This window comes from Companilactobacillus halodurans (genome assembly GCF_009600985.1).
Taxonomy (GTDB): Bacteria; Bacillota; Bacilli; order Lactobacillales; family Lactobacillaceae; genus Companilactobacillus; species Companilactobacillus halodurans.
The window spans coordinates 1-43,702 of the sequence record NZ_VDFP01000023.1 but is presented as its reverse complement, the minus strand read 5'-3'; the positions used below and the strand labels follow the sequence as shown (position 1 = coordinate 43,702).

Below are 43,702 nucleotides of genomic sequence, written 5' to 3'. Positions count from 1 at the left end.
ATTAAGCGTATCAATCTTCAAATTTTTTGGCTCCGAGCAAGCTCGTCAGCCAAATAAAAAACAGCTAGACCAATTATGATCTAACTGCTTATGTAAACTGCCATCAACTTAATTTGACGAACAGCCAAAAGATTTAGATAGTACCTTTCTTAACAGCTGTCTTGATACCAGCAATTTCCATAATTCCACGATCAGCTGACAAGTGCTTGAGTAGTGAAGCAAATGGACCTTTGAATTTAAGGCTCTTATCAGTGATTTCAGCGATACCGTGATTTTGACCTAATGAGGCAACGGTACCCATTGAGTGGTAAGTATATGGTTTCAAATCTTGGCCATTTAAGGCAGCAGCGATATTAAAGGCTGCACCAGCACCTTCAGAAGTTGCTAGTTGACCAGTTGTTGGATATGGACGTTCTTCACCCTTAGGGATGATAGCTGAGTCATCACCAATGAAGTAAGCTTCAGGGTGATCTTCGAGGTTAAGGAACTCAGTTGTCATAACTCTATTTCTCTTAGCGTCCATGCCAGAATCTTTGATAACATCAGAGCCACTGACACCAACAGTCCAGATAATAGTACTTCCGGCAACGCTCTTTTGAGTGTCTCCATCCATATAAATGACAGCTTGTTTTTCAATCTTTGTAATCTTCGCACCTGTAATCAATTTAATGCCATTTCTATCTAAGTAGTCAACGGCATAAGTTGCCAAGTTTTCATCAAACATTGGTAGAATTCTAGTTGCCATTTCAAGGCAAGTAACTTTAATTTCGGGAACTTCATATTTTGCTTTAAGAATCTTAACGGTATCGACTAATTCACCTAAAACTTCAACGCCAGTAAAGCCTGCACCACAAACGATGATGTTCAAGTCTGCTGGGTCTTGTGATTTCTTGTAATTAGCAATATTCTCGTTTATCTTTTTATAAATATTTTGGGCTGTTTCAAGGTCTTGGAGGATCAAAGCATTCTCACTAGCGCCCTCAAGTCCAAAGTCTTCAGAACGGAAGCCCAAAGCGACAACGATATAATCATAAATGATTGAATCGTGATCAGAAAATTCCACAGTCTTATTATCTAAATCAAGTTTAGAAACAGTTGCCTTGATGAAATTAACATTTGAAGGTAGAACTGAACGAACGTCGAAACTTACTGCATCAGCACGATTTGTTCCCGCAGCAATCGTGTGTAGGGCTGTCTTTTCGACATGTTTTTCGTTTTTATCAACTAAATCAATTTGTGTTCCCGCTGGGGTACTCTTAGCTAAATCACGTGCAGCTCTAAGACCACCATAGCCAGCGCCTAGTATTAAAATATGTGCCATAATCAACCTTCTCCTTTTTGCTTCGAAATTAGATGTTTACGCTAACATTATATATCGTAAAAAGGTTTAGTGGAAACTATTAGCTATAAAGGATTCTTACTAATTGAATGTTTGAGGAAGAATGGGGCAATAATCGTGATTAAAATGATACTGATAATAACTGTTGAATAGTATTCATCTGAAAGTAAATGAGCACCATAACCAACTTGGGCCACGATCAAGGCCATTTCACCACGAGAAATCATCCCTGAACCGATGACGTAAGAATCTTTGATACCAAATCCAGATATTCGAGCTCCGAATCCAGCACCAATCAATTTACCAATTACACCTGTAACGGTGAAGAGCACGATTAACCAGAAATCACGAATGAAAGTATCGAATTCAAGGTTTAAACCAATACTGATAAAGAAGATGGGAATAAAGATTGCGTACCCGATAGTTTCGATATTTTGGTTGATACGCGGATTATAATCTTTAGCGTTAGAAACGGCAATACCTGCCACAAAAGCTCCTAAAACGGAATCTAATTGGACTGCATCGGCAATGTAAGCCATGATAAAACAAATTACTAGGGCAAAAATCGTTTGCGCATGAGTTGCTTGAATATATTCGGATAATTTCATTAATTGAGGGATGACCCATTTGAAGAAGACCACAACTAAGATAACGAAGAAAATCCACATTGCTACTAAAACAAGGATTTTCTTAATGGAAAAGTTTCCTGTCAAAGTTCCTGACATAATACTCAAAATAGAAATAGCTAAAATATCGTCAGCAACAGCTGCCCCTAAAATGACGGTCCCGGAAGTACTTGAGAGGTAATTGAGACTCTTCAAGACTTCAACTGAAATTGAAACTGATGTTGCCGCAAAGACAACGGACATAAAAATGCTTTCTTTTAAATTGATTCCAAAAATCAAAGCTGTCCCTAAGGTTAGGGCAACTGGTAAGATAACGCCAAAGATAGCGACATTAATACTTGGTAGTAGGTGAGTTCTCAGCAATTTTAAGTCGCTTTCAAGCCCAGCTAAAAACATCAACAAAATAACCCCAATGTCAGCGAATAATTGGACTTCGTGTGATGGATTGACAATGTGTAACACGCCCTTACCCAAAACGACCCCGAGTAAAAGTTGTCCTACAACAGCAGGGACTTTCAGTCGATTAAAAATGTGGCTGACAAATAGCGTTAAGAAAAGCATTAATGCCAGAAGCGTTATGAAATTCATATAATTCTCCTATTCTTTTTCAACGCCATTGATGAAAATATTGATAACTGTTTTGAGGTTAGCAATATTGCGCTTCCTTTTGGCATCGTTATATTCAATGTAAGGGAGTAACATTGTTAAAAAAGTTCCGACTTGCACCGGTATGGCCAAGTCTGATCTTAATTCGCTTTTATGGGATTGGAAGATATTGAACAGGACCTTGTAACATCCTCCATCCCAATTCTTGCTGATATCTTTTTTCTCATCATCAGTAAAGAAATTCTCAATATCGTTTCTCATAATTAAATAATTGATTTTGAAATTACCAATCATATATTGCGATATCACTAATAATAGTTCTTCAAAGGGCAGGTTTTTATTTTGCTCATACTCATTCAACAAGTTTTTGCTAAAACCGCTGACAGCGTACTCGATAGCCTTAATATAAAGAACTTTCTTATTCTTGTAATAATGGTACATGTTAGGCTGCGTAATGTTTAATTCTTGAGCAATTTTTCTTGTGGAAGTAGCTTGGTAGCCTTGTGAAAGAAACATTTGAGCTGCAACTTTAAGAATTGCGTTCTTTGTATTTTCAGCTTGTTGATCACGTACGTTCATTGTTTAATCCATCCCTTGGTCTATTCGTATACATTATATCTTAATGCAAATCGCTTATCATGTGATAATGCTCATCTAAAAATCAATTAAAAATAAAAAAAACAGAGTTTATTCGCAATTTCAGTTAGAAAGATATCTAATCAATAAGTTGCGATGAACTCTGTTGTTATTTTTTATCTTTAACGATATAAATAGGGCGCTTTTTAACTTCTAGGAAAATTTTTCCAATGTATTCACCTAAAATACCAATACTCAATAGTTGAATCCCACCAATCAAAAGGATGATTGAAACGATAGAAGCCCAACCGTTGACGCTGCTCAATGGATTGATTATTTTTCTAATAATGATACCAATGATAGCGATAATTGAAGTAATCGAGAAGAAAGTTCCCATCCAAGTAGCAAACATCAATGGACCCTCAGAAAAATCAACGATACCAGTAATAGCATATTTGAATAATTTCCAAAAGTTCCATGAAGTCGTACCAGCAGAACGTTCACGGTTCTTATAAGGCAAGTACTTAGTTTTAAAGCCGACCCAACTGAAAATCCCCTTTGAGAAACGATTGTATTCAGTCATTGACTTGATAGCCTCGACCATTTGACGAGTCATCAGGCGATAGTCTCTAGCACCAGGAATAATTTTTGTCTGCGACATTTTATTGATTAATTTGTAAAACCCTTCTGAGAAGAAGGAAATGATTTTGTTTTCACCTTCACGATCCATTCGAGCAGTTCCAACACAGTCATATTCCCCATCTTCAAGGATATCAAACATTTGTGGAAGCATTTCTGGTGGATCTTGGAGGTCAACATCCATAACGGCGGTATAGTCGCCAGTTACTTCGTTTAAACCAGCGTATAAAGCTGATTCTTTACCGAAATTACGTGAGAACGAAATGAAGTGCACTTCATCACTGTGTTCTTTTTGTAACTCCTTTAAGATGGAATAAGTTTTATCCTTTGATCCATCATCAACGAACCAATATTCGAACTTGAATTTGTTGGTTTTCTCTTTGAGTTTAGTCATAGCGTCATAATAAATATTAATAGTTTCTTCTTCGTTGAAACAGGGAACGATAATAGATATAGTCTTCATAGTTTTCTTCACTTTCGTAAACTTTCACAGTAGTCAGAAAAAAACACTCGAGCGAGTGTCCAAAATTAGTTTAAATTTTTAATGATTCTGGAAGAGATAACATTCCATTGCTGGATGTATTAATTACACTAACACTGATATCACGGTTTGTCTTGTTCTCAATGGCGTGCAAATCATCGTCAGTTTGAACGAAGATATCTTTAATATCGTCCTTTTTATCAAGCAGTGCAATAACATTATCGATGTTTTTAACGACATCTTGCAAAAGACGAATAGTATTGTCAGTCGAAATACTATTCACGCTTAAGATTAACTGGAATAGTAAGTCGGAGTTATTGCCAACAAAGACTGAATTTTCGGTATTTGGTGAAATGCTCTTTAACCACCAAGTTATAAGTTCAGATTTCTCATTGAAGTCGTGCTCCAAAAGTCCATTCTTGTCGAACAATTGATAACTAACAGCCTTGTTCTTTTCAAAAATAACCGTCAAGACAATGGAACTGTCAGTTCTATAAAAGTTTTGTTCAGAAAGTTCTTTCTTCTTGTTGAAGTTTTGAGTTGATGACAATTGACCTTCTGAATTGTAAATATTAGTTTTGACGATTTGGTCGTTCTTGTAATAGTTGATACGATCGATTTTTTTGTCGAAATATTCGACTGTCATCAAAAGCGTTTGTTTTTGATCGTAAATGAAAGTATCTTGTGATTCGACGTCAGTTCTTGTGACCCAGCCAGGATTTTCTGGAATGGCAACTTTTTTGTCAGTTGGATTGGAGCTTGCTTGAAGTTGGTCGAACAAGTTGATGACATTAGGAATTGGCAATTGGGATGCTTTAGTTTTTTCATCAATGATTTCATGAACGTGATTGCTATAAAAAGTCGAGACAACGGTTACAGGCTTTTGCAATTTTGTTTCTAAGTAATTGATTATGCCGAACATATCGTTTTTAGCGGTATCGGAATCAAACTCATCAGTCGTTACGTAATATTCTTTGTCCTTATCGAGATAGACATCGCGAACTAAGTATGCAGAATGGAAGACTTCTTTGATGTAGTTGGTGATGTAGTCGATATTGTCGTTGACTTCTTTTAATTCGCCATCGATTTTAGAATGTTCTTCGCCGAGACTCTTGATGTGTCTCTCTAAACCAGCAATTGCCTCAATGCGGTAATTGTGGTCGCTCTTCATTTTGTCGTCGATTTCTTTAGCTTTTTGTTTAAAATTATTAATTTGTTTATTTACGTCACTAATATTAGTATTAAGTTCGTCAGCGTTTCCATTTAACTTAGTAATTTCTTCTTGGATGTCGTTGATTTGGCTCTTGAGGTTCTTTCTTTGATCATAAAGAGTATTGATGGAATTCTTTTGTTCTTCCATTAGAGCAAGCATCTTTTGAAGATCCTTTTCTTCCTTGATGGAAGTGGACATGTCAGTTTCTGATTTTTCATTCTTGGCAAGGTCGTTTTGAAGAGATTCTAACTTAGATCTCTTATCGTCAATCTGTGAAGTTAATTCATCTAAATCAGTTTGTAAATCATGGAGCTTATCTTCTTGTTCTTTACGGTCGGCATTAACGCTTGCTAAGTGTTCTTTAGCGGCATCGTCGTTTTGAGCTTTAGTGTCGGCTAGTTTTTCATTAGATTCTTTTTCATCGCGCTTGAGAGTTTTAAGGTAATTATCGAGAGTTTCTTTTTTAGATTCGAATTCATCTTTTTCAGTGAAAAGATTAGTTTTTAAGTCATTTCTAAGTTGTGCGTATTGGTGCGATAAGTCATTCATCTGTCCTTCAATGTTTAAACGTTTGTCATGAACGGACATTGGTAGATTTTCCTTTTTATCAGCATCTGAAGTAGCAACTTCAGTGTCATTTTCGGGCGCTTTGTTATCGTTTTGCTTAGGATTTTCATCCTCTTTAGGAGACTCTTGAGCGGGTGTTGATGAATGCTCAGGTTTCTCATCAATTTTGCGTAACATATCTAAAAATTTCACGAATGAATTCCCCCATAAAAAGACTTATAATAGTTACTAAAGAGTAGCATTTTTTCAAACCAGTGTAAAGTTGGTATGAAGCTATTTGAAGAGAATACCTAGACCAAAAAAGGAGAGTTTTTGTATGAAGATTATGGCTATAAATGCAGGTAGTTCAACCTTAAAGTGGAAACTTTTTGAAATGCCTGAAAAAACAACAATTGCTTCTGGAATGATCGATCGATTGGGTAGTCCTAAAGCAGTCTTTAAGTTGAAGTATAATGGCAAGAAGATTGAAGAGGAAAAAGCTGTCGAATCAAATGAGATCGCCGTTTTGTCAATTTTGGATGCCTTAAAAGACATGAATATCATCCAGAGGTTCGAAGATATTGTGGCATTCGGTCATCGTGTCGTTGCCGGTGGCGAAGAGTTCAAAAAATCTGAAATCGTGACAGAAGAAAACTTGAAAAAAATTGAAGCGCTGTCAGAATATGCACCACTGCACAACAAGGTCCAAGCATATTACATCAACGTCTTCAGAAAATTGGTACCTAGGGCTATTCAAGTGGCGGTTTTTGACACATCGTTTTTTGTCAATATGCCAAAAGTAAATTATTTATACAGCGTTGACTTGGAAGACTACAAGAAGTATCACGTTCGCCGTTATGGCGCTCATGGAACCAGTCACCGTTACATCGCCCAACGTCTAGACAGCATTATCGATGGCGGCATCAAAGATAAAAATGTGATTGTTTTGCACTTAGGTAGTGGAGCTTCAATCAGCGCCATCAAAAATGGTAAAGCATATGATATTTCAATGGGATTCACGCCTTTAGCAGGAATTATGATGAGTTCAAGAAGTGGTGACATCGACTTCTCGATTTTGCCATATCTGATGAAGAAATTGGGAATTACAGATATCAATGAAATGATCGATATCTTGAATCATAAATCAGGTTTGTTAGGAATATCTGGAATCTCGCCAGATATGCGTGACATCGAAGCTAACGAGGATACTAATCAACGCGCTAAGTTAGCTTTAGAGATGTATCGTAACCGCATCATTAAATTCGTTGGTTCTTATATCGCTGAAATGGGTGGCGTCGATGCCATTGCCTTTACAGCTGGTGTTGGCGAAAACTCTGCCGAAGTCAGAGAAGATGTTTTAAGCGGCTTTGAATTCATGGGACTAAAAATAGACCATGAAAAGAACAAGCTTCATGGCCAAGAAACAAAAATTACGACTGATGATTCAACGATTGCTGCTTATACGATTCCAACTAATGAAGAATTAATGATTGCTCAAGATACGTATGGATTTGCTAAATTCCTCGATCTTGATGAAGTTAAAAATTAAATATAACGCCTAAGAAAAAGGTCAATGTTTGTGTCAAAGTAATCAGTAAAAGATTTTTGATAATCAAAGGGAAAGTTTTCTTTTTGATAGGATTCTTACTGAAAGCTTTGGCATTTTTGTAAACTATCGGCGTAATCAAAATAGTCAATAACATTAGTTTTGGCAATAATCCTAAGATTACTGAGCAAATTAAAGCCAAGTATCCTAGAGCATACAATGATTTCAAAATAAAAATACAATTAGCTTTGCCTAAGTAATAAACTAGAGTCTTTCTTCCCAAATTGAGATCTTCTTCTTGGTCAGCAATATTGTTGGCTAACAAAAGATTAGAGATTGAAAAGACGGTCAAAAGCGATGACAACAAAGCATCGCCATAGAACTTAGCATTCAAAACGACTACCGGATTATTGACGACATTGATATAAATTGCGATTAAATAAATTACGTAACCCATAGTAAAACCAGAGAAGAATTCACCAAAAGGTCCACGATTGATGGGCCAAGGTCCACCAGCATAACAAAAACCAACGAGAAATGAGAACAATCCTAAGCCTAATAAAACTAAACCAGTCCTCGAGACGATCCAAAGACCGATGACAGCCGCTATCACGCTAAAAGATAAGTCTAAGAATCCAATCAAATGAATATTTAAATGATTGACGCCGATGACATTAGTTTTTCGTCTGAAGCTGTCATTTCCGGTGGCGTTTTTATAGTCCCAGTAGTTGTCGTTAATATCGACAGCCATGTTGAATAAGAACATGGCAACAAAGAAGAGGGTCAAATCAAGAGCGTTAATGGAGTGCCAGTGATAATATGAGTACAACGTTCCCATCAAAAAAGGGAAGACACTGGCAGTTTTTGCCTTGATTTCAACGAGCTCAAAAAAAACAGAAGGTTTCACAAAAATCAGTCCTTTGGATTTGATAGGTTATATTATAGAATTAATTTGCACGACAACAAAGTGATACAGGGGTAAGAAATATTTTATGGTGAACTCAATTTGGAAAAGTTATCCTCAACTTGAGGAGAGATTGAATCAAACGACCGATTATATTCATAAAATGGTCAAAATCAACAATCTCGATATTAGTTCAATGATTATAGATTTAACTTCAGGTGGGAAGATGTTGCGCCCAGCATTCTTTCTATTGTTCAGCGATTTTGGCAAAGAAAAGCGCTCAAATGAAGATTTGATACCATTAGCAGCTTCTTTAGAAATCCTACACGTGGCAACTTTGATCCACGATGATGTGATTGATGATTCACCAATGCGTAGGTCGCATCCAACGATTCATACGAAATATGGACGTAGAAATGCAATCTACGCGGGCGATTATTTATTTACGTTGTATTTTGAATTGATTTCCAAACACTTAAAAAAGAATACCGATATTTTGGAAAATGCTTTGAGCATGAAAAAAATCTTATTAGGTGAATTGGATCAAATGTTGATTAACTACAACGTTAAATCGACCACAGCAATGTATTTAAAAGAAATTTCGGGGAAGACGGCTGAATTATTTGGCCTTAGTGCTGCCATGGGGGCAGTAGTCAGTGAAGGCGATGAGCAACTAGTTCAGCGTTGTAAAAATATCGGTCACAATATCGGTATGGCCTTTCAAATAATCGATGATATTCTTGATTTTGGCAACTCGAATCAGACCGGCAAACCAGTTCACGAAGATTTAAAAAACGGCGTTTATTCATTGCCATATATTTTAGGCCTTGAAGCTGGCGATAAAGAATTGATCAACTTGCTTTCAAAGGTCGATTTAACAGTTGAAGATGGCAATCGCGCCATGAAAATCGTAGTTGACAATGGTTATTTGGAACAAGCAAAGCAGGTCGCTCAAAAATACAGTCAAGAAGCAATTGATGAAATTAATAAATTGCCCGTATGTAAAAGCCAAAAAGCTTTAAAAAATGTCGTTAAAAGATTATTGAATCGAATCAAATAAAAAAAGAGTGGATCGTAACGCGGTCAGCTTTTGAACGTTAATTAAAATAGCTCCTGGTAATTGTACTCTGACTACCAGGGGCTATTTGTTTTAAGCATGAAAAGTTATGTTATGTTCCAAACTCTTTTTTTGTATGTTCTCATATAACGTTATAACGCCTATAAGCCTTGATCCATTTTGTAAAGCTCTTTGAAGTGAGCGTTAGTTTGATAGAGTTCTTTAGGATTGCCTTGCATTTCAATTTGGTCGCTATTCATAAAGATAATGTGGTCGACATGATTGACGCCTTGTAAATGGTGAGTAATCCAGATGATAGTTTTGTCTTGTAAAACATCAAAAATCGTTGCTAATAGATTATTTTCCGTGATTGGATCTAAGCCAACTGTAGGTTCATCTAACAAAACGACTGGTGCATCTTGCAACAGGATTCTTGCTAGGGCAATTCTTTCTTGTTCGCCACCAGAAAATCTTGAGCCGTTTTCGCCGACGATGGTGTTGTATTTATCGGGCAGCGATTCAATCAAATCTTTTAAACCAACACGTTCAATCGCTTTTTTAACTTCTGAATCAGTTCTCTTCTCATTTCCTAAACGAACGTTATTCAATAAAGTCGTATTGAATAAGAATGGTTGTTGATTCAATACTGAGAAGATTTTTTCACGATTGTCTTGAATCTGAGCAACGTCTAGATCATTGACCTTAACTTGTCCTTTTTGTGGTGAAAGGTCGCCTAGAATCAATTGTAAGATGGTCGTTTTACCGATACCGCTTGGCCCTAGTAAAGCTAATTTTTCACCTTTAGTAACTTTTTGAGAGAAGTCTTTGATTAAAACTGGCGAATCGACATCGTATTCAAAACTAACGTGCTTCAATTCGAGACTCTCAAAATCGTCTGGCTTTAAATCGACTTGAGTTGGCAAGTTGCTTTTAACTGGTTTAAGCGTATTTAAACGGATGATAGAGTCCTTATAAAGTGGCCACTCCTCGAATCCTTGACTGACAGGGATAATTGTATCGGATAGTGGGAAAATCGCTAAGACGACCGCTGAGACGAAATTAGCTTGTTCCTGATTATTGGTCATCGTAAAGTTAGTAAAAATCAAAAAGCAAACGACGATAGCTACAAAGACTAGTTGCAGACCAAAGTCACGATTGCGACGAAAAGCCTTCGATTTTGCTTTAGATTGATCAAGGTTCTTAACATTTTGTGTAGTTAAGTTTTGGAAATCAGTTTTACGTCCGGAAACAATCCAGTCGTCAACGCCTAAAATATTGTCAGTCAATTGAACATAGAGGTCGCTTTTGACTTCTTTTTGATAAGCACGACGGGCACTTTCAATTGAGACTGAAACTAGTGGCACGATAAAGACTTCGATAAATAGCAGTAAAAAGACGAAAAAGCCAAACGATGGATTAAAAGTACCTAGGGCGATTGCAGCAATGATACTCAATAAGTATGAGATAACGCTTGGAAAAATCGTCCGTAAATAAAGATTTTGCAAGTGGCTGATATCTTCTGAAAGCAATCCCATGATATCGCCAGTTTTGTGATGTTCATTAAAAAATGAAGCGTCGCTTTCGAGCGTTTTGTAAAGTCTGGTTCTCAAATCTGAAGTAACGCGCAAAACCCAATTGTGGCTTTTAAGACGTTCGATATATTTGAAAACTGGACGTCCAATACCAAAAGCTCTGGTTAAAAGGATTGGCACGTAAATCAATAAAATATTGACCGGATGAGTGGCCGCTTTATCAATTGTGTAGCCAGAAGTAAACATTAAAGCAGCGGCACAAAATGATGTCATTAATCCTAAAAATAGGGCGGTGAGCAAGAGTCCCTTGTATCGTTTGATATAAGGCTTGACCCAAGTGTCATGCTTGAAAGTCTTGAAGAAATTCATAGTCTGTCACCTCGCATATTCTTGATTAATTTAGTAAAGGCACCGTTATGTTTGCTTAAATCGCTTGGCGTACCTTGTTCAACGATTTGACCATTGTCCATGACGACAACGTAATCCATTTCCTTGATCCAGTGCAGTCGATGCGTCGCAAAAATAACTAAATGATTTTTAAAGAGTTTTTTCATTGGTTTCTTTAAAGCGTATTCGGTTTCGATGTCCAAGTGAGCGGTAGGTTCATCAAAAATCAAAACGTGACGGTCGTCAGCCAAAAAAGCACGAGCTAACATGATTCTTTGTTGCTGACCACCAGAAATGCCACGTCCGCCTTCACCGATAAGAGTTTGATATCCGTTAGCCAAAGTGTCGATAAAAGCTGTTAAGCCAGCTTCATTGGCTGCTTTCTTGATTTCGTCAAGACTGGCTTTAGGACGATAAAAAGCGATATTGTCAGCCAGTGTGCCTGAGAATAAATAAGGCGATTGTGGCAAGAAGGTCAATTTCTTTTGCCAGTTAGCTTGTTTGAAATTGTCGAGTTCTTGATTATTCAAATTGATTTTAGCTTTATCAGGAACGATGAAACCACCGATAGTTCTGATCAAAGTTGTTTTTCCGGAACCTGATTTACCGATAACACCGATTCTTTGATAGCCGGAAAGGTTTAATTGGTCGATGTCTAAGCTGACTTCACTATCGCCAACGCCTGTGTAAGAGAATTTCAAATCCTTAATGTCGATTTGCGAATTCTCATCCCAGGTAAAATCAGATAATTGCTCCGTTTTAGATTTACTAGGACGTTCTAATATTTCAAAAATAGCGTTTAAAGCATTTTTACCATTCAAAGTGGCGTGATAATCACTTGAAAAATCTCGTAATGGCAAGAAATATTCAGGAGCCAATATCAAAGTAACTAGTGCTGGGAAAAGTGGGAAGCTATTGTTGATTAGTCCTAAGCCCAAGAATACGGCTAGAATGGCAATTCCTAAGGTTGTCAGCCAATCTAGAGCAAAGGTCGATAGAATAGCTATCCGCAACGTATTCATCGTTCTACGGCGATATTCGTCGCTGACGGTGTAAATATTTTTAGCATAGCGCTTACTTAGACCCAACATTTTTAACGTGGGCAGACCTCTTAAAGCATCTAAGAAGTGGTTGGATAAAATCGTATATTGTTTGTACTGGGCGTCCGCTTTTGCTTGTGCAGCGAGACCCAAAATTATCATGAAGAGAATTACTAAAGGAACAATAATGGTCAAGGTTATTCCTGAAGCAATATTTTGCGTATAAATATAAATCAATAGAACTGGTGGGATAATCGACATATTCATCAATTTGGTAAAAATCAGTTTGAAGTAGTTTTCGACTAAGTCGATTCCATCAAGAGAAGAGGTCACCAAATTACCAGTTCCTTCATCGGAAATCATTTCAGGACCAACTTGATAGACTTTGTCTAGAAGTTTTGATCTGATGTCCTCAGCGGTTTTACTAGCAAATTTTTCAACAATTTTAGTATTAATCAAATTGAAAAGGTGCCTCAAAATAAAGGCCAATGCAAACAAAGTCATCGGATAGATGATTGTTTGAAAAGCCTTTTGTTCCCACGAATTTACGAGTGCTTCTGCTAAATACTTACCTTGGAATAAAACAACAAATGCTTGCAGAAGGGTTAATCCTGCAAGCATTAATAGAAGTTTCTTTGTTCCTGGTAAGCGAAATAAACGCTTATCAATCATTAATATTTCACCGTATTTTCCCTTGGATTTATTCTCTTTGTAAATAGGGAGTAGGACCAGATGAAGTATATAGCAACAATTGGAACTAAGATACATGCCACGATGGTCATAATGACTAAGGTGTAATGTGAATTAGCAGCATTGCTAATCAATATACTGTGTGCTGGATTTGTCGCAATCATAACACGTGGGAATAGTCCGTTGAATAGTAGAACAATGACCATACTCAGTGATAATCCACTACCAGCAAAGCTCCAGCCTTCTCTATTCTTTAGGACTCCATAATAACCTAGAAGTGAGAACAAAACAATTAGGGCTGTGATAATTAGTGATGATGCAAATCTCTTGGTAAAGAAGTCAGTTTGCAAGAATACCAAGACCGCAAAGACTACTTCACCTAAGAAAAGAATCGGATATAAAATTTTATTTAATTTACGAGCGCGGTCACGCAATGGGCCTTCAACTCTTAATCTGATGAAGTTAAGGCCATGAACTAGTGACAACAAGACTCCGGCTACACCACCGACAATCGATAATAAGTTAACGACATCGAAGAATGCAGGGAAAGCATTGCCATTAGCGTCCATTGGGATGCCTTGAACCATGCTCAAAAGAATCATACAGAGGAAAAATGGTGGGATGAGACTGCCAAAGAAGAAAGTCCACATCCAAAGATTTTTACCAGTTTTTGTTTCGGCGTGCTTGTGGAATTCAAAGGAAACTCCACGAAGAATCAAGCCAACTAAAACAAGTAAGAAGAGGATGTAATATCCTGAAAATAGTGATGCGTACCACATTGGCAATGAAGCAAACATTGCACCACCGGCAGTTACCAACCAAGTTTCGTTACCGTCCCAGTGAGGGCCGATAGTGGACATGATTGCACTTCTTTCCATTTCGTCGTGAGCTAAGAACCTTGTTGCCATTCCGACACCAAAGTCAAACCCTTCGAGAAACAAGAAGATTGCAAAGAGCAGTCCAATTAAGATAAACCACAATGTACTTAGTGTCATCTTCCAAACGCCTCCTTAGCAAATGGATCGACGTTTTGTTTGTCATCTTCGCCCTCAAAGTAAGGACCATGATGAAGTGTTTGTCTGCAGTACCAAATCATAACGCCGCCTAAGAGTGTGAAGAGCAAGAAGTAAACAATATTACTGAATAATAGACTTGCCACAGTTGAAGTTGGTGAAACGGCTTGAGCAATTGTGAAGAGTCCATAAACGATCCATGGGTAACGACCGAATTCAGTGATGAACCAACCGGCTGAATTACCGATGAATGGAACCCAAAGACAAATTCCCAAGACCACTAGCATCCACTTGTGGCTTTCGATTGTGTCCTTTTTCTTTCTGGAGAAAATCAGACCAACGAATGATACCAACATAATCAAAGCGTCAATACCAGTCATGACTCTGAAACTCCAGAAGAGTGTTTTAGCTGGAACATAGTAGTTCATATCCTTGCCAAATTGCTTGTCGTATTTAGCATGCAATTCTTTATTGAGAGTATTCATACCTTTAACTGAGCCGCTGAGCTTGTGATAAGTAAGAAGACTCAAAACGCCAGGGATATCAACTTTATTCGTTGCTTTATGATCCTTGGCATCGATCAATTCGACGACCGTCCAAGGAGCAGGATCTTTAGTATCTTTATAGATACCTTCAGTTGCAGCAAATTTCATAGGTTGATCTTTGATCATTTGTTGTGTCTGGAAATCTCCGGCACCGGCTGAACAAATGGCAAAAATCAAACTTGCCCAGAGACCAAAGCGCAATGAAGTCTTGAAAAAGTGGTTCTCATCTTTCTTCTTGCGCAACAACCCCCAAGCACTCATACCGGCAATAACAACGGCTGCTGTCATGAAGGCAGCTAAGATAACGTGTGGGAAGACTCTCCATAGTTGTGGATTAGCTACCACGGCACCGAAATCAGTCAATTGAATCCGGCCAGTAGTGTTGTTAATCTTGAATCCGGTAGGGTGTTGCATGAAACTGTTAGCAGCCAAAATCCAAATGGCTGAAAGCATAGTACCAATTGAAGTCATCCAAATCATAAATGCGTGCCAACCAGGACTGAAACGATCCCAAGTAAACATCCAAATACCAATAAAGACAGACTCAATGAAGAATGCTAGTAGGGCTTCAATGGCTAATGGTGCTCCGAATACATCACCCATGAAACGTGAATATTCAGACCAATTCATCCCAAACTGGAATTCTTGAATAATACCAGTAACGATACCAACGGCAAAACTCAATAGGAAAATTTTTCCCCAAAATTTTGCCATATTTAAGTAAACTTTGTCTTTTTTAACGTCATAAATAGTTTCCATGATAGCAACTAGAAATCCCATTCCAATAGAGAAAGGAACAAAGAAGAAGTGGAAGACAGTTGTCATTGCAAATTGGAAACGCGCTAGTGAGACAACGCTTAAACCAATATCTAGCATGGTTAACGACCTCCTTGAAACAATATTTAAAACCCTTTTATATACACGTTTATCATATGATTAATTAACTCGACAAGCAATAGTTTTAACTTAAAAAATATCGCTTCCAATGCTGAAAAATCAACTTATAGACGATGTGTCTCTATAAAAAGATAAATCATATATATTATTTTTCCTATACTTCAAATATAATCCGAAAAGAAATTTTTGCTTATCAATATCGATAATTTATTTTTACAAAAAAAGCTGATACAAAAATAGACCTCAATCCGTGGGATAGAGGTCTATTAGTTTTGTATATTTGCAATAATTTTTATTGATTGTGACGACTGCTTCTCGTCCTAGTTTGACCAACATTTTCACCTGAATCTGGCTTTTGTGGCGTATTCAATCTTTGCGATTGATTAGGATTGCCAAGATTATTTGGCTGACTGTTACGAATTCCTTGGTTATTAGTCATATTGTTGAATTGATTGCCGTTATAACGGTTAGGAATTTGATTATTTTGTGGTCGCTGAAAGTTTCTTGGTCTTGGTTGGTTCATTTGATTCATTGGACGATTCGTCTGGTTTGGAAATTGAGCTTGATTGAAATTATTGCCCATTTGATTTTGATTAGGGCGATTATTATTCATTTGTGGTTGATTATAACGATTATTATAATTCCCGTTTTGGTTCATTTGGTTATTCATAGCATTTTGGGGATTTTGGTTCATTTGATTGTTGTTCATAGGGTTTTGATTCATTGAATTTTGACCCTGATTCATATTCATAGGATTATTATTTGCTTGATTCATCCGTTGATTAGGATTGAATTGCGGATTTTGAGGTTGGTTAAATTGGCCATTATTGCCATTGCCGCCTTGAGGGTATTGATTAGGATTTGGCTGATTATATCCGTAAGGTTGATTATTAAAATTAGGATTGTTATTGAAGTTGCCCTGATTAAAGTTATTTGGTTGATTGAACTGTTGTTGAGGCATTTGTGCTTGATTATAAAATTGACCGTTTGGAGCTTGAAATTGTTGGTTATTGAACTGTCCATTATTATTGTCTTGTTCTTCTTCATCCTCTTCAGGAGCGGGATGAATTATCAAATCAATAATAACGATGATCAAATCAATTGCACCAATGGCAATACCGACCCAAGCCCAGATTTTTAAGAATCCAGCGCCTGGCATGTTGGCATTGAAAAGACCCATTAGACCACCCAAAATCAAAATTACGAAGCCAACGATATCGGGAACGATACTATAAGTACGATTGGTCAAAATATAAATGGCAGCTGAAATGATATAGGTGATAGCCATCAAAATACCAGCAGCACCACCAATTGCTCCAGTTCCTACCAAAGCGGCGATAAATCCTTCAAAACCAGCTTTGATCATTAATACGATTGACAGTATAAGTAATAAAATTCCGGCAGAAATTTTTGTTATTCTTACCATAAATAAACCTCCAATTTTACCCGCAAATACTATTGTATATCATCCTTTATGAAATGGTTAATAGGACCGTACTTATGTCCGACAGCGATTTCATGCTTGATAGCATTATAGGTAAATGTTTTAGCAATCTTAATGGCGTCTTCCGTTGTGTGACCTTTGGCGATTTCAGCAACGATACATGATGAAAGCGTATCGCCGGTTCCGTTGATGTGGTCAGTTTTTACATAGGGTTCGGAGATCCAAAATGATTGTCCGTCTTCTAATAGAACGTAGTCTTCGACTTCACTGATTGAGTCGTCGCTATGTTCACCCTTTATCATAATATTTTTTGGACCTAAATTGCGTAATTTGTGTGCAGCCTTAATAATTTCTTCTTTATTTTCTAAATTAAGACCTGACAATTTCTTAGCTTCATAGAAGTTTGGCGTAATCAAATCGGCTAAGGGGAACAATTCGTCAATCAAAGTTTGATAGGCTTCAGCTTCTAGAAGCATAGCGCCATGTTTAGTGATGATAACTGGATCAAGGACAAATGTTCCAAAAGGCTTGTCCTTAATAGCATCGGCGACTGTATAAATTATTTCAGAATCTGAGAGCATACCAGTTTTGAAAGCTGATACTTTAAAGTCGTCTTTGATATCTTTAACTTGGCTCTTGATAAAACTAGCTGGCATATTGATGCTATCGTGAATACCAAAAGAGTTTCCGGCTACGGCAGCTGTTAAAACGGACATTCCATAGACTCCACGAGCCATGAATGTTTTCAAATCAGCTTGTGCGCCGGCACTTCCATCTGAATCGGAACCTGCAATAGTTAGTACTTGAATAAATTCGTTCAATTTAGTCACCCACCTAATAATTATTAACACCTATATTAACAGTCTTAATGAAAAAAGTGACTGTTTTTTGAGGAATTAACTTGACCTTGTCGTTGCGTCAACCTTTAAAATTCATTTTGTTAGGAGAGATATTTATGGATTATACAATTAAAAAATTGGCTCAATTAGCTGGCGTCAGTACGCGTACCTTACGTTATTATGACCAAATCGGACTCTTGAAACCTAGTAAGATAAATGACAGTAATTATAGAATTTATAATGAAAAAAACGTAAATAAATTACAACAGATTTTGTATTATCGGTCGCTAGATTTCCCGTTGATAAAAATCAAACAAATTATGAATGATCCTAATTTTTCGCAAGTGCAGGCTTTGAAAGAACAGCGTGAGCTCTTACTTAAAAAGCAACATGAAGTAAATTCTCTTCTAGCAAATATTGACCAGACTTTAAAAAATTACGATGGAGAAATAAAAATGACAGATTCAGAAAAGTTTGCGGCTTTTAAGCAAGAGAAAATCACCGATAATGAGACCAAATATGGGCATGAAATTCGTGATAAATATGGTGCTGAGATGATAAACGATTCTAATGAAAAATTTGATAGTTTAACTGAAAATGATTTTAATGAAATGAAAGAAACTGAAAACAATTTAATTTCTGACTTAGTAAAATTGAAAATAAAACCTGATTTAGATTCAGCATTGGCTAAACAAATTTATCAAGAGCATAAAAAATGGCTCAATTTTACTTGGACGAACTATACTAAAAAAGCTCATCGAGGGTTAGTCGACTTGTATAAAAACGATGAGAGGTTTAAAAATTATTATGATTCTAGAGCTGGGACAGACGTTGTCCAATTGTTGCACGATGTGGTCTATCATTATACGAAATAAATAAGTCTGGTAATCATTTACGATTACCAGACTTATTTATTCTGTAATTTAGTTAATGCTATTTTCGGATACTAAGTCATGATAGAAGTTAGCCATGGTTAGTTTGTAATAAGGATAAATCCAAATAAAACCAATTCCCAAGCTGATAAAGCCAAGAATCCACCAGCCAATAAAACTTAATTGCAAGACGAAATAACGCCATTTATTGCCATTCATCAATTGTCGACTTCTAGTAATGTAGTCAGTCAATGAATAATTAGAAGCTAATCCACGATCGTTTAAATCTTTATAAACGAAGTAAGTTTGCGAATAAGCGATACCTTTGATTATTCCCGGAATAACTAAGAGCAAAGTCCAAAGGAAAGTAAAAATGCCAATTAGAACATAAATGATAATCAACTGCCACCAAGCTGGACTACGGAAGTAAGTGAAGTTGCTTTGAATAGGACTAAAATCAAGCTCTGGATCTTCTATCCAATCTAATCCTCTAAATGTTGCTGAAAGAGTAATCAGCAAGAAAATTAAACTTAAGATAAAGGTGATGATTCCAGCTGACAAAGCTACACTAGCAAAATGTGTGATTTCAAAATTTGGGTTCCCATAATTCACATTTGTCCGTGAATTGGAACCTGAACCATTGGAGATGGCTAGTAGAACTAGTGGAATGATATATAGCAAGATAGCTTTAGACCAATTCCCATGTAGGAGTTGTTTGACTTCTGATTTTAATTGACTGCGTGTACGATATGTCTTCATGATTGAATCCCCTCTTTACATAAAGGATACACGATTTGGTAATGTTTAGATAATTATTGCTTTTATTATCTGAAAGAATTATCTTCTTATATAATGTAAGTAATAAACCTTGTAAGGAGTGAAGTTTATGATTGGATTTATTGGTGCAGGCAGTATTGGTGGAGCCGTTATAACGGGTCTAGTTAAAAATGGCTTCGATGCAGACGAAATCGTCGTTAAAGGTGGTCGTTCTAATAGAACTAAGCTACTAGACGATCAGTTGGGCTTTAAAATGGTCAAAAAAGTTAAGCAGCTAGAAGATGCAGAAGTTATCTTCATTGCCGTTGGCGCAAACGCTTTGGATAGTGTTTTAACCGAACTAAAGGAAATCGCTACGGGCAAATTAATCGTGGCATTTACTGGCGGAGCTTCAATCACGCATCTTAAAAAGATTTTGACTGGTGTTAAAGTGGCTCATGCCATTCCTAACACTCCAGTTAAGGTTGGTGCTGGTTTTACAGGAATTACTTATTCAGACGATTTTACAGCAGAAGACAAGAAGAAGATTGGTTCAATTCTTGGCTACACTGGTCAATTAGTTGAAGTTCCAGAAGATCAATTAGGCATCTTAGGGACCGTTGCCGGATGTTCTCCAGCCTTTTTGGATGTCTTTATTGAAGCCTTGAGCGATGCTGGCGTTAAGCATGGTTTGAATCGTAAACTTTCTTACGAAGCTGCTATCGGTATGGCAATCGGAGCCAGCAAATTGGCCAAACAATCGCAATTGAATGTTTCTGCTTTAAAGGATGAAGTAACTTCTCCAGGTGGATCAACTATTAAAGGCGTTGCCGCTTTAGAGGAAAATGGCTTTAGAAATGCTGTCATTAAAGCAGTTGACGCTGCCGAAGAATAATAAGAGAAATTTTTTTGAGAGTGAGACATGACATACAGTTATGTTTTGCTCTCTTTTTTTGCGCTTTGATTGGTAATAAAGTAAAATTAAGAAAATCATATAAAGGGAGACAGAGTTTTGCAAAGACGTAAAGCTTATCGGACAGCCATTCTCGGTATTTTAATAGCCATTATTTTTGTCCAATCAATGGTGCCATTCTTGGGGTTTATTCCCACTGGTTTCATTAATATTACTATTATCCATATAACGGTGATTGTGGCCGCCATTGTGCTTGGACCTAAAAACGGCGCTATTGTTGGATTGGTTTGGGGAATAGGAACGATTATCCGTGCTTTTACAAGTCCCACTTCGATTATTGATACAACGGTTTTTACTAATCCAGTCGTTGCCGTATTGCCAAGGATTGCCGTCGGTTTGATTGCCGGGTGGATTTATCTGTGGTTTAAAAATCATACCAATAAAAAGGTCCTAGGGATGGCAGTGGCTTCTGGTATTGGCTCTTTAATTAATACCGTTTTGGTCTTAGGATTGATGCGACTGATGTATGCCAGTGTTATGGCACAAGCATATGCAACTCAGACTGATCTCTTGAATAAATTGTTATTAGTTATCGTTGGAACTAACGGAATTCCAGAAATGATTGCTGCAATTATTATCGCACCAGCAATTTCTAGCGCTATTCTGAAAACAAATCGCTTTTTGGACAAATAGTTCAGCACATTTTCTGAAAATTAGGTATCCTAGTTAGGTAGGAGAGTGATTTTTTGATGCAAAAGACATTAATTATCAATGCAGGTAGCTCGTCATTAAAGTGGCAATTATTTGAAATGCCCGCCGAAACAGTTCTTGCAAATGGTTTGGTTGAACGAATCAGCATGCCAGGTTCAATCTTTACAATTAAATATGGTAATCATCAGAAATACCAAAAGACAGTCGACAACTTAGGCCAAAGTAGCGCTGTGAAAATGGTGTTCGATGAATTACAAAAGTTAACGATTATTCAAGATTTAAGTGAGATTACGGCGGTAGCTCACCGAGTCGTTGCTGGAGGCCAAATCTTCAAGCACGCCGTTGAAATCACACCGGAAGTTTTACAAGAAATTAAGTCATTGAGTAACTTTGCCCCATTGCATAACCCTATGGAAGCCAAGGGAATCGAAACGATGGCGCAGACTTTGCCTGATGTTAAGCAGTATGCGGTGTTCGACAGTCAATTCTTTACTGATTTGCCCGAAATGAATGCAATTTACAGCTTGCCATATGAAATAACTCAGAAGTATCAAATTCGTCGTTATGGCGAACATGGCATTTCACATGGTTATTTGACTAGTCGTGCGGCTGAATTATTGCACAAGGACCAAAAAGATGTTGATTTGGTAACGATGCATCTCGGCAGTGGTGCTTCTCTAGCCGCTGTGAAAAATGGTAAGGCCTTTGATACTTCAATGGGATTCACGCCACTGACTGGTGTCACGATGGGAACTAGAGCAGGCGACGTTGACCCATCACTCGTGCCATATTTGATGAAAGAGCTTGATGTCAGTGATCCTGATGAAATCATGATGCTCTTGAATCAAAAGTCCGGTTTATTAGGAATTTCTGGGATTTCACCTGATATGCGTGAAATCAGAGCTCAAGAAAAGACTAATCCTCAAGCCAAATTGGCCGTTGAAGTATTCATCAACCGCATCATTAAGTATGCCGGCAGTTACTTAACCGAACTAGATGGAGCTGATGCATTGGTTTTCGCTGGTGGCATTGGCGAACACAACCCTAAATTGCGTCAAGAAATCATTGATAAATTATCGATTTTCAATGTTAAATTGGACTCCAAGTTAAATGAAGCTGGAAAAGAAGGAATCATAAGTAGTTCAGATTCAGCCATCAAGGTCTTGTTGATTCCAACTGATGAAGAATTAGCTATGGTTCGACAGGTTGCTAGTTTACAAAATAAATAATAAAGGATAGCGAAAGCGGAACATAACATGGTCAGCTTTCAAGCATTAAGAAAATAGCTCCTGGTAATTGTATTTTGATTACCAGGAGCTATTTTTCTTAGCACAAAAGTATGTTATGTTCCGCGTTTATTTCTGCGACTGAAATTACTATGAATAATTTTTTATAAATAAATATTAGTAACAAATCATTTTAGAGATTCTTTTTTAGTGAATTTATTTTTGAAAAGCCAATATCCAGATAGTAATAGGTTAATGATTGTAATTAGCCAACCGATTTTTGCAATAGTGGTCATCTTATACTCAACGCTAATTTTCCCAGAATGGAATGAACTAGGTAGAGTCGTGGCAACCAATCCATTTTTGGATTTTGCAGGGACAACTTTTGTTTGATTATTTGAATGAATAGTTACTTGGTAGCCCTTATAGTAAAGCCGTGGCAACATAATAGTCCGACTTTGTTTGTTGTCAGAAATCTTTACCGTAACGGCGTTATGATTATTTTGAGTGACAGTATATCCTTGCGATTGAGCAATAGTTTTTGGAAATGGCTTAGGGTTAATAGTAGTCATATATTTCATAAAATCAGCAGGTTCGTATTCACCCATACTGATACTTAAAGGAGTGATTGGACCTTTGCGTGTGGCTACAAATTCGAGATTTGATTTGATAGGGAAGTTGATTGTTATAACGGCGATAAAAATTAAAAAGATTCCTGTTACTGGGATTTTAAAATTGCCTAATTTCGTAAGGACTTGTCCTAGAGCACTAGCAACGATAAATGTTAGTAATGGCAAGATGATTACATTAACACGAGAAATTACTTGTAATAAAACTAAAGGTTTAAAAATGCTTACTACAAATTTCAATAGGTCAGTCGATAATGATAAAGAGCTGTAAAGAGCGATGACAATAAATGCTTGAGGAATCAGTTTATCTGAGAAGCGAAAACCGCGGTCTTTAATCAGATAAAAAATTAATGATGCTAGTAATAGAATAACTAGAAAAGTCCCGTTAAGAGGGATGAATTGTTGAGGATCAAAAACGGGGTTCTTTTTCAACATCGCATTAGCAATAAGTCCAAATTGACCGTCAGCGTTTTTAGATGTATCGACGTATTTTTGAACGGTATATTGTTCAACGAATGAAAATAGGAAAACACTAGTTAAGCCTAAGAAGAATAGTCCTGATTTAACAAATGATATGAAGATTTTCTTGTTTTTGAAAACGGGGATAAGATTCATAATAAAAATTATTAGAACCGTACCTAAAGTGATTAAGAATGACAAGATATGTGAAACGAAGAGTAGTCCTAGGGAAATAGATAGCATAGGCCAATATTTTGTTTGACCTTTTACTAATTTAAAAGTACTTAATAGTACCCAAGGAATGAGTGCCCAAGCAATTAATTCTCCGGCAGCTGCACGAGTAGAAATGATTCCATAAAAGTAATAAGAACTTAGATAAATGGGTGCTGAAACGATTGTAGCCCAGTTATTATGGAACAGTTTGTGAATTACGTAATTGATTGAAATGATACTTAAGATAGTAAAGACAAATAGGAAAAGCAAGTATGAGTGATAGTCGCTTAATCCCAAGACATTAACGATAGCAAAAGGATAAAGCAAGAAATTTCCATAGAAGAAGCCGACGCCATAACCTAATTTATTAAGGTATTCAAAGCCAATTGGATTTGGAAAATGTCCATGAGAAATGTTAGATGCTAAGGTACTGATACGTGCCATGTGAAAACCCGGATCGTAGCCTCCAATGACGCCACCCTTAAAAATAATGTAAGCTACAATGAAAAAAATGAGAACATCTGAAACAATTAGAAATGCTTTTTCTTTACTTTTCAAAATAAACCTCTGCATAAATGAAATTAATTGGATATGTAATCATTTTACCTTAAAAGTGCAAAAAAAATACGGGACTTAACATAATTTCCTATTTTAAGATTGTCGTCTAGGTGTATCTTTAGATGTTTAGAAATGGGATAATGTTTTGTCTCGTATTGAAATTTGAATTGGTTTTTCTTTAATTTTTTTGTGCTAAACGTTCTTTATGTGAAGTAATAATTTTATCGGCAATAGCTTTAGCAACATTTTCATTTTTTAAGATGGGACCGTGAGAATAACTGCCAATGGTATTTTTATAACGCATACCCTCTTGCTTATCATCAGGATTATTTCCATAACCTTGGACCATCACGCCAAATGGTTTGAGCTTTTTCTTATCATCGAAGTAAGTTCTACCACTATGATTTTCAAAAGCTTTAACTGTGCCCCATTCAGTTTTATATTCTGTGTCGCCAATCATGCGGCTATCTGCTTTAAAAATAGTATGAAGTGGCAAGATGTCTAAGCCTTGGATAGTTTTTCCGCCACTTGTTTCGTAATATTTACCTAAGAATTGATAGCCACCACAGATGCAAAGCATAGGTTTATCATCTTCGATATAGTCTTTGATAGTTTCACGGTGACGTCTCAAGTCGCCAGCGATAACAGATTGTTCGAAGTCTTGGCCACCACCGAAGAAGAGAAAGTCGTAATCAAAGGCATTAAATTTCATATCCAAACTGATGTTGTCAACTTGAGTATCGTAACCTTTTTCTTTAAGCAGGAAGCAGAGGATTTTAACATCGCCGCTGTCTCCATATGTATTCATTAAATCTTCATATAAGTAAGCAATTTTTATTGTGTCAGACATAATTTCTCCCGTAGAGTTAGAAGTATTGTAATATAGTTGAATAATGAGGTGATTGAATTGACAAAAGAAATCAATAAAAAGATTTTAGCAGATTTTCAACAGAACTTAAATCAAGATGCAACCAATAATGTTCTGCAAAATTCTGTTGCACAAGTGGGATTGTATGGTGCTTCTGAGGATCCTGAAGTTAAAACTAAATTGAACCCTATATTTAATATTGAAATCAATACTGGTAAAGTGTCAAATCAAAAACGTTCCGGACGTTGCTGGTTGTTTGCAGCCTTGAACTCGTTGAGAACCGAATTTGCTTTGAAAAATAATTTGAAGGATTTTGAATTATCGCAAAATTATTTGTCATTTTGGGATCGATTGGAAAAATCCAATTTATTCTTACAAAACGTTTTAGCCACAGCTGATTTGCCAATTGAAGACCGCAAAGTGAATACTTTGTTCAGCCACCCAAATGGTGATGGTGGATTTTGGCAATATGCTGCTAATTTGATTCAAAAGTATGGCGTCGTACCAAGTTACGTGATGCCAGAAACAGCCGCATCAGACAACACAACTGAGTTTAACGCGGTTTTGAACAAAATGTTACGTAAAAACGGAATTGAATTGCGTGATATGGTTAAAAAAGGCATTGCGCAAAAACAAATTGACCAAAGAGTTGAAGAGATGCTTTCAGAAGTTTACAAACTTTGCGTCTATTCATTTGGTCAACCACCTAAGGATTTCGAGTTGTCATTGAGAACTGACAGCGACAAGTTGATTGAAGAAGAGAGTATCACGCCAAAGGAATTTTTGAAGCAATACTTCACAATTAATTTGGATGACTATGCTATTATCGAGAATTCTCCTCAAACAAGCAAGCAGTATGACCAAGTTTATACGATTGATCTGACGGGAAATATCGTTGGCGGAAAAGTTGATAAGTTCTTGAATTTGCCAATTGAACGTCTAAGAGATTTGAGCATTCAACAATTGAAAGGCAACGACTTAGTTTGGTTTGGCAATGATGTTTCTAAAGAATCAGACCGCAAAAACGGCTATCTACTAGGCAATTTGTACCAATATGACAAGTTGTTAGGAATCGATACAAAGATTGAAAAAGGTTTAGCTTTAGACTATAAAGAAGCTGAAGTCTCACATGCCATGACCTTAACAGGCGTTAACCTCGTCAAAGGCCAACCTAATCGTTGGAAAGTCGAAAACTCATGGGGTGAAGCTAACGGCGAAAAGGGATATTTCTTAATGGATCAAAAATGGTTCGAAAATAATATTTATGAAGTTATTATCAATAAGAAATATTTGACTGATAAAGAATTAGCTGAGTTTAATAGCGAACCAATCGTATTGCCAGCATGGGATTCATTATCATAATCAGAGAGCGCAGAAAGGGCGCCCATCTCCCGGAGCCTAAGACAATTTCACGAATTGCTCGCGCACTTTGCGAGTGATTTGGGAAATTGTCTTAGGTGTAGGGAGTTGCCCTTTCGTAGCTCGTTTTGGCATACTTAGTGAATAAAAATAATGGTGACGTTAATCTAACTTTTTTAGATTAGCGTCACCATTTTTGTATTGAAGTGTTTTTACTGTTTTATAGCGAGGGTTCACTGGTTTATAGCGGAAACGAGTTCCACAAGCCAGCTACTTCCGGTTAGAACGATTTTGAAACTCACACGCAAAGTACGCGTGCAATTTTCAAAATGGCCCTAATCCTCGGTAGCTACCGGGCTTGCTCCACTCTCTGACTAAAACGAGTTCCACAGGACAGACATTTCCGGTTAAGCCTATTTCCCGCCTTGTCTGCTCCGCAGCCAATTCGTGAAATTGTCTTAATCCTCGATGTCTAAGCGTCCTGCTCCACTCTCTGAGGTTTTCCATACAGGTATCCTTGTTGTAAAAAAATCCCGAATTTCTTAGCTAATATCTGATCCTGTCGATTTTCAACGCCTTCTAAAATAACGCCTAAACAGTACTTCCTAGCTTGTTGGACCCAAAACGATAAATATTCAGGTATCTTTTCATCATCGCCGTCTGTTCGGAGATTTTGCATTGCAAATTTGATTTTATCTACGTAGGGCAATAAGTTTTTAACGTTATCAAAGGTATTAGATCCAGTGCCAACGTCATCGATTACTAATGAGATGTCATATTGGTGTAATTGCAAACTGAATTCCTTGATTGTTTTTAGTGGCATTGCTTCGGTCAATTCGATGATTAAATCAATCGGTTGGATTCTTTTTTTTAGAGCGATTATGGCTCCTAAAGTGAGTGGATCGTTAGCTTGGTTGCTATTCAAATTAAAAGAGATAACTTTTTTGTTAGTTGTCTTTTGATTGATGATCGTAGCAGTCTTTTCAATTAATTTAACTTGATCACTAACGCAAAGTTCGGTGAAGCTTTGGGGAAGCCGCCAGGTGCCGTTTTCCTCTTTGCGCAATAAAGCCTCATATCCAAAGACTGTATCATTGCACTTATTTACTTGTGGTTGTACAAAAAAACTATAGTTCGTATGTCCTTCCCCCTGACATTAAATACTGTTTATTAGTACCCTTATTAAGACTCTTTTCTAGGTAACAATTTTATGCTATTTCTTTTTTTATATCAATTAATAATTTCTTTATATAGGAATGGAATATTAGCAAAATATATAAATGATTATAACGCCGTTATAGTTCTTTTTGATTTAAGCTGACTTAAGGCTAAAAAAGGATATGCGCAATCTTATAGTGAAAAAAGGATATAAAAACTAATAAATAATGTATATAATACTTGTCAGGAAGAGAGGACGATTTTGATGGATACTGTAGCAAGAAAAGAGCAGAGGAAAGTTGAAATTTCTTCAGCTGAATGGCAAATTATGAGAATCGTCTGGACTTTAAAACATGTGACTAGTTCAGAAATAATCAATCTCATGCAAAAGAAACAAACGTGGTCTGATTCAACGATTAAAACTTTGATTACACGTTTGACTAAAAAAGAATTTTTGAGTCGTCAAAAAGAAAAGGGTCGTTATATTTATTCATCAACTGTTGCTGAACAAGAAACAATGGATGAATATGCAAATAGTCTATTTGATAACTTCTGCGCTCATAAGACGGGTCCAGTGTTAAATGAATTGGTCGAATCACTAGAGCTCAGCAAAAGCGATTTAGAGTCTTTGCAAGGTATTTTGAATGAAAAAATCAAAACGGCACCTGAACACGTGAAATGCGATTGTTTACCAGAAGATTGCGATTCAATGTGTTAGAATATAGTTCCTTGGCAGGGGCACTAAATCAGAATTAATATATCAAAAAAGCTTCTAATTCAAACGAATTAGGAGCTTTTTTGATGTCTTTTTAAAAATGGACCTTCATAATTAAGTCCTTTTGAATCGTATCTTCCAATTTGAATTCCTGACTACCAAAGGCTTTGAAACCAAATTCCTTGTAGTAATACATGATGGGGGCGTTATGTTCCCAAACGCTGCTCCAAATGGTATCTTTATGAAATTTCTTAGCCTTTTCAAAAGCCAAATTAATCAATTTTTCTTCCAGTCCCATATATTTGAAACCTTCACGCAAATAAATTCGGTCGATTTCTAATCCACCAGCCACTGACTGCGACTGAGCATCGTCAATATTTAGCTTGAGGTAGCCGGCTAATTTGTGATTGAAGAAAATAAAGTAGAAGAAAGAATTAGGATTGATCATCTCACTAGCCAGTTGTCCATAATTATAATTTGTCTGAGTGTAATCAGAAAAATTACTAAAGCTTTGAGAATTGAAAGTATCGTTGAAAGTGGCGACACTTAGTCGATGCAATTGTGGCAAATCTGAGTAATTAACTTCTCGAATATCAATTGGTAACGTCGTTATAGGCATTGAACCGCCCCCCCTTAATTAAAATTTCATGAGCATATCTAGGTGAGGAATATTGTCTTCTAAATAAACATCAGAAATAGCTTTGAAGCCAAATTGTTCGTAAAACTTTTGCAAGTAGGCTTGAGCTTGAATTTGGATAGGTTTGTTAGGAAATTTATTTTTAATTTCTTCAATCGTTTGACTAACGATTTTTTCACCTAAACCAGCTTTACGATATTCCTTCATAATTAGAACACGACCAAAGGTAATGTGATCACCCTTATCGATAATTCTGGTATAGGCTTTTAAGTGGTCATTTTCAACCAAACAGACGTGCAAATCGTTATAGTCGTCTTCATCGACTTCTTGATAAGGACAATTCTGTTCGACAACAAAAACAGCCACTCGCGCCTTTAAGATATCTATTAGTTCTTTGGGGCTTAACTCATTAGTACTTTTAATGCTGACCATATAAAAAACCTCCACGATTTTTAGGAATAGATTTGGGATAATCATACAATCATTTTGTTGTAAATGCAACAATAAAAACTAAAGAGTTCACCAACTCATCATTGAATTAAATTGCGCATTAATATAGGATAAAAGAGTGTGAAACATGTGTTTCACAAGTGGAGGTATTTAATGAAACCGGAAGAATTTTTTGAAGCCCTATCAAAACAGGGCATCGAGTTAAGTGCAACTCAAAAAGAACAATTTGCAACTTATTTTCATGAGTTGGTAGAGACTAATAAAGTCATGAACTTAACTTCCATTACCGCCGAGGATCAAGTTTATTTAAAACATTTTTATGATTCAATTGTTTTAGGATTCGTTGATGAAAAGCTATTACACGATGAATTAACGCTTTGTGATGTTGGTTCGGGTGCTGGTTTTCCGTCATTGCCACTTAAAATTATTAATCCAAAGTTGAAAATTACGATTGTTGATTCATTAAACAAACGGATTAAATTTTTAGACGGTTTAGTTCAAAAATTGCACTTGGATGATGTCAGTTTAGTTCATGGACGTGCTGAAGAAGTGGGCAAGAATCCACAATTTCGTGAATCGTTTGATATTGTAACGGCTCGTGCTGTTGCAGCAATGAATGTTTTAACTGAATTTTGTTTGCCATTAGTCAAAATCGGTGGTCAATTTGTTGCAATGAAATCTGAAAAAGCTCCTGAAGAAGTTGAAACTGCTCAATATGCTATCAAAACTTTGGGTGGAGAGGTTAAGCAACAAAAATCAGTTGAACTACCAAATGATGCAGGAATCCGTAATTTTATTATGGTTACTAAAATTTCCAAAACACCGAAAAAGTATCCTCGTAAACCAGGTACTCCTGCCAAAAAGCCACTCGTGAAATAATCACTAAGTATTAATTAATACTGTAAAAATGATAAGATTATATAGATATGGCAAAAACGCCAAAAGTGATTAACCATAGATAAATATTTCTAGAGATAGGGGAATAAAATGGCACGAAAAATATCTGTTGCAAATCAAAAAGGTGGTGTAGGAAAAACTACTACCACTATCAATTTAGGAGCTTGTTTGACAGATCTTGGTCAGAGGGTCTTGATTGTCGACACTGATCCTCAAGGGAATGCAACTAGCGGACTAGGTATTAAAAAAGCCAATGTTGAAAAAGATGTCTATGATGTTTTAGTCAATGAATATCCTCTAAGAAAAACCGTTATTCATACTAAACATAAAAATCTCGATATCGTTCCTGCCACGATTCAATTGGCCGGTGCGGAAATGGAATTGACCACGATGATGGCCCGTGAGACGCGTCTGCGTGCAGGTATTGAGGAAGTGGACTCCGATTATGACATCATTTTGATCGACTGCCCACCTTCACTAGGTCAACTTTCGACAAATGCTTTTACGGCAAGCGATTCAATCATTATCCCTGTGCAAAGCGAATACTATGCACTTGAAGGCTTGAGCCAATTGTTGAATACGATTCGTTTAGTCCAAAAGCATTTTAATACGAACTTAGCTATCGAAGGCGTTCTCATTACAATGTTGGATGCTAGAACTAACTTGGGTGCTCAAGTTGTAGATGAAGTGAAGTCATATTTTGGCGATTCCGTCTACAAATCGATCGTACCAAGAAATACGCGACTAGCTGAAGCTCCAAGTTATGGATTGCCTATCGTTGATTTTGATGACAAGTCTAGAGGAGCTAAAGCCTATCGTGATCTTGCTAAGGAGGTGTTAAAGCGTAATGGCATCAAACAAAAATAAAAAAGGTTTAGGTCGCGGTATCGATGCGATTTTCTCAGAATTTGAAGCAATTGATGAGAACAGTGAATCCGTTGTTGATTTGTCCATCGATGACATCCGTCCTAACCCTTACCAACCAAGAAAAACTTTTGATCAGCATGCTTTGAATGAACTGGCTAGCTCAATCGAACAAAATGGCGTTTTTCAACCTATTATCGTTCGTGAAAGCGTGAATGGATTTGAAATCATTGCTGGTGAAAGACGTTTCCGTGCAAGTAAAATTGCTAAAAAGACTACTATCCCTGCAATTATTCGTCCATTGAGCGAATCAGGGATGATGGAAATTGCCGTTTTGGAAAACTTACAACGTGAAGATCTGACACCTCTTGAAGAAGCTGATGCTTATCAAACTTTGATTACTAAATTAAATCTTACTCAAGAACAAGTCTCGCAACGTTTGGGCAAGAGTCGTCCTTACATTGCTAATTACTTGAGACTATTGAATTTGCCTGAAGCAACCAAGAAATTGGTTCAAAGCAGCAAATTGTCAATGGGGCAAGCCAGAACCTTACTTAGCTTGAAAGATAAAGATCAAATCGATAAACTTGCTAAACGTGCCGTCAATGAGGATTTAACTGTTCGCCAACTTGAACAATTAGCAACTGAATCAAAACATAATAGTAAGAAGAAAAAGAAAGTCGTTCAAAAATCGCCATTTATTAAAGCGACTGAAGAAAAACTAGTTGAACGATTCGACTCGCCAGTTTCTGTGAAAGAAACTCGTAGCGGTCACGGAAAATTAGAAATTGATTTTACAAATACGGATGACCTGAATCGTATTTTAGACATATTAGGAATCCATTTAGATTAGAGGAATTGTATGTTTAAACTTGGAGATATTATCACAATGAAAAAACCTCACGCTTGTGGGGAAAACCGCTGGGAAGTTATCCGATTGGGTGCGGACATCAAGGTCAAATGCTTAGGTTGTGGACATATCGTTATGATTCCACGAGCAGAATTCAACAAGAAATTCAAAAAAGTTTTGACCCAAGCTGCTCAGGTAAAAACGGAAAACGAACAACATTATTTGACGAAAGCTCAATTAATGCCACCTAATTTTATGGAAAGAAACGAGGAATAACTGATGGCTCTTACTGCCGGAATTGTCGGACTACCAAACGTTGGTAAGTCAACTTTATTTAATGCTATTACAAAAGCTGGTGCGGAGATGGCCAACTACCCATTCGCTACTATTGATCCTAATGTGGGAATGGTTGAAGTACCAGATAAAAGATTGGCAAGAATCGATTCATTGATTCCTGCTAAAAAATTGATTCATACTACTTTCGAATTCACTGATATTGCCGGAATCGTTAAAGGCGCAAGTAAAGGTGAAGGACTAGGAAATAAATTCTTGGAGAATATTCGTCAAGTCGACGCTATCGTTCACGTCGTTCGTGCTTTTGATGATGATGATATTACTAGTGTTACTGGTAAAGTCGACCCACTAGACGATATTGAAACAATCAATTTGGAATTGAGTATTGCTGATCTTGATAGTATCAACAAACGTTACACTCGAGTTGAAAAGGCTGCTAAGAGTGCTAAGGATAAGGAAGCTCAAGCAGAATTATCTGTCTTAGAAAAGATTAAGCCAGTTCTTGAACAAGGTGGAGCTGTTAGATCAATCGACTTTAACGAAGAAGAGCAAAAAATCGTTAAGGGATTGTTCTTGTTAACATCAAAACCAGTTTTGTATGTAGCTAACATTGCTGAAGATGATATGGCTGATCCTGAAAGCTCTAAATACTACAAAGTTGTTGAAGACTATGCTAAGAAAGAAAAAGCACAAGTTATCGGCGTTTCAGCAAAGACTGAAGAAGAAATCGCTGAATTAGACGATGATGAAAGAAAAGAATTCCTTGAAGCTGAAGGCGTAACTGAATCTGGACTTGATAAGTTGATTCGTGCAAGTTACAAATTATTAGGTTTGAGAACCTTCTTTACTGCTGGTGGCAAGGAAACACGTGCTTGGACTTTCCATGAAGGAATGAAAGCACCTCAAGTTGCCGGAATTATCCACTCTGATTTTGAACGTGGATTCATTCGTGCCGAAGTAATGGCTTATAGTGACTTGGACGAATTAGGTAGTGAAAAAGCCGTCAAAGAAGCCGGTAAATTACGCGTTGAAGGTAAGGATTACGAAGTTCAAGATGGAGACATCATCGAATTCCGCTTTAATGTCTAACCAGGGGGAGTAAAATGTCAGAGGATTTAAGAGATAAGAATAAGCAAGCTGCTGAAAAACAAAAAGTTGTTTCAGCTAAGAACGAAAAAAAAGAAGAAGTAAAAGCTGAAATCTATAACGCGAATGCTGATGATCTTCGTAAAAAGTTAAGTAATAAGAATAGTGAATATGTTTTTAAACTTAATAAATATTTGATGGATGACGGTTTTAAAGAAGACGAAGCTAAAACTGCCATTGATGAACTTCTTCCAGAAATGGTTGATAATCAAATCAAAGGTATTCCAGCTAATCAACTTTACGGACCAGTAACTCAAAAAGCTCAAGATATCGTGCATCCAGTTAAAAAGCCTAAGACAACACCATTTTGGGCTTCATGGATTGACACATCTCTACTATTCTTTGCATTGTTTGGCGTTTTGTACGGGGTCGTTGCTTTAACAACTAAAAAGCCTGACCCTAATAGTCAAACAGGTATCATCACATTGGTTGTCTTGTCAGCAATGTGGGGTGCATTATTGACTTGGTTCAACAATCAAATGAAACGTCCAAAGTCTCAAAGACCTGGCTGGGGAATCACGATTGGATATTTAGTCGTTGGACTAATGTTCATGTTCGTCTTCCTAGCTGCGATGACGGCTGTACCTACAACTATTAATCCACCGCTTAATGCAATTGGTTACTTCATTGCGGCTGTGGTTGCTTATGGTGTAAGATTTGCTTTCCGTAAGACAATGGGCATTCATGATCGTTCATTCTTTTAATTAACCTTTTAATTAATAAATTCAAAAATAGACAGAATAATCAAAAAGATGATTATTCTGTCTATTTTTTTGGAAATTTTATTGAGTTCTTTTTATTTTACCCGGAAAAACTGAATCAACCCGTAAAGTCCATAACCACCGCAAGCAATTTTCAACAAAGTCATGTAGATGCCGACCTTTTTGATATCAAGCGTTTTGTCGTAATTTATCTCATATTGGACGAATAAGATAATGGCAACGGAAAAAGTAATGATCAATAAGAACTTCATGCGTTTTCTTAAATATTCCATATAGGCTCACTTTCATGTCTAATTAGTAATCTACTTCCATATTATTGTATAATATTAACTAGTTGTAAACTTGTAAATATATGTACGCTTGAGAGGTTTATATAAATGAAAATCTTAGTGGTGGATGACGATAAAGAAATTGTTGAATTACTTAGTATCTATATTAAAAATGAGGGTTACGAGGCGATAGCAGCCAATTCAGGTCAAGAAGCACTAGACCAATTGTCTGCTCACAGCGACATCGGCTTGATGGTTTTGGATATCATGATGCCTGGAATTGATGGAATCGAGGTCGTTAAACGAGTTCGTAAAAATTCCCAGATTCCAATTATTATCGTGTCAGCTAAAACGACTGATATGGATAAGATACAAGGTCTTATTACTGGAGCCGACGACTATGTAACGAAGCCATTTAATCCTTTGGAGATTATGGCTCGGATTCGCTCGCTCTTACGTCGAAGCACTCAGCAGTCAGCAAAAAATGTGCCTGATAAACTTGAGGTAGGACCAATCACAATTTATAAGGATTCTCATGAAGTCGTGACAGATTCTGGTCAAAAGGTTCAACTAACGGCTCTAGAATTTGGCGTGCTCTATTTGTTAGCAAGTCACCCCAATCGAGTGTTTTCAGCCGATGAAATTTTTGAAAGAGTTTGGAAGCAAGAAAGCGTCGTATCGGCTAAGACCGTTATGGTACACGTTAGTCATTTGCGCGATAAATTAGAAGAAGCTACCAACGGAGAAAAAGTTATCGAGACCGTTTGGGGCGTCGGCTATAAAGTGGAGGTTTGATTTTTGAAAAAACGAATCAAACTGAACGTAAAAGCTAAAGGTGTCCTCCTGCTTGAAGGAATAGGCACCTTTCTTTTATTTCAGATAATCAATGCAATTTTAATCAGTTCACTGGGAACAAGCTCAGTGACGAACAATTTTCTCAATAATCTGGAGCAATTATGGTCCCAAAAAGGATGGTTTTTAGCCATCACGCTAGTTTTGGAATTATTTTTGACTTGCGTTATAGTTATTGGTACTTATCATCAAATGGAATTGCGACAAATCAAAGAAACGTTGCAGTCGGTAGCTAGCGATAAGTTGACTAAACCAATCGACGTCAAAGTCAATCAAAATTTGCAAGGAATCATTGACAGCTTTAACCTTCTAATTTTAAATATGAATCACCGTGCAAAGGAACAAGAACGCTCGGAAAAAAGTAAGGATGAGTTGATCAGCAATGTCAGTCACGATATCAGAACACCATTGACATCAGTGATTGGCTATTTAGGATTGATTGAAAGCAAGAATTACGGCGATTTAGGACATATCCTAAAGTACACCCACATTGCTTATAAAAAGTCCTTAGAGATGCAAAATTTGGTAAATTCGCTCTTTGAATATGCCAATGTTCAGCATGCAACCAGTCGCTTAAATATGACGAAGTTCGATATGGTGCAGATGCTGGATCAGATGTCAGCCGACTTTGAACTAGAAGCTAACAAACGAGGAATGGAAATTGTCGTAACTTCTAATCCTGATAAGATCATGATGCAAGGCGATACTGAAAAACTCGGTCGAGTCTTCAATAACCTCATCATGAATGCTTTGAAATATGGTAAAGGAGCCACTCATATTTGGCTAACAGCTGAAAAAAAGCCCAAAGAGGTTGTTATCACAGTTGCTAATAATGGTCAGCCCATTCCCGAGGACTCTTTGAAGCACGTCTTTGATCGTTTTTATCGAGTTGAGGATTCACGTTCTAAAAAGACCGGCGGAACTGGGTTAGGACTAGCCATTGCTCAAAGCATGGTGAAATTGCATGGTGGGACGATTGCCGTAACTTCGGATAAAGATAAAACATCATTTATCAGTCACTTTCCCATCACCCAATCACAAAACTGATCTGTGAGGTTTAAAAATGAAAGGTTTCACTAAGAAATTACTATTGGTTTTATCGATGTTTTTGTTGATATTGCCAATTTTTTCAACGACTGTCGAAGCAACAACGACGACAGTCAGTCAACAACCAGAAATGAATGCTACTGCGGGGATGATCTTTGATGAGAATAGTGGCCAAGTTATCTACAAACAAAATGCAGATAAAAAGGTGGCCATCGGTTCAATCACAAAGATCATCACTTTGTATTTAGTGACAAAAGCCATTAGAGAAGGAAAATTTACTGAAGAAGATAAATTGACTCCAACTGCTCAAGAAGCAGAAATGACCCAAGACAGCGCTTTAACTAATGTGCGCTTGGATGCTGATAAACAGTATTCAGTTAAAGACTTGTATAACGCTGCTTGGATTGTTTCGTCCAACTCAGCCGCGATGGTGTTAGCTGATGAAGTTGCCGGCAGTCAGGCAAAATTTGTTAAAATGATGCGCCAAACCCTCAAAGATTGGGGAATAAAAAATGCCCAGTTGTATAACGTTTCAGGCCTAAATAATTCCGACTTGAAGAAGGGCATGTACGTTGGTCCAAAAGATGGTGAAAATAAACTTTCCGCTGATGATATTGGCGTGGTCGTTAAACATGTTTTGGATAAATATCCGGAAATTCTAAAGACCACTTCACAATCTAAATTGTCATTTCCCGTCGACAATGAAATTAAAGTCTATGACTCACTGAATTTGTTATTAAAGGGTGGTCGCGATTATCAATCCGGCTATGAATTTGATGGCCTAAAAACTGGGACGACAGAAGCTGCTGGCGATTCATTCGTAGGGACTTTGCCTTTAGACAATACTCGTATCGTCACAATCGTCTTGGACGCTAAGGGTGAAAAGACAGACAAGGATAAAAGGTTCCGCAGTACCCAAAAATTAGTTCATTATTTAAAAGATAATTATGAGTATAAAAAGGTCCTAGACAAGGGACAAAACGTCAAAATCAATAATAAAAAATATAAAGTTTATGATTCAATTTATTTTTGGCTGCCGAAAAAATTTAATGTTGCACAATTGAGTTATACTAGAAGTAGTGATGACTTAGGTTTTGCCGCAAAGCATAAGAAGCAAACGGTAAAACTGATTGTCGCTAATACAAGTGGTGGTTATCTTCCATTCAAAAAGGCAGATGTTAAAAAAGTAATACATAAGAAGACGAACCAGAAATCTTGGTGGGATCAAATCGTAGAATTTTTTAACCATTTATTTTAGGAGTGTGAAAAAATGAGTTTAAAAATAAGTAATGCTATAGAGATTTTGAAGAAGCATGATTTACTGGTTTCGAGTTCAGTTAGCGATGAAAACCTCGAAGTAACTAATATTAGTTACAACTCAAAAGAAGACCAATCTAATGGTATCTTCTTTTGCAAAGGCAATAATTTTAAAGCTGATTACTTGGATCAAGCTATTAAAAATGGTGCCAAAATTTACGTTTCAGAAAAGGAATACAACAAAGATGTTGACCGTTTGGTTGTCAAAAGCGCCTCTAAAGCTTTGGCTTTGTTGAGTGCTAAGTATTATGGCAATCCTGAAGATGATTTATTCATCGTAGCCTTTACTGGTACAAAAGGTAAGACGACAACTTCATACTTTACTTACGACATTTTGAAGAATGCCTATCCAAAGCAAGTTGGCCTCTTTTCAACTGTTGATCGAATCGTTGGACCAAATCCTAAAGATGAGTTCAAGTCAGATTTGACGACTCCAGAATCATTGGAACTATTCCGTGATATGAGAAGATGCGTCGACAATGGATTAAAGTATCTTGTGATGGAAGTTTCTTCACAAGCTTACAAGAAGAATCGTGTTTACGGCTTGAAGTTTGATATTGGTGGTTTCTTAAATATCACTCCAGACCATATTGGACCTAATGAACATCCAACTTATGAAGATTACTTAAATTGCAAGAAACAATTGATGATCAATTCCAAAGTTAATATCATTAATCGTCAAACAGATGATTACGACAAAGTTTATGCTGCTGCCAAAGAAACTAGCGACGATAAAGATATTTATCGTTTTGCTAAAAATGAAGTCGCTGATACTGATTTCAGTATCCGTAACAAAGAATCTAATTTAAACGATTCTGTCTTCACTTACACAGCTGAAAGCGATAAGGCAGAAGACTTACAAGATAAAGGCGAATATACATATGACCTCGGTCTTGTAGGTGATTTCAATGAATTGAACGCAGGGGCTGCAATAACTGCTGCTAAGATTATGGGTGTCAAAAACGAGGTGATCGTTGAAAGTTTAAAAGTAGCGTTCGTCCCGGGGAGAATGGAGCACATTAATACCAACTCTCACGGAACGATCTTTATCGACTATGCACATAATTATGCTAGTATGAATGCTCTTTTGAGCTTTTTGAAACGTGAATATCCAAAGTCCAAGATTAAGGTTGTCGTTGGAAGTCCTGGCGATAAGGGAGTTTCAAGACGTGCAGGCTTTTCACGGATTCTTAATGAATTAGCTGATTCTGCTATCTTAACAACCGATGATCCTGGATTTGAAGACCCAGCTGATATTTGTAAGCAAATCGACGAAAAGATCGATCACGAAAAAGTCCAAGTTAAAACTATCTTGGATCGTGAAAAAGCTATTCGTGAAATGATTACTTCAAGTAAAGGCGACGATATCATCGTTTTAGCGGCTAAAGGAAACGATGCTTATCAAAAGACTAAGGGAGTTGACGTTCCTTACGCCAGCGATCCTGTAGTCGCACGGAAAATTTTGAAGGATATTGAGGATTAGTAATATGAAAAAGTTCTTTACAGTAATTGGTGGTATGGGAAGTTTAGCTACTGAAAGCTACATTCATTTACTAAATGAAATGACCCCTACTAAAAAAGACCAAGATTATTTGGATTATATCTTAGTCAATCATTCTACTGTTCCTGATCGGACAGCACATATTTTGGATCACAGTAAACCCAGCTTTTTGCCTCCATTGGCTGAAGACATTAAGCAACAAAGCTTATTGCATCCTGAATTTATGGTGATTATCTGCAATACAGCACATTATTACTATAAAGAATTGCAAGCAGTTACTGATGTTCCTATTATTCATATGCCACACATGGCAATCAGCATGATTAGCAAAAAATATCCACAAGCTAAAAAAGTTGGTTTAATTGCTACCAAGGGTACGATTGCTGATCACGTTTATGAAAATGAAATTAAAGACGCTGGATTTGAATATAGTTTGGGCGACCAAGCTGTTCAAGACCAAGTTGAAAGTTTGATTTATGACGATATTAAAGTTAAAGGTAAAGTTGATGCTGCTAAGTATCATGACATCTTGAAGACAATGCACGAAAAATTTAATTGCGATGTGATTGTTTTGGGATGTACCGAATTATCTTTGGCACAAGAAAAATCTCCTGATCACCCTTATCAAGTAGTTGATGGTCAAGAAGTTATCGTTGAAAAATCAATTGAATTTGGCGAAAAGATTCGTCGTGGAGAAAAAATCGATTTTACTAAGATTTATTAACGTTTCACAAGAAACATTGCGAAGTTTCACGTATATCTTATATAATATTTGATGTATAAGGAGGTACTTCGCCATGTTTAAGAGATTATCTATTTTTGCGGTTATCTTATCAGCCTTAGTGCTAGGCGGTTGCGCTAATCAGCAATCAACTGAAACTCACTCAAATGCTAAGTCTGAACAAACACCAAAGAGTACTAAAAAATCGGCTAAAAAAACGCCTAAGAAGAAGAAATCTGCTAGAGTTGCCAATTCTACTAGATCAGCCTCAACTGAGTCTGAAAAGGAATCAAGCAATGATTCAAATAGTGAATCTAATGGCAATAGTGCTTCCCAAAGTACTTCTCAAAGTACAGATAACCAAAATTCTTCTTCAAATCAAAGTACGTCAACTAATCAAAACGACAATAATAATGATACAAAAAATTCAACAACAGACAGTAGTCAAGATTCACAAAATCAGGACAGCCAAGCTCAACAAAGTGTTAATATAACTACATCGACACAAGCGGTTGAGTATCTGGCTGACCAATTAAGTTCCACATATGACAAGACAACAACGCAATATGTGGCCAATGGGAAAATATCTTGGAACAATACTAGTGGATATCAAATCAATATTTATAGTAAAAATTCCGATACGCCAGTGGGAAGCTATTTAGTTCCTGCCAATGGTCAATATTTTCAAATTTGGTAATAACGCATAACTTGCCATTACAATAAGAATTAGTTATATTTTTAAGAGGTCGGTACAAAACTTAAGTTTTGTTCTGACCTCTATTTTAGTTATGCAATTATTTGAATAGAGGATAATAAATGCGAAAAAAAAGAATCTTCTTATTAGTTTTATTTTCGCTACTGATATTTGTAGGCGGGTGCAGTCAAAGAACTGCTTCCAAGAAACTTATCACAACAACGGTCAATACATATATTGAACCGATTGAAAGCGTCGTCGGGGACAAGTACCAAGTCAAATCAATCATCGAATCAGTCAATGTTGATCCACATAGCTTTTCGCCATCGAGTAACGATGCTAAGCAAGTGGCTGACTCACAACTGATTGTTTCCAGTGGTCTGGGATATGACGATTGGATCAATAAAATTGTGACTGCCAATAGTCAGAATAAAAATTTGATTGATTTCTCAAGCGACGTTTTGAAAAAAGAAGATGGCGCTAATGAACACGTTTGGTTTGGCGTTTCAAACGTTCAGAAATTGACGCGTAGCGTTTATCAACACATGAAAAAAATCGATCCCAAGAATCAAGCTTATTATCAAGCTAACTTTAAGAAATACGATTTAAAATTGGGACGCTTGATCAAAAGAGAAAAAGCTTTGAAAAAGTACACTGATGGGAAAAAGGCTTATGCAACTGAACCTTTGCCTTATTACTTGTTAAAGGATTTAGGGATGTCGATTGCTAATCCGCATTTTGCCAAATCGATTGAAGATGACACGGACCCTTCCATTGAAGATGTTGAGAAAATGGAACAAGGCTTAAAAAACCACAAAGTTAGTTTTTTAGTGGTCAATAAGCAAGTTACTAGTGGAATCATTACTAAAATGACAGCCTTAGCGAAAAAGCATCATGTTCCAATCGTTTACTTTACGGAAACTTTGCCTAGCGATTTAGGTTATTATGATTGGATGAACAGCAATATTACGCAGATTGAAAGGATAGTGAAGAAATAACTGTGATTGAAGCAAAAGATCTAACCAAGAAATTTGGGCAACAACTAGTTTTTGAAAATCTCAACTTCAAAATCAATGATGGCGACTTTATTAGTTTGATTGGTCCTAATGGGTCTGGGAAAACGACTTTGGTTAAAATCATGATGGGATTAGAGAAAAAGACTAGCGGCGAATTGTCGCTTGATAACAAGCAGTCGATTGGCTACGTTCCTCAATTTAGAAACATTGATTTAGATTATCCTTTGAATATTGAGCAGTTTATTCGCTTGAATCTAAAATTCACTTTTAGTCCAACTAAGAAGCGTGAAAACGATGAATTGATCAAAAACATTTTGGAAAAGACGGGTCTGACGCAATTAAAAAATCGTCCATTAGGCTTAGCTTCTGGTGGTGAAAAGCAAAAGGCTTATCTGGCCCAGGCTTTGTTGAACGACCCGAAGGTTTTGATTTTGGATGAATCGACGGCTAGTTTGGATGTTGAGGTCAAGATGCAGTTGATGGATTTAGTGCAAGAACTAAATCAGAAGTATAATTTAACAGTCATTTTCATTACGCATGATTACGAATTGACTAAGAAATATACGAGTCGAGCACTTTTCTTCCAGAATAAAACGATTAAAGAAGTTAATGTGAGTGACATTTCTGAAGAGATGTTCGAGATGGGTGGTTAAAAGATGTTTGGATATGAATTTATGCGCGAGGCCTTTATTGCTAGTACTTTTATCGCTATAACGGCTGGATTAGTCGGGGTCTTCGTTGTATCTCGCAACATGTCTTTTCTGTCGCACACGTTGTCAGAAATTGGCTTTGCTGGAGCGGCATTTGGCATTCTAGTGGGAATATCACCATTAGCAGGGATGATTCTCTTTACTTTGGTCAGTTCAATTGCAGTCGGCAGTTTGAGCACAGAATCGTCTCGGCGTGAGGCTTCAATCAGTGCTATTTCATCGCTGTTCATTGGTTTAGGAATTTTATTCTTGTCGTTGTCATCTGAATCCAGTAGTTATGCTACTAACATCTTATTTGGTAGTATTGTCGGAATCAGTGCCAAGGAAGTTCAGCAATTAATGATTTTGGCTTTATTTGTAATTTTTGTTTTCATAATTTTCTATAAGCCACTTTCATTTGACTCATTTGACCATATTGGAGCCCGTGCAGCCGGTTTAAAGACTCGATTACTCTCTATCGCTTTTTTAGTAACTTTGGCTCTAAGCGTCAGTATTGGTGCTCAAATCGTAGGTTCATTATTAGTTTTCGTTCTATTGACTCTTCCTGGAGCAACGGCTAAGTATTTAGTCCATACCGTTCCTAAGTTAATTATGGTGTCAGTAGGATTGTCGCTTGCTGGAGTTTGGTTAGGACTATACTTAGCTTTTGTAACTAATTGGCCAGTGACCTTCTTCATTTCAGCTTTTGAAGTGATTGCTTACTTCTTAGGATTAAGTTATAAAAATTGGAAATTAAACCATTAAGGAATAAATTAAATGATAGAAGAATTGTGGAAGAAATATAAAGATACGATCCCTTATTTATTTTTTGGAGTTTTAACAACTGTCGTTAATATCGCTAGTTTCGATATTTTATGGCAATTTTTAGGCTGGAATTATCAGATTGCCAATGCTGTCGCATATGTTTTGTCAGTCCTTTTTGCCTACGTTACTAATAAGTTGTGGGTTTTTAATTCCCATACCAGTACTTGGGGCGCTTTTTGGAAAGAAATGGGATCATTTTTCTTGTTTAGAGCTGCCTCTTGGGTGATCGATCAGGGAACGATGACGATTGGTGTTTCGTTGTTAGGTTGGAATGGATTGTTGGTTAAGTTCATTGCTAATGTGGTCGTGGTTGTTTTGAATTATATTTTTAGTAAGTTTATTATTTTTCGGAAGAGGAGTTAGGGAGATTCTTTTTTTTGAAAATTTGATTTTGATGTATAGAAAAAGAGAGGACCTTTTTCAGTTCTGAAGTGAACCCTCCTAGTTGGAGTAATCCAACGGGAGGGTTTTCTTTGTTTTCAAAAGATATTAAATTGGCTTGTATAACAGATGTTAATAATGGGTTGCCTATTGTACAAGCTATGAAAAAATAT

Annotated in this window: 43 protein-coding genes and 1 pseudogene; 24 read left to right on the top strand and 20 right to left on the bottom strand. The window is 36.8% G+C overall.

All coding sequences use genetic code 11. From position 1 onward, the window contains the following. Positions 1–133: 133 nt before the first annotated feature. The 5 genes from FHL06_RS10095 to FHL06_RS10075 form a co-directional block, all read right to left on the bottom strand. Positions 134–1,321: an NAD(P)/FAD-dependent oxidoreductase gene (locus FHL06_RS10095; protein ID WP_153386272.1), complete on the bottom strand. Its 1,188-nt coding sequence runs from the start codon at positions 1,319–1,321 to the stop codon at positions 134–136. 83 nt (positions 1,322–1,404) lie between these two features. Beyond that, complete coding sequence (locus FHL06_RS10090; protein WP_153386270.1) at positions 1,405–2,553, bottom strand: cation:proton antiporter; 1,149 nt, start codon at positions 2,551–2,553, stop codon at positions 1,405–1,407. Between the two features lie 9 nt (positions 2,554–2,562). Then, a complete protein-coding gene (locus FHL06_RS10085; RefSeq protein ID WP_153386268.1) occupies positions 2,563–3,150 on the bottom strand; it encodes a TetR/AcrR family transcriptional regulator in 588 nt (195 codons plus the stop codon). Between the two features lie 166 nt (positions 3,151–3,316). Beyond that, positions 3,317–4,249: a glycosyltransferase family 2 protein gene (locus FHL06_RS10080; RefSeq protein ID WP_153386266.1), complete on the bottom strand. Its 933-nt coding sequence runs from the start codon at positions 4,247–4,249 to the stop codon at positions 3,317–3,319. 70 nt (positions 4,250–4,319) lie between these two features. Next, positions 4,320–6,239 (bottom strand): hypothetical protein, encoded by a 1,920-nt coding sequence (locus FHL06_RS10075; RefSeq protein WP_153386264.1) that lies wholly within the window; start codon positions 6,237–6,239, stop codon positions 4,320–4,322. A gap of 124 nt (positions 6,240–6,363) precedes the next feature. Here FHL06_RS10075 and FHL06_RS10070 point away from each other — a divergent pair, with 124 nt between their 5' ends. Continuing rightward, positions 6,364–7,575: an acetate/propionate family kinase gene (locus FHL06_RS10070; protein ID WP_153386262.1), complete on the top strand. Its 1,212-nt coding sequence runs from the start codon at positions 6,364–6,366 to the stop codon at positions 7,573–7,575. Here FHL06_RS10070 and FHL06_RS10065 read toward each other — a convergent pair. Continuing rightward, positions 7,565–8,479 carry a 1,4-dihydroxy-2-naphthoate polyprenyltransferase gene (locus FHL06_RS10065; RefSeq protein ID WP_162000256.1) on the bottom strand — a complete coding sequence of 305 codons (915 nt, stop codon included), beginning with the start codon at positions 8,477–8,479 and terminating at the stop codon, positions 7,565–7,567. The genes FHL06_RS10070 and FHL06_RS10065 overlap by 11 nt on opposite strands. An 85-nt stretch (positions 8,480–8,564) precedes the next feature. On the opposite strand from FHL06_RS10065, the gene FHL06_RS10060 reads away from it, so the two are divergent. Further along, complete coding sequence (locus tag FHL06_RS10060) at positions 8,565–9,536, top strand: polyprenyl synthetase family protein (protein WP_153386258.1); 972 nt, start codon at positions 8,565–8,567, stop codon at positions 9,534–9,536. 158 nt (positions 9,537–9,694) lie between these two features. Here FHL06_RS10060 and cydC read toward each other — a convergent pair whose 3' ends face one another. From cydC to thiD, 6 genes are all read right to left on the bottom strand, one after another. Further along, complete coding sequence (gene cydC / locus FHL06_RS10055) at positions 9,695–11,434, bottom strand: thiol reductant ABC exporter subunit CydC (RefSeq protein ID WP_153386256.1); 1,740 nt, start codon at positions 11,432–11,434, stop codon at positions 9,695–9,697. After that, a complete protein-coding gene (cydD, locus tag FHL06_RS10050) occupies positions 11,431–13,164 on the bottom strand; it encodes a thiol reductant ABC exporter subunit CydD (protein WP_153386253.1) in 1,734 nt (577 codons plus the stop codon). The genes cydC and cydD overlap by 4 nt, the downstream gene beginning before the upstream one ends. Next, positions 13,164–14,177 carry a cytochrome d ubiquinol oxidase subunit II gene (gene cydB / locus FHL06_RS10045; RefSeq protein WP_153386251.1) on the bottom strand — a complete coding sequence of 338 codons (1,014 nt, stop codon included), beginning with the start codon at positions 14,175–14,177 and terminating at the stop codon, positions 13,164–13,166. The genes cydD and cydB overlap by 1 nt, the downstream gene beginning before the upstream one ends. Then, the gene (locus tag FHL06_RS10040; protein ID WP_153386249.1) at positions 14,174–15,616 is read right to left on the bottom strand and encodes a cytochrome ubiquinol oxidase subunit I; all 1,443 of its coding nucleotides are present in this window, start codon (positions 15,614–15,616) and stop codon (positions 14,174–14,176) included. The genes cydB and FHL06_RS10040 overlap by 4 nt, the downstream gene beginning before the upstream one ends. A gap of 313 nt (positions 15,617–15,929) precedes the next feature. Beyond that, positions 15,930–17,063, bottom strand: a complete 1,134-nt coding sequence (locus FHL06_RS10035) for a hypothetical protein (protein ID WP_153386247.1) — start codon at positions 17,061–17,063, stop codon at positions 15,930–15,932. A gap of 29 nt (positions 17,064–17,092) precedes the next feature. Further along, on the bottom strand, positions 17,093–17,902 hold the full coding sequence (gene thiD, locus FHL06_RS10030; protein WP_153386246.1) for a bifunctional hydroxymethylpyrimidine kinase/phosphomethylpyrimidine kinase: 810 nt from the start codon (positions 17,900–17,902) through the stop codon (positions 17,093–17,095). Between the two features lie 134 nt (positions 17,903–18,036). On the opposite strand from thiD, the gene FHL06_RS10025 reads away from it, so the two are divergent. Continuing rightward, positions 18,037–18,795: a MerR family transcriptional regulator gene (locus FHL06_RS10025; protein WP_153386244.1), complete on the top strand. Its 759-nt coding sequence runs from the start codon at positions 18,037–18,039 to the stop codon at positions 18,793–18,795. A gap of 48 nt (positions 18,796–18,843) precedes the next feature. On the opposite strand, the gene FHL06_RS10020 is transcribed toward FHL06_RS10025, so the two are convergent. Further along, positions 18,844–19,551: a DUF975 family protein gene (locus FHL06_RS10020; RefSeq protein ID WP_153386242.1), complete on the bottom strand. Its 708-nt coding sequence runs from the start codon at positions 19,549–19,551 to the stop codon at positions 18,844–18,846. 127 nt (positions 19,552–19,678) lie between these two features. Between FHL06_RS10020 and proC the strand changes: the two genes are divergently transcribed. The 3 genes from proC to FHL06_RS10005 all read left to right on the top strand — a co-directional run bounded on the left by proC (position 19,679) and on the right by FHL06_RS10005 (position 22,401). Next, positions 19,679–20,443, top strand: a complete 765-nt coding sequence (gene proC / locus FHL06_RS10015; RefSeq protein WP_153386240.1) for a pyrroline-5-carboxylate reductase — start codon at positions 19,679–19,681, stop codon at positions 20,441–20,443. Between the two features lie 117 nt (positions 20,444–20,560). Beyond that, entirely contained in the window at positions 20,561–21,154 is a 594-nt protein-coding gene (locus FHL06_RS10010) for an ECF transporter S component (RefSeq protein WP_153386238.1), read from the top strand. Between the two features lie 56 nt (positions 21,155–21,210). Continuing rightward, the gene (locus FHL06_RS10005) at positions 21,211–22,401 is read left to right on the top strand and encodes an acetate/propionate family kinase (protein WP_153386236.1); all 1,191 of its coding nucleotides are present in this window, start codon (positions 21,211–21,213) and stop codon (positions 22,399–22,401) included. A 185-nt stretch (positions 22,402–22,586) separates the two neighbouring features. Here FHL06_RS10005 and FHL06_RS10000 read toward each other — a convergent pair whose 3' ends face one another. Then, a complete protein-coding gene (locus tag FHL06_RS10000; protein ID WP_153386234.1) occupies positions 22,587–24,257 on the bottom strand; it encodes a hypothetical protein in 1,671 nt (556 codons plus the stop codon). A gap of 178 nt (positions 24,258–24,435) precedes the next feature. Next, on the bottom strand, positions 24,436–25,107 hold the full coding sequence (locus FHL06_RS09995) for a type 1 glutamine amidotransferase (RefSeq protein ID WP_153386232.1): 672 nt from the start codon (positions 25,105–25,107) through the stop codon (positions 24,436–24,438). A 57-nt stretch (positions 25,108–25,164) separates the two neighbouring features. Here FHL06_RS09995 and FHL06_RS09990 point away from each other — a divergent pair, with 57 nt between their 5' ends. Then, positions 25,165–26,487, top strand: coding sequence for a C1 family peptidase (locus tag FHL06_RS09990; protein WP_153386230.1), 1,323 nt, complete (start codon positions 25,165–25,167; stop codon positions 26,485–26,487). 469 nt (positions 26,488–26,956) lie between these two features. Here FHL06_RS09990 and FHL06_RS09985 read toward each other — a convergent pair. After that, positions 26,957–27,616 (bottom strand): annotated as a pseudogene (locus FHL06_RS09985) (EAL domain-containing protein); the annotation flags it as partial. Between the two features lie 291 nt (positions 27,617–27,907). On the opposite strand from FHL06_RS09985, the gene FHL06_RS09980 reads away from it, so the two are divergent. After that, positions 27,908–28,360 carry a CopY/TcrY family copper transport repressor gene (locus FHL06_RS09980; RefSeq protein ID WP_153386228.1) on the top strand — a complete coding sequence of 151 codons (453 nt, stop codon included), beginning with the start codon at positions 27,908–27,910 and terminating at the stop codon, positions 28,358–28,360. A gap of 91 nt (positions 28,361–28,451) precedes the next feature. Here FHL06_RS09980 and FHL06_RS09975 read toward each other — a convergent pair whose 3' ends face one another. Both FHL06_RS09975 and FHL06_RS09970 read right to left on the bottom strand, forming a co-directional pair. After that, entirely contained in the window at positions 28,452–28,976 is a 525-nt protein-coding gene (locus tag FHL06_RS09975; RefSeq protein WP_153386226.1) for a GNAT family N-acetyltransferase, read from the bottom strand. A gap of 18 nt (positions 28,977–28,994) precedes the next feature. Then, positions 28,995–29,426, bottom strand: coding sequence for a GNAT family N-acetyltransferase (locus FHL06_RS09970; RefSeq protein WP_153386224.1), 432 nt, complete (start codon positions 29,424–29,426; stop codon positions 28,995–28,997). 171 nt (positions 29,427–29,597) lie between these two features. Here FHL06_RS09970 and rsmG point away from each other — a divergent pair, with 171 nt between their 5' ends. The 6 genes from rsmG (at position 29,598) to FHL06_RS09940 (ending at position 34,199) form a co-directional block, all read left to right on the top strand. Continuing rightward, on the top strand, positions 29,598–30,323 hold the full coding sequence (rsmG, locus tag FHL06_RS09965) for a 16S rRNA (guanine(527)-N(7))-methyltransferase RsmG (RefSeq protein WP_153386222.1): 726 nt from the start codon (positions 29,598–29,600) through the stop codon (positions 30,321–30,323). Between the two features lie 108 nt (positions 30,324–30,431). Beyond that, positions 30,432–31,208, top strand: coding sequence for a ParA family protein (locus tag FHL06_RS09960; protein ID WP_153386220.1), 777 nt, complete (start codon positions 30,432–30,434; stop codon positions 31,206–31,208). Then, a complete protein-coding gene (locus tag FHL06_RS09955; protein WP_153386218.1) occupies positions 31,189–32,058 on the top strand; it encodes a ParB/RepB/Spo0J family partition protein in 870 nt (289 codons plus the stop codon). The genes FHL06_RS09960 and FHL06_RS09955 overlap by 20 nt, the downstream gene beginning before the upstream one ends. A gap of 9 nt (positions 32,059–32,067) precedes the next feature. Next, complete coding sequence (locus FHL06_RS09950) at positions 32,068–32,331, top strand: DUF951 domain-containing protein (protein ID WP_153386216.1); 264 nt, start codon at positions 32,068–32,070, stop codon at positions 32,329–32,331. Between the two features lie 3 nt (positions 32,332–32,334). Further along, positions 32,335–33,438, top strand: coding sequence for a redox-regulated ATPase YchF (gene ychF / locus FHL06_RS09945; RefSeq protein ID WP_153386214.1), 1,104 nt, complete (start codon positions 32,335–32,337; stop codon positions 33,436–33,438). 14 nt (positions 33,439–33,452) lie between these two features. Beyond that, positions 33,453–34,199: a DUF1129 domain-containing protein gene (locus tag FHL06_RS09940; RefSeq protein ID WP_153386212.1), complete on the top strand. Its 747-nt coding sequence runs from the start codon at positions 33,453–33,455 to the stop codon at positions 34,197–34,199. Between the two features lie 92 nt (positions 34,200–34,291). Here FHL06_RS09940 and FHL06_RS09935 read toward each other — a convergent pair whose 3' ends face one another. Beyond that, a complete protein-coding gene (locus FHL06_RS09935; RefSeq protein ID WP_153386210.1) occupies positions 34,292–34,489 on the bottom strand; it encodes a hypothetical protein in 198 nt (65 codons plus the stop codon). A gap of 105 nt (positions 34,490–34,594) precedes the next feature. Here FHL06_RS09935 and FHL06_RS09930 point away from each other — a divergent pair, with 105 nt between their 5' ends. The 10 genes from FHL06_RS09930 (at position 34,595) to FHL06_RS09885 (ending at position 43,511) form a co-directional block, all read left to right on the top strand. Continuing rightward, a complete protein-coding gene (locus FHL06_RS09930; RefSeq protein WP_153386208.1) occupies positions 34,595–35,281 on the top strand; it encodes a response regulator transcription factor in 687 nt (228 codons plus the stop codon). Between the two features lie 3 nt (positions 35,282–35,284). Further along, complete coding sequence (locus tag FHL06_RS09925; protein WP_153386206.1) at positions 35,285–36,385, top strand: sensor histidine kinase; 1,101 nt, start codon at positions 35,285–35,287, stop codon at positions 36,383–36,385. Positions 36,386–36,401: 16 nt separating this feature from the next. Then, on the top strand, positions 36,402–37,643 hold the full coding sequence (locus FHL06_RS09920) for a D-alanyl-D-alanine carboxypeptidase family protein (protein WP_153386204.1): 1,242 nt from the start codon (positions 36,402–36,404) through the stop codon (positions 37,641–37,643). 12 nt (positions 37,644–37,655) lie between these two features. Beyond that, positions 37,656–39,185, top strand: a complete 1,530-nt coding sequence (locus FHL06_RS09915) for a UDP-N-acetylmuramoyl-L-alanyl-D-glutamate--2,6-diaminopimelate ligase (RefSeq protein ID WP_153386202.1) — start codon at positions 37,656–37,658, stop codon at positions 39,183–39,185. Between the two features lie 4 nt (positions 39,186–39,189). Next, positions 39,190–39,927: an aspartate/glutamate racemase family protein gene (locus tag FHL06_RS09910; protein WP_153386200.1), complete on the top strand. Its 738-nt coding sequence runs from the start codon at positions 39,190–39,192 to the stop codon at positions 39,925–39,927. Between the two features lie 73 nt (positions 39,928–40,000). Next, a complete protein-coding gene (locus FHL06_RS09905) occupies positions 40,001–40,621 on the top strand; it encodes a hypothetical protein (protein WP_153386198.1) in 621 nt (206 codons plus the stop codon). 119 nt (positions 40,622–40,740) lie between these two features. Next, positions 40,741–41,616, top strand: coding sequence for a metal ABC transporter solute-binding protein, Zn/Mn family (locus tag FHL06_RS09900; protein WP_153386196.1), 876 nt, complete (start codon positions 40,741–40,743; stop codon positions 41,614–41,616). Between the two features lie 2 nt (positions 41,617–41,618). After that, on the top strand, positions 41,619–42,287 hold the full coding sequence (locus FHL06_RS09895; protein WP_162000233.1) for an ATP-binding cassette domain-containing protein: 669 nt from the start codon (positions 41,619–41,621) through the stop codon (positions 42,285–42,287). A 3-nt stretch (positions 42,288–42,290) separates the two neighbouring features. Further along, a complete protein-coding gene (locus FHL06_RS09890) occupies positions 42,291–43,088 on the top strand; it encodes a metal ABC transporter permease (RefSeq protein WP_153386194.1) in 798 nt (265 codons plus the stop codon). Positions 43,089–43,100: 12 nt separating this feature from the next. Beyond that, positions 43,101–43,511: a GtrA family protein gene (locus tag FHL06_RS09885; RefSeq protein ID WP_153386192.1), complete on the top strand. Its 411-nt coding sequence runs from the start codon at positions 43,101–43,103 to the stop codon at positions 43,509–43,511. Here FHL06_RS09885 and FHL06_RS14745 read toward each other — a convergent pair. Then, the coding region (locus FHL06_RS14745; protein ID WP_238334015.1) for a hypothetical protein at positions 43,489–43,702 on the bottom strand (214 nt) is incomplete at its 5' end. The two genes, FHL06_RS09885 and FHL06_RS14745, sit on opposite strands and share 23 nt — an antisense overlap.

Excerpts from the sequence above, each read along its gene's own strand:
- FHL06_RS09910 (WP_153386200.1), top strand. The coding sequence starts at position 39,190 with ATGAAAAAGTTCTTTACAGTAATTGGTGGTATGGGAAGTTTAGCTACT.
- FHL06_RS09995 (WP_153386232.1), bottom strand. The coding sequence starts at position 25,107 with ATGTCTGACACAATAAAAATTGCTTACTTATATGAAGATTTAATGAAT.
- FHL06_RS09980 (WP_153386228.1), top strand. The coding sequence starts at position 27,908 with ATGGATACTGTAGCAAGAAAAGAGCAGAGGAAAGTTGAAATTTCTTCA.
- FHL06_RS10035 (WP_153386247.1), bottom strand. The coding sequence starts at position 17,063 with ATGGTAAGAATAACAAAAATTTCTGCCGGAATTTTATTACTTATACTG.
- FHL06_RS10080 (WP_153386266.1), bottom strand. The coding sequence starts at position 4,249 with ATGAAGACTATATCTATTATCGTTCCCTGTTTCAACGAAGAAGAAACT.
- FHL06_RS10040 (WP_153386249.1), bottom strand. The coding sequence starts at position 15,616 with ATGCTAGATATTGGTTTAAGCGTTGTCTCACTAGCGCGTTTCCAATTT.
- rsmG (WP_153386222.1), top strand. The coding sequence starts at position 29,598 with ATGAAACCGGAAGAATTTTTTGAAGCCCTATCAAAACAGGGCATCGAG.
- cydB (WP_153386251.1), bottom strand. The coding sequence starts at position 14,177 with ATGACACTAAGTACATTGTGGTTTATCTTAATTGGACTGCTCTTTGCA.
- cydD (WP_153386253.1), bottom strand. The coding sequence starts at position 13,164 with ATGATTGATAAGCGTTTATTTCGCTTACCAGGAACAAAGAAACTTCTA.
- FHL06_RS09975 (WP_153386226.1), bottom strand. The coding sequence starts at position 28,976 with ATGCCTATAACGACGTTACCAATTGATATTCGAGAAGTTAATTACTCA.
- proC (WP_153386240.1), top strand. The coding sequence starts at position 19,679 with ATGATTGGATTTATTGGTGCAGGCAGTATTGGTGGAGCCGTTATAACG.
- FHL06_RS09955 (WP_153386218.1), top strand. The coding sequence starts at position 31,189 with ATGGCATCAAACAAAAATAAAAAAGGTTTAGGTCGCGGTATCGATGCG.
- FHL06_RS09950 (WP_153386216.1), top strand. The coding sequence starts at position 32,068 with ATGTTTAAACTTGGAGATATTATCACAATGAAAAAACCTCACGCTTGT.
- FHL06_RS09920 (WP_153386204.1), top strand. The coding sequence starts at position 36,402 with ATGAAAGGTTTCACTAAGAAATTACTATTGGTTTTATCGATGTTTTTG.
- FHL06_RS10090 (WP_153386270.1), bottom strand. The coding sequence starts at position 2,553 with ATGAATTTCATAACGCTTCTGGCATTAATGCTTTTCTTAACGCTATTT.
- FHL06_RS09960 (WP_153386220.1), top strand. The coding sequence starts at position 30,432 with ATGGCACGAAAAATATCTGTTGCAAATCAAAAAGGTGGTGTAGGAAAA.
- cydC (WP_153386256.1), bottom strand. The coding sequence starts at position 11,434 with ATGAATTTCTTCAAGACTTTCAAGCATGACACTTGGGTCAAGCCTTAT.
- FHL06_RS09915 (WP_153386202.1), top strand. The coding sequence starts at position 37,656 with ATGAGTTTAAAAATAAGTAATGCTATAGAGATTTTGAAGAAGCATGAT.
- FHL06_RS09940 (WP_153386212.1), top strand. The coding sequence starts at position 33,453 with ATGTCAGAGGATTTAAGAGATAAGAATAAGCAAGCTGCTGAAAAACAA.
- FHL06_RS09970 (WP_153386224.1), bottom strand. The coding sequence starts at position 29,426 with ATGGTCAGCATTAAAAGTACTAATGAGTTAAGCCCCAAAGAACTAATA.
- FHL06_RS09885 (WP_153386192.1), top strand. The coding sequence starts at position 43,101 with ATGATAGAAGAATTGTGGAAGAAATATAAAGATACGATCCCTTATTTA.
- FHL06_RS09905 (WP_153386198.1), top strand. The coding sequence starts at position 40,001 with ATGTTTAAGAGATTATCTATTTTTGCGGTTATCTTATCAGCCTTAGTG.
- ychF (WP_153386214.1), top strand. The coding sequence starts at position 32,335 with ATGGCTCTTACTGCCGGAATTGTCGGACTACCAAACGTTGGTAAGTCA.
- FHL06_RS10070 (WP_153386262.1), top strand. The coding sequence starts at position 6,364 with ATGAAGATTATGGCTATAAATGCAGGTAGTTCAACCTTAAAGTGGAAA.
- FHL06_RS10095 (WP_153386272.1), bottom strand. The coding sequence starts at position 1,321 with ATGGCACATATTTTAATACTAGGCGCTGGCTATGGTGGTCTTAGAGCT.
- FHL06_RS10025 (WP_153386244.1), top strand. The coding sequence starts at position 18,037 with ATGGATTATACAATTAAAAAATTGGCTCAATTAGCTGGCGTCAGTACG.
- FHL06_RS09935 (WP_153386210.1), bottom strand. The coding sequence starts at position 34,489 with ATGGAATATTTAAGAAAACGCATGAAGTTCTTATTGATCATTACTTTT.
- FHL06_RS09930 (WP_153386208.1), top strand. The coding sequence starts at position 34,595 with ATGAAAATCTTAGTGGTGGATGACGATAAAGAAATTGTTGAATTACTT.
- FHL06_RS10020 (WP_153386242.1), bottom strand. The coding sequence starts at position 19,551 with ATGAAGACATATCGTACACGCAGTCAATTAAAATCAGAAGTCAAACAA.
- FHL06_RS09900 (WP_153386196.1), top strand. The coding sequence starts at position 40,741 with ATGCGAAAAAAAAGAATCTTCTTATTAGTTTTATTTTCGCTACTGATA.
- FHL06_RS09890 (WP_153386194.1), top strand. The coding sequence starts at position 42,291 with ATGTTTGGATATGAATTTATGCGCGAGGCCTTTATTGCTAGTACTTTT.
- FHL06_RS10005 (WP_153386236.1), top strand. The coding sequence starts at position 21,211 with ATGCAAAAGACATTAATTATCAATGCAGGTAGCTCGTCATTAAAGTGG.
- FHL06_RS10060 (WP_153386258.1), top strand. The coding sequence starts at position 8,565 with ATGGTGAACTCAATTTGGAAAAGTTATCCTCAACTTGAGGAGAGATTG.
- FHL06_RS10085 (WP_153386268.1), bottom strand. The coding sequence starts at position 3,150 with ATGAACGTACGTGATCAACAAGCTGAAAATACAAAGAACGCAATTCTT.